Raw genomic sequence first — 57,163 nt, 5'->3', positions numbered from 1 at the left:
ACGAGATTAGATTTCTGCACGCATATGTCTTTGGATTCTCCCCTGCCCGACCCGGAAATGCCAGCACCGTATGAACCGCAGCAGCGGAAGCGGGGATGCTTTGGCTCGATGCTGCGAATGATGTTTCTGCTGGCCCTGCTGATCGGGCTGACGCTGCCGTTTACGCCGTATGCGGGGAAGATTAAAAAGGGGATCCAGGACATCGTGGCTTCGGCGCGGAGCACGAAGGAGCGGGTGGTGACGCGGGATGTGATGAGGGATGTGATCAAGGAGATCCCGGTGGTGAAGGAAGTGACGAAGGAGGTGATCCGGGAGGTGCAGCCGCCGCTGCCGGAGAAGTACATTCCGCGCAAGGAGATCGATGTGGCGAAGCTTTTCAACGAGATCACGGTGAAGACGAAGCTGGTGACGGAGGAGGGCGGCTTTGCGAGTCTGGAGAGGCTGGATCCGGAGGCGTACAAGGCGGAGTTTCAGCTGAGCATCCGGGTGCCGAAGGCGAACCAGACGCTGGAGGACCTGTCCAGGATCAACAAGAACCTGCCGGCGATTTTGCCGGGGCTGGAGGCGATGCTGACGAAGAGCAAGGTGAGCGGCTTCTACCACAAGCTGTATGAGAACAAGACGAGCCGGGTGCAGAATGATCTGACGCGGCTGAACAAGGTCCTGGACCGGCACAATTTTTATGACACGGAGACGATCCTGGAACTGACACACCCGGCGACGCAGCGGAGGGCGCTGCTGATTCAGTCTGAGATGGATGTGGTGGCGGATGGCTCGGACGGGGACCGGATGCCGACGCTGGCTGAGTACATTTATCTTTCGGATTACTACCAGCCGTTCACGAGCTATGCGTGGGCGAAGACGACGAAGACGCCGAACCCGCTGCTGGCGAAGTGGGAGGACCGGCTGGCGAAGGCGCAGGAGGAATTTTCGAAAAAGGGACTGAGCTCGGCGCGGAACCGGGAGCTGAGCGTGATGATCAACCAGCTGAAGGTGGAGATCGGGGAATTTAAAGCGCGGAGCAGCCTGATCGCGGAGAAGGATCCGTTCATTGTGATCTCGCTGCTGTTCCGGGGGTATGGGGACCAGAACAAGTTTACGCCTCAGATCGGGGACTATGCGGCGGTGATTCATGAGGGGAAGATTTATCCGGCGATCTGCGGGGACTACGGACCGAGCTTTAAGATGGGGGAGGCGTCTCTGCTGATGGCGAAGACGGTGAATCCGAAAGCGACGCCGTACGTCCGGCCGGAGAGTGACCTGAAGGTGACGTATCTGATTTTCCCGGGGACGGCGGAGAAGGAACGGAGTGCGCCAGATCTGGCGAAGTGGCAGGAGAAGTGCCAGGCGCTGCTGGGTGAAGTGGGCGGGGTGGGCGCGGGGTATGCGCTGCATGTGTGGGAGGATCCCTTCAAGAAGCCGGAGCCGCCACCGGTGCCGGAGACTGCACCTGCGCCTGTGACGACGATGCCTGCGGCTGCGGCTGCGGCTGCGGCTGCGGCTGGCACGGGCACCGGGACGGGTGCGGCTGCTGGTGCGACGACGGCGGCAGGAAGTGATGCGGCGACGCCGGGGGTACCGGGAACGATTTCGGGGACGCCGGCTGTGCCTGGAGCGGGTGCTGCTGCTGGTACCGGGACGAGTCCCCTGCCCGGCCCGGCGACGGGGCCGATTGTTTTGACGCCGGTGACGCCGCCGGTGGGTGAGGCTGCCAAGGGTGGTGAGGCGAAGGCGGGTGATGGAAAGGGAACCACCAAGGCGGGCGGGACGAAAGCAAAGGCGAAGAAGAGGTGAGGGATGTGAGCCAAGGGGCATGTATTTTGACACACCGAATACTCCAGCCTGCCTCAGCCTGTGGCTCGTATTTGCGGGCATTGTTTAAACCATGGCGCGTTATGCGCCGTGGTGGTGTCTTCCGCTTGGGCATCTGGCAGTCGCGATGATCTTGAATGAGGTACACGGCCTGTGGATAGACCAAGAAATGCGACGGCCGGGTTGGGATGGATTGCCGGACCTGGACATTGTATTTGCGATCGGCGTGATGACGGAAATAGGGTTTGTGAGCGGAATCTTGCTGCCGGTGACAGCGCTGGGGCTTTATCTCAAGTGGCGGGAGGTGCGGAGGGCGCGGCAAGGCGTTCATCACGGAGCGCTGGGAGTGTCGTTTTTGTGAGAAGCTGAGGTGATGGGAAGGCTCGATCCGAGACCGCTGGACGAAAGCGGGCGAGGGCGATGGATGGATGGCTCGCTGACGGTGGGCAGAAGGGGGGCTTTAAGGACAGGCATGGGAAGGTGCGGAGCGTCGTGGGAGTGCGGAGCGCTGCGGCATCGGAGTGCCGCGCTCCCAGGGATGTCTGCTGGAGTGCGGCAGGCTTCACGGCGTACGGACGTCCTCGCAGTCGGGCGGTTTGGCGGAGGATGTGATGAGGCATGGGAAGACCTTCGGCGCCAAACACAACCGACCTACGACCGAAGCGTGGCGCGCAGTGCGGGAACAAGGACGCTGGCTTTTTGCCGAGGTATTTCAAACACGGCGTGGACCACAACTGGAGCGATGGCGTTTGTGTGGGGAAAGTGGCTGCGCGTTGCACGTTTTTTGCGCAGTGCCACAAGATCGGGTGAGGCTATACCAAAGGGGGGGGAGCAGGGTGGAGGGATCTGCGCTTCTGTGGACGCAGCGAGAGCCAGTGCTCCGCGATCCCTCATGGAAGTTTTTGCCGTCACCATCTTCGTCAGCCTGATGTTCGCCGTTTTGTTTGCGGCCCTTTATCTGGCGGAGCGGGTGCAGCGGCGGCGGGGCAGCATCGAACAGGATGCGCTGCTGCCTCTCGATGAGCCTGAGGGGGCACGGATGACCGTGCCAGCATCCCGACCCCGCACCCCGTTTCCCCATGACTAGTACCGCAGCCACCAAAGTACCCATTGAGTTCAACGACAAAGTCGTGCGCCAGTTTATGCTGGCATCGATCATCTTCGGCGTCGTTGCCATGCTCGCAGGCGTGTTCATCGCCAGCCAGCTTAACTTCCACCAGCTGAACCTGGCCGAATGGCTGACGTTTGGCCGCCTGCGCCCGCTGCATACAAATGCGGCGATTTTTGCGTTCGTGGGCAACATGATGTTTGCGGGGATCTACTACTCCACGCAGCGGCTGTGCAAATGCCGGATGGGCAATGACACGCTGAGCGCGATCCACTTCTGGGGCTGGCAGGCGATCATCGTGGCGGCGGCGATCACGCTGCCTCTGGGCCTTTCCCGCGGGAAGGAATACGCGGAGCTGATCTGGCCGATCAACGTGGCGGTGGCGGTGATCTGGGTGGTGTTTGCAGTGAACTTCTTTCTGACGCTGCACAAACGCAACGAGCCGAGCCTGTATGTGGCGCTGTGGTTTTACATCGCGACGATTGTGACGGTGGCGATGCTTTACATCGTGAACCATCTTTCGATCCCGACGAGCTGGACGCACAGCTATGGTGTGTTTGCCGGGGTGCAGGATGCGCTGGTGCAGTGGTGGTACGGGCACAATGCGGTGGCGTTCTTCCTGACAACTCCGATCCTGGGGATCATGTATTACTTCCTGCCGAAGGCGGCGGAGAGGCCGGTGTATTCCTACCGGCTGTCGATCGTGCACTTTTGGTCGCTGGTGTTTCTTTATATCTGGGCGGGTCCGCACCATCTGCTGAACACGGCGCTGCCGAAGTGGCTGCAGATGCTGGGGATGTTTTTCAGCCTGATGCTGTGGGCGCCGAGCTGGGGCGGGATGCTCAACGGCCTGCTGACGCTGCGCGGCGCGTGGGACAAGCTGAGGACGGATCCGGTGATCAAGTTCTTCATCGCGGGTGTGACATTTTATGGTATGTCGACTTTTGAAGGGCCGCTGCTTTCGATCCGCGCGGTGAACTCGCTCTCGCATTACTCGGACTGGACGATCGGCCACGTGCACAGCGGCGCCCTCGGCTGGAACGGATTCATGGCGGCGGGTCTCTTCTACTGGCTGGCACCACGCTTGTGGAATACGCGGCTGTATTCGGTGAGCATGGCGAACTTCCACTTCTGGATCGGCACGGTGGGCATCCTGCTGTATGTGGTGGCGATGTGGATCAGCGGCATCATGCAAGGGCTGATGCTGAACCAGGTGACCGCGGACGGGCTGGCGGTGAAGAACACTTTCCTGGACACGCTGCAAGCGATCCGTCCGCTGATGGGGCTGCGCGTGATTGGCGGCGGGATGTTCCTGCTGGGCTGGATCGTGATGTGTGTGAACCTGTGGAAGACGATCCGCAGCGGCAAGGCGGTGAATGAAGTGCGCGAAGTGGCGGTGCTGCAACGTGGCACGAGCGACACGATGGGCATGAAGGAGACATTCTTCAACGACCCGACGGCCTGCACGTTTGGCGCGATGCTGCTGGTGTTTGGCTGGATCTTTCTGCCACCGGGTGCGGATATCGCCTCGCTGGTCTGCGCATGCATTTTTGCCTTCCTGGCGGTGAGGCGCTTTCAGAAGACGAGCCACACGTGGGCGCTGTGGTATGAGAGCCTGCTGCACAACTACCTGCCCTTCACGGTGCTGACGTTTGTGGCGGTGGTCATCGGCGGGCTGATCCAGCTGATCCCGACTGTGACAGTGAACACGGCAAAGAACATGGAAGACCGCCTGCAGAAGCTGTATGAGCCGCTGGAGCTGGCGGGCCGTGACATCTATGTGAGCGAAGGCTGCTACAACTGCCACTCGCAGATGATCCGCACGCTGGTGCCGGATGTGATGCGCTACGGCGACTACTCGCGCCTGGGTGAGAGCATTTATGATCATCCGTTTCAATGGGGATCCAAGCGCACGGGGCCGGATCTGGCACGTGAAGGCGGACAGCGCCCTGACTCGTGGCACTACGAGCATCTGATGGATCCACGTGCGATGTCTCCGCAGTCGAACATGCCGCCGTATGCACACCTGAGCACGAAGCCGTTTGATCAAAAGTCGCTGCCTTCGAAGATCGCCGTGCTGCGCCAGCTGGGAGTGCCGTATCCGCCGATGGACGCGACGGAGATCAAGATGAAGGCGCTGGAGCAGGGCGTGAAGATCGCCACGGAGCTGAAGAAGTCGAACATCGTGGTGAGGCCGGACAGCGAAATGGTGGCGGTGATCGCCTACCTGCAGAAGCTGGGACAGTTTGAGCAGCCGAAGGTGGAAGAGGCGCTGGCAAAGAAAGGACAGGGCGTGCCCTTCCCGCTGGCACCGGTCAATCCTGACAAAGCCCGCCGTGCGAACGGCGCCGAGTAAACCCCAAGCCCACTCCTGACCACCATGTACAAGCGCATCATTTATGAAAACTGGCACCTCGTGGTGCCGGTCGTCTCCTTCGCCACCACCGTGCTCGTCTTTGGCATCATGACCCTGCGGGGAATGCTGCTGCGCAAGGACAAGGCCGAGAACATGTCACGTCTTCCCCTCGAATAAAAAAATTACCATGGACTCCAAAAAGCCATCCTCCAACAACGAGCCCGTACTTCGCGATCACATGTATGATGGGATCCAGGAATACGACCAGAAGCTGCCGAACTGGTGGCTTTTCACCCTCTACATCGCCATCGCATATTTTGTGATTCACTGGCTGTGCTACTACCAGCTGGGGCTGGGCAGCAGCGACACGGCCGTGATGGACAAGGTGATGGCGGAAATGCAGGTCGCACGCGACAAGCAGATGGAGGGCATCTCTGACGAACAGCTGTGGGCGCTGTCCCGCGACACCGCAGCGGTGGAGGCTGGCAAGGCCACCTTTATGACGCAAGGAATGTGCGTCAGCTGCCATGGACCGAACCTGGACGGAACGCTGGCCGGAGCAAAGCTGCCGGGCCTGCCGCTGAGCGACCAGGAATGGAAGCACGGGGGCAAGCCGACGGAGATCTTCAAAATTGTCCGCAAAGGCTCGCCCGACATCACCAAAGGCATGATGGCCTGGGAGCAGGTGCTTGGCATGAAGCGCGTGAGCGAGGTGGTAGCCTTTGTGCTGAGCAAGCACAAGGAAGGCGAGCCGATCACACGTGCAGCAGACTCCCCTGCCCTCACCGGATCCGCTGCGGGAGCGGCTGCAGCTCCAGCGGCTCCTGCCCCTTCCCCTGCCTCCGCAGTTCCCGCAGCTGCACCCACCGTCGTGAAATAGCCGCAAGGATTTCTAATGCCACTCTCCCCTCTCAACCTGATTTCCCTTGGATCCATCAACGAAGATGGAAGCAAAAGAACGCTGCATCCGGCTGATGTGGCGGGGAAGTTTACGAGGGGTCGGCGAGTGGTGGCGCTGCTGCTGATCATCATCTATGTGGCGCTGCCGTGGATTCCGGTAAACGGGTTTCCGGCGGTGTTTCTGGACGTGCTGAACCGGCGCTTTCACTTCATGGGACTGACGCTGGCGGTGCAGGATCTGTGGGTGGGATTCTTTCTTGTCACGGGCCTGGGGTTTTCGCTGTTCTACATCACGGCGTTGTTTGGCCGGGTGTGGTGCGGGTGGACCTGCCCCTACACGGTCTTTCTGGAACACGTTTACCGTCGTATTGAGAGACTGATCGACGGTGATGCCACGGCAAGGCGCAAGCTGGATGCGGCACCGTGGACGGCGGGCAAGATCGCGAAACGGGTGACCAAGCATGCGCTGTACATTCTGACCTCGCTGCTCATCGCGCACATTTTTCTGAGCTACTTTGTGTCGCTGGAAAAGCTGTATGAGATGATGCACCACTCGCCGCAGGGGCACATGATCGCCTTCGGGGTGATGCTGTTTCTGACGGCGGGGCTGTATGGAGCGTTCAGCTGGTTTCGTGAGCAGTTTTGCGTGATCATGTGCCCGTATGGCCGCATGCAGTCGGCGCTGGTGGATGACCATACGGTCAACGTGGGCTACGACAAGAAGCGTGGCGAGCCACGCGGCAAGGCGGGCACAACGGGCGTGGGAGACTGCGTGAACTGCATGCGCTGCGTGCAGGTGTGCCCCACGGGCATCGACATTCGCAACGGGCTGCAGCTGGAGTGCATCGGCTGCGCGGCGTGTGTGGATGCGTGCGATAACATCATGACGAAGCTTGGGCGCAAGCCCGGACTGGTGCGCTATGATTCACTGAAGGGATTCGATGATGGCAAAACGCGCCTGGTGCGGGCGCGCACGGTGTTTTACACGGGTCTTCTGCTGCTGGGCGTGGGAGCGTTTGGATTTTCAGCGAGCCGGATTGAGCCCATGCGGGCCAACGTGCTGCGCATGCAGGGCTCCCCTTACTATGTGACGAACCAGATCGTGCGGAACCAGTTTTTGGTGCGTCTGATCAACAAGCGCAATGAGCCACGAACCTTCACGCTGGCACTGTCCGGAGAAGTGCCCGCCGGGCTGAGTGCCGCAGGCGCCGATGCACCAGTGACGATCGCCGCGCAGGGCGAAGAGCTGAAGCCGCTCATGATCACGCTGCCGCAGAATGCGTTTAAGGCGCCGTTCAAGCTCAGCATCACCATCACCGACACGAAGGACGGGAAGACGTATAGCACGAAGCCCTTCGAGTTCACCGGCCCGGACGCGGCCCTTAACACCAATGAATACCTCGATGCCCGCCAATATCTGCAAAAGTGAAACTGCCGGCACAGGCTTTATCGCAAGCCGGCCCTGGCTGTGGGTGGTGCTGGCTTTTGTGGTGCTGCTCAGTGCGTGGGGCACTCTGTTTTACATCGCCCTGAACAACCAACCGGAGGTCGTGCCGCTGAAGCATCTGATCGGAGCATGATGCAGGTGGACACCAGTGCAGCGGCCTTTGTGGCAGGGATGGTGACGAGCGTGCATTGCGTGGGCATGTGCGGACCGCTTTCGTGCTCGTGGGCGATCTCGGGTAAAGGCGGCGGGTTTATGCGGAGCACGGCGATGTATCATGGAGGGCGTTTGATCTCCTATGGTGTGGCGGGTGCGATCGCGGGCATGGTGGGCGCGGTGCCGCTGGCGTTTTTTCAGCATGGAGCGGGGATAGTGCTGCCATGGATGCTGGTGCTGGCCTTTGCCTGTGTGGGGTTGGGGCTGGACAAGTGGCTGCCGAAGCCAAAGTTTCTGGCAGCGGGCCTAAGGCGGGTGCAGACGGCGGCGTTTCGGATGAAGAGCACGCTGCGCGCGGGACTGCTGGGACTGGCGACGCCGCTGCTGCCCTGCGGGCCGCTTTACATGATGCTGGCGCTGGCAACAGCGAACGGGAGCGCCGCGAAGGGCGCGGGATTTGCAGTGGCGTTTGGACTGGGGACGCTGCCGCTGCTGTTTCTGGCGCAGACGCAGCTGCATCTGCTGGGAGGCAAACTGCAACCGGACACGATGCGCAAGGTGCAGCGAGGCCTGGCGCTGGTGACGGCGGTGGTGCTGGCGTGGCGGCTGCGTGACACGCTGGACTTTGGCAGCAGTGAGGCGGCGAGCTGCTGCCATGCGATGAACTAAATTTTTCCGATGAACGACCTATACTTAGAGTGGGAAAGGATCATCGCGCGGACTTCTGAGGCCGCAGCGAGCGGTGAAAGCATGGCGGTTGCTTTTTTGAATCTGCATGCGGCCAGCGCGCTCGACGTTTTCCCGATGATGTGGATGAGCGGAGTCTTTGCTGATGATGGAATACCGCAGACCCGGATGTCCGCGCTTCCGGGGCGCTGGGTGCGCCAGGCCTTGAACTAATTTAAAAAGATATGAACGCGAATTGCCAGCACTGCGGGACACCGGTTCCAGAAACGCGAAGCGATGAGTTTTGCTGCACGGGGTGCAAGGCGGTCTATGATCTGCTGCAGCAGCAGGGGCTGGAGCATTTTTATGATTTGAAATCGGGGCTCAACCTGCCGCCGGTGCCGGCGCAGGCGATGAGGCCGCAGGACTATGCGTGGCTGGAGACTGCGGCTCTGGCCGCTGAGGCGAAACGGGCGAGCACGGATGTGGCGGCGGAGATGGGAGTGTCCGTGCAGGGGCTCTCGTGCATGGCGTGCATCTGGCTGATCGAGCGGGTGTTTGCGAAGCTGGGCGGGACACAGATCCAGGTGGACATTTCCAGCGGTGAGCTGCGCATGGCGTGGGAGCCGGGGAAATTTCAACCGGTGGAGTTTGCGCAGGAACTGCAGCGCTTTGGCTATCTGCTGGGGATGCAGCGGGCGGATGGCGGACAGACGCACGACAACGGGCTGGAGCGGCGGACGGGGGTGTGCGGGGCGTTTGCGATGAATGCGATGGCATTTTCCCTGCCGGCGTATTTTGGCATGCCGGCGGATTTTCCTTTTGCGCACTGGTTTGACCTGGTGGCGGCGGCTTCGGCCACGCTTTCGATGCTGGTGGGCGGGAGCTACTTTGCGCAGAGGGCGTGGAATGCGCTGCGCGCGGGGGTGCTGCATATCGACACGCCGATCACGCTTGGGATTGTGGCGGCGTATGCGGGATCATTGATCGGATGGATGAGCGGTGAGGCGGGGCTGAAGTATTTTGATTTTGTGGCGATGTTCATCTTTCTGATGCTTGCCGGACGGCTGGTGCAGCAGATGGCAGTGACGCGGAACCGGCGAAAGCTGCTGCGTGATCCTTCCATCCCTGAGAAGGAGATGCTGGAGGCGCTGGAGGCTGGCGTGAGCTTCAGCGTGAAGCCGGGGCAGGCGGTGCCGGTGGCGGCCAAGCTGGAGGATGCGCATGCGTGCATCAGCCTGGAATGGATCAGCGGAGAGAGTGACTCGTGCACGCGGAGTGGAGGACAGATGATTCCCTCCGGAGCGTTGAACGCGGGAACGCGGGCGCTGAACGCGGTGGCGCTGGAAGGATGGAAGGAGTCCACGCTGCACAAGCTGCTGGAAGCGCGGCGCGGTGGTGAGCAGCGGGACCTGCGGCTGGAGAAGCTGCTGCGCGGCTATCTGGTGGTGGTGGTGCTGGCGGGCGTGGTGGGCGGCGTGTGGTGGTGGGCGCACAGCGGAGAATGGACACGGGCGCTGCAGGTCATGATTTCGGTGTTTGTGGTGTCCTGCCCCTGCGCGCTGGGAGTGGCGGCGCCGCTGGCGGATGACATCGCGGCCTCGCGCGCGGCGGACCAAGGAGTGTTCGTGCGGACGCTGGGACTGTGGAAGAAGCTGACACGGCTGCGGCAGGTGGTGTTTGATAAAACGGGGACGCTGACGCTGGAGAATCCGCTGCTGCTGAATGCGGGGGTGCTGGATGAGCTGGATGCGACTGCGCGCAGTGTGCTGAGGCACATGACGAGCGGGAACCTGCACCCGGTGAGCCGGAGTTTGTTTGATGCGCTGGGCGGCATGGCGGAGGGAGCCATGGTGGTGGATGCTGAGGTGAGCGAGGAGGCGGGACAGGGACTGCGCTGTGAGCATGCGGGGTGCGTGTGGAGGCTCTCGAAACCGCAGGATGCGAACGCGGATGCGGTCTTCACGCGCGACGGGGCGATGCTCTGCGCCTTCCGCTTTCAGGATGCGCTGCGCGCGGAGTCGCTGGCCCAGGTGGAAGCGCTGAGGGCGCGCGGGCTGCGGGTGAACATTTTGAGCGGAGACCGCGAGGCAAAGGTGGCGGCGATCGCGAAGCAGCTGGGTCTGCAGCGTGAACAATGGGAGCACAGCCTGACGCCGGATGAGAAGGCGGCGTGGATCTCCACGCATGAGCCGCAGGGGACGCTGTACATTGGAGACGGGGCGAATGACAGCCTGGCGTTTGACGCGGCCTCCTGTGCCGGAAGTCCGGTGACGGGACGAAGCTTTCTGGAGCACAAGGCGGACTTTTATTTTCTGGGGCACAGCATGCGCTTCATGACGAGCCTGCTGGAGATTGCGGCGACGCATCGGCGCGCGGTGCATGCGGTGTTTGGGTTTTCAGTGACGTATAACATTGTGACGGTGATCGTGGGACTGATGGGACATCTGAGCCCGCTGCTGGCGGCAATTTTGATGCCGCTGAGTTCGCTGGTGACGCTGTCGCTGGTGGCGGTGGTGTTTCGGCGCGGAGGCGGGAGGCGCGAACAGGAGGGCACGAGGGCACCCGCGTCCGCAGTGGTTTCGGAGTGCGTGACGGCGTGCTGAAGGGTGGGCGGTGACAGCCTGTGCCTGCATGCCGCTTTACGTCGGATGGGTGTGGGGCAGCATGTTTGCCCTTGAGCGTGCAGCCAGCAACAAGACGTATGGATGCGCGGTTCTTCGCAGATTGCAATTGGCTGCATGAAGTTCCAGATTCCAGGCATGAAGTGGTTCCGACCGATCCTTGCCAGCCTGCTTTGCGTCTTTTGCGGAATGAATGGAGCCGGCACGCGCCTGAATGCGGCGGAGGCTGATCCCCTGCCCTGCCTGGTGCTATTTCAACTGAACGTGGGCGCGGACGCGAAGCTGCTGGGGATGGAGACGGTGAAGGTCATCGATCTGCTGGCGGCGTCTCATGTCGAGCTTCCCCTTCAGCCACCGCAATCGTTTCTGGAGGCTGCGCGCAAGCAGGCGGAGAAACTGGATCTCAAGTCCGTGGCGAAGGATGGGAGGCCTGGCAGCACGCTGACCACTTTTGCCCATGTGCCGGCCGCGGCGGGCAGCACCATGCCACGGATCTCCTTTGAGGCTCTGGATGGAGCGATGAACTCGACTTCGGACCTGCTTCTGCTGGAGCGGCGCGGGCAGATGTCGAGCTTTGGCAAGGACCTGGGGAACGCGGCTTTTTTCCTGATGTATTACGCGCTGCCCGAACTGCCAATGCAGACGCAGGCGCAGCGTGAGGCGATCATTGAGGCGGAGATCCAGCGCAACCTGGCCAACGTCCGGAATGGAGAAATTTTGTCGAGGAAGGATCTCTCGGAGAAAGATCAGACGATTGTGGAGATCATGGCGAGCTCACCGCGGAACAAGTCTCTCATCATCCGCAGCCGCTATTTGTGCAACGAAGTGAAGATGCTGTCCCTGGTGAGCATCACGCCAGGAACCCTGACCGCCGAGGACAGCGAGGCTTTTGAGCGCATGTTCAAGGTGTTTCGCTTTCGGTGAGGGGTGATACTGCCAATCATTGGCAAGAGGCCTTCAAATCTTTTTTGCACTCGTGGCTTGCACCGATTCGGGGCGCTGGATGATCGCGGAGCGTTGAGGGATCAGGATGATCCCTCTCCTCCAAGGGGATGCACGTGGCGGAGATGGTGCGTGAGGCCTAAAGAAAAGAGAAGTTAGTGATAGTTTACGACAAAGCGTGGGGGGTGATGACGTTTGCGTGGGTCCATCCACTTTCTGCTCACGACACCGACCATGCGCCCGACTTTTTTACTCGTTTGTTTCTTCGCCCTCGCTGCTTCGGCCTTTGGTCAGACGAAGGTGAATGATGAGGACGCGCCGGAAGACATGATCCTCGGTTTTCGGGGGAAGTCGAAGTATCAGATCGTGGTGCCGGATGTGGAGGCGAATGCTGTGGCTGAGTCTTCGGTGACGAGGGCGGCGGAGCTGCTGCAACAGGCGTTTGCGGCGAACAAGATCACGCTCAGCGTGGTGAAGGAATCGCAGGTGGAGGTGGCGCGGCCGGGATTCTATCTGGGAGCGACGAAGTTCGCGGGGACGAAGGGAGTGGAGATGAAGAAGCTGAGCGGCTGGGGGTATGTGCACAAGGTGGTGGGCAAGGATGTGATCATCGCGGGAAACGACGAACCGGATCCGCTGGCGGGAAAGCGCAGCACTGGGAGGGATGAGGCGATGCCGTTTGAGGGAACGCTGTTTGGCGTGGCGGAGTTTGTGCATCGCTACGTGGGGGCGCGGTTCCTTTCGCCGGATGAGGCGGGCACGACGTTTGTGCCGCAGTCGATCATTCATGTGCCGCCGGGGCTGGATGTGCAGAGCGCGCCCTTTTTCAAAGAGCATGACATGCGCGATGGGAAGGAGCTGTTTTACACCGCGAACCATGCACGGCGCTTCACGCGCATCTGGTCACGGTTCGGGCACCAGCATCCATCAGCGGTTCCCATGAAAGAGTATGGCAAGGCGCACCCGGAGTACTTCATGCTGACGGCGGGCGTGCGGCAGCCGGCGCTCTCGGCGGGAGATGGACAGCTCTGCCTCTCGAACGCGGAGGTGCGTGAACTGATTTACAAACACATCGTGGCGCGCTGTGATGACGGCTTTGACATGGTGGAACTGGGCCAGGCGGATGGCTACCGGCCATGCCAGTGCAAGGAATGCGCGGCGCTGTATGGCATCGCGCCGACGACAAAGCCGACGGATGGCATCGCCTTTAACAATGATCCCGCGTGGGGTGAGAAGCTGTGGATCATGCACCGTGACATGGCGCTGAGATTGATGAAGGACCGGCCGGGGAAGAAGATCTTGATGACGTCCTACGGTCCGACCATTCAGCCGCCGAAGAGCTTTCGCGAATTTCCGGAGAACGTGGTGATCGAAATGATGCACTCGGACGCGGAGGCCTTTGCTGCATGGAACCAGCTCAAGGTTCCGGGAGGATTTTCGGCGTATCTTTATAACTGGGGCAACTTTCACCTGGTGGGGCTGACGCCGCTGACGACGGTGGGCATGATCGCGGAGCAAAGCCGGCTGCTGGTAAGCAATCGCGTGCATTCCGTGCAGGTGAATGGCAGCCCCGGCGGCGGGCAGTGGGGGCTGGAGGGGCCGAACATCTATGTGTATCTGCGGCTGGGCATTGATCCGACCAGCCAGAGCGCGAGCGAGCTTTTTGACGAGTATTTGCAGGCGGCATTCCGCGAGAGTGAGAACCCGATGCGGCGCTTTTTCACGAACGTGCAGAAGCGTGTGGAGCTGTGGCAGATGATCCGGAATTATGCTTATCAGTCGGGGCGTGATCCGATCTTTGCGCTGGGGACGCTGTGGACACCGGATGTGATCAACGCGCTGGAGGAAGATCTGGCGACGGCCGAGAGCGGGGCGCAGCTGCCCGAGGTGAAACGCAGGCTGGACATCGTGCGCTACGAGTTTGATTTCCTGAAGCACCTGTCACTGGTGGTGAACGCGTGGCGCAATCATCAGGCGATGAACAATGCGGCATCGCTGGCCCAGGTGCTCGATGCCGTTGACGCGCGGAATGCCTTCATCGCGAGCATTGCGAATGGCGATGCGAAGTATCCGAAAAAGAAGAACCCGGCGTATCGGTTCGCGAAAGAGGGCGATCTGAAATATGCGGGGCGTTACCTTGACCGGGCGCCGTTCAACTGGGACACGGCGAAGATGCGGGCGAATCCAACGGCCTTACTGCAACAGAGCCTGTCGCTCAGCATCGAGCGAGTGAGCGGGCCGGTGACACTTGAGTCCCCCCTTTGGGCGAAGTCCGCGGAGCATGTGCTGCAGCCTTCGGGAACGGCTGAAGCACTGAAGGCTCCGACGAGCTTCCGAGTGCTGTGTGACGAGGCGAATCTCTATGTGCGCGTGAGCGGCACGCAGCCGGCGGACAGGATGAACTTTGCGGCAAGGGGGCATGATGCCGAGCTGTGGCTGCAGGAGAGCATTGTGATCAATGTTTCTCCCAGCGGGGATCGTGCCCGGTACTTTTACTTTGCTTATGAGCCGGAGCAGAGCTCGTTCAACGAGGCGGAGCATGGGTTCATCACGGATTATCTGCATCCGCGCTACGGGTGGAATGACGAGGGCTGGAATGGCGAATGGTCGTTTGAGACCAAGCTGGTGCCTGCGAAGAACCGATGGGAATCGATGGCGGTGATCCCGTTTGAAACGCTGCGCACCAAGGCTCCGAAGACCGGGGATACGTGGTATCTGAATGTCGGGCGTGTGCATTTCCTGGACGACGCCGGCAAGAAGACCAGCCGTGAACTCTCCGTCTGGTCCGGCAAACTGAATGCCTCGCACATCCCGGGGGACGCTTCCTTCGGCAAAGCCATCTTCAAGTGATCATCTCTTTATGAATCGAATCATCAGCATAGCTGCCTTTGTGTTTTTTGGGGTTTCGGCCCACGCGATTGATTACACGCAGTTCAGCGCGGCGAAGCGGTTGCGTGCGGACAAGCGCTACGACGAAGCCATTCAGAAACTCGAAGGGATGGCCGCGAAGACCGAGGATGCGGGGGAGAATTTTACGTATCTGGATTTAGCGATCGACATGGCGGTTGAATCACTGAAGAACGCCGAGAAGGCGCTGGCATTGGTGGGCGAGGTGAAAGACCCGGCGCATCGTGACTTCGCCAGGCTGCGGGTGCTGGCAGACTTTGAGCGCTATGATGAGGCGCTTGCCTCTGTGAAGGGCAAGGACGTCGATGCGTGGCCTGTGCGCTGCCGCAGTCAGGCGCACGGCATTCTGGCGGGCATTCATCATGCGAAGAAGGATGTGGCTGCGGAGCTGCAGGAATGGAAGAAGACGGCGGAGTCGCCCGGTGCCGAGCCGGGGGTGCGCGGACGTGCGCTGCGCGAGCTCGGGGTGCTTTATCTCAAGGAAGGAAAGAGCAAGGAGGCTGAGGAGCAGTTTCGTCAGGCGATCCAAGTCACACCTGCGAACTACGCGTGGCGGGTGGAGAGCCTGGTGGCGCTCTCGAGACTGCTGATCGAGGAGCAGCGTGGCAAGGAGGCGGTGAAGGTGTTTGAGGGCACGGATTTCACGAAGGTCTCCAGCATGACTTCCAAAGGCAATCTGCTGGAGGCCTATGCGCGGGCGCTGCTGGCTGCGGGAAGAAGGATCAAAGCGATTGAGACGTTTGATGAGCTGCTGAAGCTGGATATTTCAGCGGAGTGGAAGGGGCGGATTAATCGGGAACTGGATGAGATGGCGGAGAGTTTTTGAGGGGGGGGAGTGCTGGCAGCTGCGCAGTCAACGTGCGAATACAAGGCGAAGAATCGGACGGGCAAAAGCCCGAACTACGCACATGGAACCGGACCGGCTGAAGCCGGTACTACAATACGGCTTTGGGGTGGAGCGAAGGCCGGTGGAGATGGGGCTTGGAGGGGTGGTGGCGACGTGCAGAGTGAATAACTCACGGAATGCGCTGGCGGAGTGCTGCGGGTTCGGAGACCCGCGCTCCAGCGGGACTTGGATGGGTGCAGCTGCGGTGGAGCGGTTGCGGCGCGGAGATGCGGAATTTGGGGGGGGGAGGCGGTGTGCTGTGGAATGTATTCCGCGCGCCTGCCGGACTTGGATGGACGCGGCTACGGTGAGCAGTTGCGTCGTTGAGTTGCCGGGGTTTTGGGTGGACGGAGGCGGCACGCACATCGAATCACACACAGCATGCGTGAATGACCAAAGCGGCATCGGAGTGCCGCGCTCCCGGCTTTAGCGCCAGGAGGCGGACCACTGTTTAGCGAAGTAAGTGAGGATCATGTCGGCGCCGGCGCGGCGGATGCCAATGAGGGATTCGTTCATGATTTTGGTTTCGTCGATCCAGCCTCCTGCGGCACCGGCTTTGATCATGAGGTATTCGCCGCTGACCTGGTAGGCGGCGATGGGGAGGGTGGTGGAGGCGCGGAGTTTTGAGATGATGTCAAGGTAGGGGCCGGCGGGCTTGACCATGAGGATGTCGGCGCCTTCGGCTTCGTCGAGGGCGGCTTCGCGGAGGGCTTCGCGGGAGTTGGCGGGGTCCATCTGGTAGGTTTTTTTGTCGCCGGCTTTGGGGGCGGAGTCGAGGGCGCCGCGGAAGGGGCCGTAGTAGGCGCTGGCGTACTTGGCGGTGTAGCTCATGATGGAGACGGCCTGGAAGCCGACGGCATCGAGCGCGGCGCGGAGGGCGGCGACGCGACCGTCCATCATGTCGCTGGGAGAGACGATGTCGGCTCCGGCGCGGGCGTGGCAGAGGGCCTGCTGGCAAAGGACTGCGACGGTTTCGTCGTTCAAAATGCGGCCGTCATCGGCAACGAGGCCGTCGTGGCCGTCGCTGTTGTAGGGATCGAGGGCGACATCGGTGATGACGGTGAGAGTGGGGTGGGCGCTTTTGAGGGCGCGGATGGCGCGGGGGACGAGGCCGTCGTCCGCGTGGCAGGCTTCTGCACCGCGGGTTTTGAGTTCATCGGGAATTCGTGGGAAGAGGACGACAGCGGGAACGCCGAGGGCGTGGGCTTCGCCTGCTTCTTTGACGAGGCCCGGGATGCTCCAGCGGGTGCAGCCGGGCATGGAGGCGATGGGGGTGTTTTCAGAACCCTCCTGGAGAAAGAGGGGGTAGATGAGATGGCCTGGGGTGAGCTCGGTCTCGCGAACGAGATCGCGGATGGCGGGTGACTGGCGGTTGCGGCGCGGGCGGATGGGGAGGTGCATCGGGCGGAGAATATAGATGAGGGACAGGCGAGGGCAAAGGGGGAGTGGGGGCAGGGATTTATGATTTATGATTTGGCGAGAGGGGGCGATGGGTAGGCCGGGGAGGCGGGGTGGCTGCGTCGGGGGCGGTGGAGAAACGGTGACTCGCAGGATGGGGTGGCTGAGAGGATGGAAGGCCACGGTTTGCTAATGGCTTACGCTGCCAAAGGGGTATCGAATGACGGTTATGTCATGAGGGTTCATTCTCGGGGGAATGAATTGATGGTGGGATGGCGGGGACACCGAATTCGGATTTTCGGCGGCGTAGAGCGACAAGCAGAATGATGCCGTAAAGCGTGGCGAAGGGAGGCACGAGCAGGAAGTAAATGGCGGCAACGGTGGTGCAGGAGTAGAACCAGCGCTGACGAACCCGGAGAACGGCGAGCGCGACGTAAAGCAACGTGGCTGGTATGATGGCCAGGAATCCGTGGCTGGTGACGGCAATGATTGTTTCCCCAACGATGGCGCTCAGATGGGATGGATCAGGAGCGGGCGATCGCATGAAGGCCTGAGCTGCGGAGGTGCCAGCGTGAGTGGTTTTGAGAACGGCATAGCCGTTCGCCATGGAGAGGAGCACTCCGAGGATGGCGACGGTGAGGGCGATGGCTGATTTCATGGAGAGCGATGACTGCACGAGTCAGACGGCGGCGGGTGATTGAGGCCGAGGGGAGCGCAGTTCAAGGGTATCGAGATGGAACTCGTAGGTGGCTGAGCATGAGGGACAGTGAACGGGCCAGATAGGAGAGAAGCTGAACCTGCAGTTTGGGTGGCTGCGCCTTGTCTCATTGCATTGAGCGAGGAACCTGTCTCGTGAGGCGATGGCGGTCGTCTGGCCGAAAGGATGACCGCAGTTGGGACAGGTGATGGAGGCGAGAGTGGAAAGCTGGCGGGAGTGGAGGCGCTTGCTGTGGGAATCGAGCCACCAGATGCCTGCGAGGAAAAGTGCGGCTAGTGAGATCAAGAGCGGGATCATGGCCGAAGGTTTTTCATGGATTCAGACCCGCGCAGCAAACATGCGAATAAAATATATCCGTTTTGCCTGTGCATGGCAAGGAAGGGGAGGATGACAATGACGCGGCAGAAGATCCGAAGGACAAAAAGGGCGGCAGGGACCGAAAGGACGCTGCATGCCATGGCAGCCAGATGTTTGTTTTGTCCTGCCTGCGTGTGAGCCCTGGGGAAGACGCGGTTCTTCGTGGAATGCCTCATGACCGCAGTGCGTATGCTTGAGGGACATTCAGTGCGGTCAAGAGTGCCCACATCACTTCCGAGCAGCAAGGGCTGTGGTCGCGCGAACTTGAGGCGGCAGATTCGAGGGCGCGTTCGATATGCGAAGCGAATGAGACGACGCATCATTGTGCGATTCCGGAACGAGCTGAAGCTCTGGACGACTTTGAGCCAACCACGATGTGAAGGGGTTAAATCGTGGTGGCAGAGGGGAGATTTGAACTCCCGACCAAAGGCTTATGAGTCCTCTGCTCTACCCCTGAGCTACTCTGCCATTGCAAATGGCTCCTGAGGTAGGGTTCGAACCTACGACCTAGTGGTTAACAGCCACCCGCTCTACCGCTGAGCTACTCAGGAATCACTTTTCCCCTCCCGAAGAAGGGGGCGAGATGGATAAGCGTTCTGGCGATTCGCGCAAGCATTTTATCCATTCTATTTGAGTTCTTTTTTCGCGCCGGGAGGTTCGCCCAAGGATTGCCCAAGAAGAACGCGTGGAGCACGTGGTACCCGGCTGATGAGACGAGGGAAAATCATGCAATGGCTGACGCTGCTGCTGCTGGTATTGCTGCTGTTTGAGGTGGTGGCGCTGCACCTGAACCGACGGCAGCTGCGACTTGTCGTGCGGGAAATCCGAAAAAATCAGGATGGCTCAAGCCGGATGGTGTGCGAACTGATCAATGACCGGATCACGCCAATACGCTACCTGGCGGTGAGCGATCACACTCCGGCGTATGAGGTGGAACTCGATGGGCGGAGGGATGTGGAGACGCTGTGCACTTCGACGATGGATCACTGGGTGGCACCTTTTGGAAGTGTTAAGATGGAGATTCCTATGCCGAAAGGCGGATTCCATGACTGCAGGATCTCGGTGATGTGCGAAGGGACGTCTTTGCTGAGCTGGCTGCTGTGGCCTTCGGATGATTTTGAGAGGGCGTCTGTGTGGGGAATGGATGGAGTGATGACCGTGGAGGGAGACAAGCGGTGAGCGTGGAAACAGAGGCTCACAAGAAATGTGCTGCCCCCATGGCGGCGGGACAGCTATACCTGAAGTGTTTCCCGTCCCCTTCCCTTTCCCTGCGGTGCCGTTTCATCCAACGCGCAGTTTAGATTTGCCCGCGCTTTGTGTGACCACCGTGGGACGCGGAACTTTGTGCCGCCTCTGTATTGTGGAGGAGAAACCATCCGGGTCCTCGGGTTTGAGAATGATGGACCAGGTGAGAGTGTGTGGGATCAGGATGATCCCACCCCTGCCTGCCGCTGCACGGAGAACTATGCCCTGACGGAACCACAGCCCCAATTCCGGGGCCCCGTCAAACGGGATAGAGCGGTGATTATCCGACGGCGTTGGCGGCGAGGAGCTGATCGAGGAGGCCGCGGAGGCGGTAGAACTCCACTTCGGCTTCGCCTGTGGCTTGCAGATCGGCGCGGATAGAGGCCGCATCGCGCTCGGAGGCGACGTGCTGGCGGATGAGGGCGGTCTTGCGGGCCTGAAGATCGAGGAAGGCGGGATCGACCTCGGGGGTGTGGGGCCATTTGCCTTCGATTTGTCCGGCTTTGAGGACTTGCTTGAAGGGAGTGCCGACTTTCTGCGCGTGGGCCTTGGCCTCGTTGATGCCGGCGTACCAGTCGGGGTGCACGAGGCGGTAGTAGTCGCGCATGGCCTGCTTGTTGTAATGGATCACGAGCTTGCGGCCTGCGACATCGAGGAAGGTGGTGCCGCGGAAGGAGTCGGCGTCGATGGTATCGACGAAGAGGAGTTCTTCATCAGCGACGGCGAACTCCCACTTGAGGTCCCAGAGGAGGAGGCCGGCGGATTCGAGAAGCTCGCGGACGGCCCAGCCGCCGAGGATGGCGAGTTTGACGGTGTGGAGGAAATCCTGGCTGCTGAGGCCGGACATGATGAGGGCCTCCTGCTTGCTGACGGCGCGGTCTTCGGGCTCGTATTTGCTGGTGAGATCGTAGATGGGGCGCTCGAGCATCTCCCAGACGCCCATGGGCTTGCTGAGGCCAAGCTCCTGCTCGTAGCTGCGCTTGGCGGCTTCGCTGAGGCTTTGGTATTTCTTTAAAATAGAGGAGCCGCTGGTGACCCCGAAACGGACGATGTACTCAAGCGGGACGACATAGGAGGCGCTCTGGTGGAACTGGGCGTAGTCAAAAACGTGGGTGCCGAGGAGATTGCGCTGCGGCGGGTGCATGACGGGAAAGCGCCGTACGACATTGTAGCAGCTCGGATTGGCGGGGAGGCCCTCGCGGACGATCTCGCCGGTGACGGCATCGACCATGCCGAGGTGATGGGTGGAGGCGCCGCGCTCGAGCATGGTCTCCATGGGGCCGGAAAGGAGCTCGGTGCGCCAGGCGGGGTCCATGGGGGTGGCCTCGATGGCGGCCTTCACGCGCTGCCAGGTGGCAGGCTGCGCGAGGCGGGAGTACATGGCGTGGCGGAAAATGGCGCGGTTGAGGTCATTCCCTTCGATGTTGAAGATGGAGCCGACGTCGAAGACGGAGCCCGCCGGGGTGGTCTCGCAGACGACGTAGCCGGGGTGGTCTGGGACGGCGTAGAGATTCTGAACGGAGCCGCGATAAACGGGCTCGCCGAGCTTTGAGAGATCAAGGTGCGTGGGCGCTGGGGCGGAATGGGTCATGGATGGGGGGAAAAACAACGGATTCGGGGCGTGTGCAACTGGGAACAGAGAACGGCGAACTTTGAACTTTAAACTTTGAACTTTAAACTTCCGTCTCCTACGTTCGCCCTCACTCATTTTCCATGTCTGACGCTGCCGCCACCCCTACCGCCTCTCTTGATTTCATCCGAGAAATGATCGCCGCCGACCTGGCGGCGGGTCGCAATGGGGGGCAGGTGGTGACGCGGTTTCCGCCGGAGCCGAACGGGTATCTGCACATCGGGCATGCGAAGAGCATCTGCCTGAACTTTGGGCTGGCGCAGGAGCATGCGCCGAATGCACGCTGCCACCTGCGGTTTGATGACACGAATCCCACCAAGGAAGAAGTGGAGTATGTGGACAGCATCATGGCGGATGTGAAGTGGCTGGGCTTTGACTGGGGCGAGAACCTTTACTATGCGAGCGACTACTTCGAGAAGCTGTACACATTTGCGGAGCAGCTCATCGGCAAGGGGCTGGCGTATGTGGATGATCAGACGCATGAGGAGATGCGGGCGAACCGTGGGACGCTGACCTCTCCGGGGACGCGGAGCGCGGGTGCGGACCGCAGCGTGGAGGAGAATCTGGATCTCTTCCGCCGGATGCGGAAGGGCGAATTTAAGGAGGGTGAGAGGGTGCTGCGGGCGAAGATCGACATGGCATCTCCTAATATGAACATGCGGGATCCGGCGCTGTATCGCATCCTGCATGCGCACCATCACCGCACGGGAGATGCGTGGTGCATTTACCCGATGTATGATTACGCTCATCCGCTGAGCGATGCGCTGGAGAGCATCACGCACAGTTTGTGCACGCTGGAGTTTGAGCATCATCGGCCGCTGTATGAGTGGCTGATCAACAACGTGGATGGGCTGCCGGGGGCGCCGTATCAGCGGGAGTTTGCGAGGCTGAACCTGACGTACACGGTGATGAGCAAGCGGAAGCTGCTTCGTCTGGTGAAGGATGATCTGGTGAACGGCTGGGATGATCCGCGGATGCCGACGATTTCGGGGATGCGGCGACGTGGGATCACGGCGGCGGCAATCCGGAGCTTTTGCAAGACGATTGGCCTGACGAAGTTCAACTCGCTGACGGAGATCGCGCTGCTGGAGCACTCGATCCGCGAGGACCTGAACAAGGTGGCGCGGCGTGCGTATGGCGTGGTGCGGCCGATCAAGGTGGTGATCACGAACTATCCGGAGGATCAGGTGGAGTATTTTGATGCGCAGAATCATCCGGAAGATCCGACGGCGGGAACGCGGCAGGTGCCGCTGTGCCGGGAGCTGTACATTGAAGCGGATGACTTCATGGAGTTCCCGTCTGAGGGCTTTCACCGCCTGAAGCCGGGTGGTGAGGTGCGGCTGAAGTTTGCGTTCTGCATCATCTGCCAGGAGGTGATCAAGGATGACGCAGGGAACATCGTGGAACTGCGCTGCACGTATGATGATGCGACGCGCCACGGGAAGAAGCCGGAAGGGCGCACGAAGCCGAAGGGCATCATCCACTGGGTGAGCGCGTGGCATGCGGTGGATGCGACGGTGCGGCTGTATGACCGCCTCTTCACGGTGGAGACGCCGGATGCTGACGCGGGCGAAGACGGCGATTTCGCAAAGTTCCTGAATTCGGCCTCATGTGAGGTGGTGACGGCGAAGCTGGAGCCTTCACTGAAGGATGCGGCACCGGGGAGTCACTGGCAGTTTGAGCGGGTGGCTTATTTTTATGCGGACCCGATTGATTCGAAGCCCGGTGCGCCGGTGTTTAACCGGACGGTGACGCTGAAGGATGGGTGGGTGAAGAAGTAGAGGGGAAAGGGTCAAGGAGTCAACGGTCAAGACGGTGGCTCTCATTTCCAATCTACTGTTTTCGCGCGATTGCCACTGAGTGTGATCGTGGCGGTGTGATGGGGCGCATCGATCAGCAGAGGGAGGCTCCAGCTTTTGCTGTCGTCTCCGTCCAAGGTGTGGGAAGCGGTGCTGCCGTCTGGCGTGGTGATGCGCAGTTCAGTGGAATAGAAATCCATGCCATTCCAATACTGCACGACTTGAAACTGGTGTCCGGTGGGTAGGTGCTGCTCGGCCAGGGTGTGTTCAGAGGGGTTTAAAATATCGGGGAGCCAGAAGCCGAGTTGTAGAGACAGAAGGAGGGCGATGGTGAGTGCGAGGCTGGTGATGAGGAGGACGCGTGGAAGCTTTTTCATGGGATGCAGTCAGGCTGGGGAAGGCGTTAGCAATTCGACCACATGACCATCGAGGTCTTTGACGACGGCACGGCGTCCCCACTCGGAGTCAGTGGGCTGGGTGAGGATCTCGGCCCCGACTTGAACGAGGAGAGGGAGGATTTGATCCACTGAATCGACGCGGAAGCCGATGCGGGTGCCGGTGGTGGAGTGGGATTTGGGGGTGAGCGGGTAGATCTCGAAGACCATGCCAGCAGTTTCGGAGGTGTAGTGCTCGGGACCGGAGCCGTGGGAGTGGCGGGTGAAGAGGAGGCCCATCTGCCTGTAAAACTGGGCGGCACGTTCGATGTCCGGCGAGCGGAGGACAAGGAGGTTTAAGGAGGACGTTGAGTGCATGGAAGGCTTCGAACTATGAAGTAAAGCGCAAGCTGTTCAGTCGAAACACGAGCAAGGATTCATCTGCGCGGGAGTATACCAGACAATGGCGTGATCGAGCAAAAGGCGCTTCTGAGCGGTGTGCCAAATCAGATAACAAAGGCCACGCGGCCGTTCATGAGCATGTTCGGCCTCGATCTCAGAGCCGGTTTGTTCAAGCACTTGCCGGACGGTCCCCCCCGCCACCGGATCGTCTTCGATCGGATCGTGCAGTCTCACCCACGTTTGAGTCATAAGCTGCACACGATGGCCCTCCAAAATACGCCGGACGAGTTCAGGGGATTCTTCGATGATGAATGCCTTGGCTTCCATCACAGGCAAGCCAGTGGCTCGATGCATAGCCATCGTCGTGCTGGCATCTGGCACTATTTTAGCCATCGGCTTGATTTCATTTTTAGATGGATCCAATTTTCACTCTAGAGCGGCAAAGAGCAATCTTCATGTTCTTCCTCCTCGTCATCGCCTGCTATTACATCCTGCATGTCCATGTAGTCGAAGAAGAGAGACTTGGAACATTGAGGACATACGAAGCTAAACGCCCCTCCAAGGTCTATGGAGAATGCGCCCTTGGCCTCCCGGATAAACTCTGAACAGAAACGTGTGTGGGCCGCAAACGCAGCGGCGGCATGCTCCCGGCCGAAGACGTGATGGCAGAGCGGGCATTTCGACCGGGCCAGTTTCCTCAAGCCCAACTCCAGACATAGATGGGCGATGAGGCACAGGAAAAAGTAACAGCTGGCAACACTCGCAAGCCACAGAAACACGTAGCGAACACCGCCGGACGATAACATGGCACTCACAAATCCGCCTGCTGCCAGAGCCAGCCAAAAATAAGCGGACCTGCTCCAACGTCTCCCCGTGCGCAGCAAAGGCAGTGAAAACAGTCGCAGGAACAACATGAGAGATAGAGAGGATGGGAAAGCGTTGTTGGCGAGAGGGGAAGAGAGTGGTCTGACGAGTTTAAGCTGGGCGAAGGCGGGGTGACTGTCATCGCGTTTTTTTGCTGCCAACTGCCCAGGCAGGTTCATGCTTGTCGAGGCTGTGGGGACGCGCGACCGGAGCCGGCAGGATGCCGGCGCTCCCAGTACAGAATGGCTCTGCTGGGGTGATTGTTTTGAAATTTGGCAACCGCTTATGCCTGTTCGCTTTTCCTTGGGCTGAGGAATCGCCAAAAGAATGCGGATGCGGTTATAAGAAGGGCTGAGAATGAGGCGATGAGGGTGAGGGAGGGAGAGGGATTGGTGGGTGGATGGTAGGTGAATGCGATGGTGCTGATGCTTTGGTTTAAGCTGCGAGCTTGCTGGGTGACCTGGATCTCGGGGGTGCGGGGTTTGGAGGCGTTGACGAGATAGACGCTGGTGGCGGGGAGGTGGCGATTTTGCAGGACGAGGGTGTGAGGGCCTGCGGCGAGGGAGCCGGGTGAGGCGGTGAATTCCAACTGAATGAGGCCTGCTCCGGTGCGCAGCTCTTCTGGGCTGGGAATGGTGGAGGCTGTGAGAGTGAGATCGAGCCTGAGTGCGTCCAACTGGGCGTGGAGGTCGCGCTTTAGCAGAGTGGCGTAGGTGGAGGATTCGGCGGGCGAGATGATGCCGTCGGCGTTGGGGTCGAGGTAGGTGATGACGTGGTCGGCGATGGAGACGCCGGGGGTGAGGATGAGTTGCAGGCGGATGGTTGCGGGATCGATGACGACGAGGGTTGATTGCAGGTATTCGTCGAGTTGGTGAGAGAAAGAGGAGGATGGGAGTGCGAGTAGAGCCGACACGCACAGTGTGTGAAGGCGGAGTAGTCTCATGGCTTCCACCATTGAGCGCCGTATTCGTTGGTGGGGTCGCGATAGATGGTGTGGATGTGCTTGGTGGGATCGCCGCCGAGGGTTTGGGGGGCGTATTCGATGAGGACGGTGGGGCCTTGGATGCGGAAGTAGGCGGCTCCGCCTTTTTCAACGGGTCCGCTCCAGGCGAACCAGGTGTCTTCAATGTGCTTTTTCATCTCTTCCATTTTGGCTTTGGCGAAAGCGTCGCTCTGAATGGCGGTCCACTCGCTGGCGAGGTCGAGGAGGAGTTCGCGCTGTTTGTCGGTGAGGGCTGAGCCTTGGATGCCTTCGGGCTGGATGGTCTGCCCGTCGCGGCCGGGGCCGAGGACGAGGTCGTGCATTTCGAAGCCGAGGACGGCCTGTTTGCGCTGGGCTTCATTGAGGGAACTGAGGAGGGCGAAGGCTTTGTCGGTTTCATCGCCGAGGGGGCGGACGGTTTTGCCTTCGAGCTCGTAGATGGCGGGCTGGGCGGCGGTGTGGCTGGGGGCGAGGGTGCCGTGAGTACCGACGAGGGTGATATTGATGGCGAGGTGGTGGCCGCCAAACTGGATCATCCAAGGTGCGGTGGCGGAGGGCTGGCCGAGGAAGGAGATGTAGTATTCATCATGGCCGAACATTGGGGCGCCGCCTTGTCTCCCGGGGCCTTTGGGTGAGGCGGGTGGGCCGCCGCCTGCAGTCCCCTGCCCTGACGGCTGTTGTGCTTGTCCGCTTGGAGGGCCTGCGGGTGGTGGGCGACGGCCGCCGTTGTTGTTGTGGGTTTTGAGGTATTCATCGCCCTCGACGATCTCCTGGATTTTGGCGTAGCCCTGGGGACTCAAGGCGGACTCGACGACAGACATGGCGGCATCGCGCTGGGCCTGGGTGAGATCGCCCAGGCGCAGGCCGCCGCGTTTGACGAAAGAGGTGGGAAGGTTTGACCAGTTTTTGCGCTGGGCGGCGTCTTTGAAATCGTAGGTGGCCTTGGCGCGCTGGGCGGCGTCAAGGGTGGCGAGGAAGGTTTGGGCGGCGGTGGCGGTGTCGTTGGCGGGTTGGGAATCTTGGGCCAATGAGCTGAGGCCGAGGAACGCAACGGCAAAGGCGAGGGCTGAGATGGGTTTTTTCATCATGGGTTGAAGGGGGGGGGAGCGGTGTAAACAGGCGGGCGCGATGAGGGTTGCGCCTCCTGAAGCGAATGTGGGCAGCGGTCGGGAATGCTAGGGCGTGTGGAATTTAACTTCAGTCGATGTCGATGGTAATGATGCTGAAGTCATCGGAGAGTGTTGAGCCGGCTCGGCTTAGTACAGCTTGGCGGAGATGGTCGGGGACGGAGGGTGCTGGGAGGGCGAAGGATTGTTTAAGGGCCTCGTAGCCGGAGTATTTCCAGACGCCATCAGAGAGGAGCATGAGGCGTGAGCCGCTGATGGCGGGGTGGATGAACGGGACGAAGTCTGCGGATTCACTGCCGACGGGGGGATTTTTGCGCTGGTGACTGGTCCATTCCGCGAGGTCGGTTTGTGATGGATGTTTGAAGAAGGCTTTGCTGTCGCCGGAGGATGCGCCTGCGATGAGATCTGGTGTGATGCTGAGGGCGATGAGGGTGGTGAAGCCGCCGGTGAGGGAGGTTTTATGATCGGCGCGCTGGAGGATGTTAGACCAAGTGCCTTTTTCTGAGAGGGTGTGAGGCGGCTGATTGATGGCGTGGGTCCAAGCGCTCTCGCAGGCGGTACGGGCGGCGAGAGCGCCGTGAGACTGGCCGCCCTGGCCATCGGCGAGGAGGCAGAGGTAGGTGCCGTGGGCGGAGGGGTGGCGGCGAGCGATGAGGTAGTCTTCGTTGAGGGGCTTGCCACCGGGCTCGGTGTGGGTGTGGACGAGCATGGGAAGTGAGAGGGAGAGTGCCTTTTCTGCAGGCGGGCACGCATGCCGGAACGAGCTAAAGCTCTGGACTACTTTTCGAGATCGTACGTCGTGATTTCGAGGAGGAAGGCGTCGGGGTCGGAGAAGTAGATGGAGTGGGAGATGTCGTGGTCGCGGAACTGGAAGGGGATGCCTTTGGTGGTGAGTTCTGCCTGGGCGGACTGGAAGTCGGCGTAGGTGGGCGCGCGGAGGGCGAGGTGCCAGGCTTGGCCGTTTTTGGCGGGTGGGTCGTCTTCCTTGTGCGGGAAGAGGGTGAGGAAGGTGGAGCCGAGGCGGAGGATGACGGGGACGCCACCGCCATGGCCGGGATAGACGTGCTCGAAACCGAGTGTGGTGATATACCAGTCGCTGGTAGCAGCGACGGAGGCGCAGCGGAGGGCGAGGTGGTCGATTTGGGAGAGGGTCATCGCTGAGGTGGGGGCAGAAAATGGGGGGAATGATTTTTACAACGCGAGAGATTAGAAGACCGCAGAGAAGACTTCCAAAAGTGAATGACCTGAATGAGGGCGGAAGGGTGTGCGCGCTCCGCGTCACCTAGGCAACAACGCGCCAAGGCGGCTTAGGGGGCTGGCGCGAGGCCTGAGCTGAGTGCGCGGGCGTGGGCCTGCTGGCACACGGGGCAGACGAAGGAGAGGGCGCGGCTTTCCTGGCCGGGGAGGACGATGTTGGTGGCGGGAATGCAGTCGCCGGGATGGGGGTAATGGTCCATTCGGTGCTTCCACCAGCCTTTTTCTCCTTCCACTTTGCTCATGGGGATCATGCCGTGGCGAAAGCTCAGGGGGCGCTTGGTCATGCGGACGTGATGGACCTCACAGATGTCTGATTTGCCGGTGGTGTCGTCTTCGAGATGGGTGCAGGCGGCCAGGGCCAGTGCGACGATGAGGAACGTGGCGAGGTGAAGTGATGAAGAGATTGCTTTCATGGGGATTCGTAGAGGACTTCTGTCGAGTCTGATTCATCGTTGAGGCCCATGGAGAAGAGAGGGCAGAGGTCGGGGCGTGGCTCGAAGTACCACTTGTTATTTTTGTCTTTTAGGACGTGGTAGCGAAGGCGTGCGGATTTGCCGGGTGCGGGCTCGATGATGATGTCGACGAACATGTTGCCGGTGAACAATGCCACAGCATAGGCGGCGGAACCGGGGCCGTTGAGGGAGAACTGGCGTGCTTTGTGCACTTTGATGATGCGTGGAGGATGGAAGGATGGGTCGGTCCTGGCTTTATCAGCGGCCTCGGCCATCTGCTTTTTGAAGGAGTCGAACTCCTTGTTGCCCTTTTCTCCGTAGATAGGACGCACAAGGGTGGCGAGCCAGGCTTTGGAGTCGCGATTGATGTAGGCCATGACGGCATCGCAGGCGACGGCTTCGGGGGTGGCCTGGCCGGTGGGGAGGTCGGCGGCGGAGAGGGACGCGGTGAAGAGGAAGACGAGAAGGAGAAGGTGTGTTCGCATGGTGGAGGCTCGGTGATGCGAGGCGCGTGGAGTGATCCTGACGGATTGAGGAGAGTGGGACAAGCCTGAAATGAACCGGGGGTGTGGCTAGGATTTTGGGGCGTTCGAAATTTCAGGCCAGAGTGCCCGCATCACTTATGGCGCTGGAACAATGCGGTGGTTTTTGGACGTTCGGAGTGCGGGCAGAAACGATTTTCGGCAAGACGACGGAGGACGAAACTAACTGCATCACGGGCGGGTGATTCCAAAATTGGGGTCAGGATGTTTTGGCGTCGAGAGCGGAAGAGGGGCATATTCAGTGAGATTCTTCATCCCCTGCCCTTTTCCTTTTCTATGAAATTCATTCGTGATCTTCTGGTGCTCGCTTCGGGCATTGTGTCGGCCCTTTACCTGCTGAATATCACAGCAGGTTTTGTGGAGTTCATCCCGGACAATGTTCCGGTGTTTGGGAACCTGGACGAGGCGGCGGCGACGGCGCTCTTGATCAACTGCCTGGCGTACTTTGGCGTGGACATCGGGCATTTCCTCAAGCGGAAGAAGCCAGAAGATAAGCCGGGAGCGCCGAAGACGCATGACATTGAAGTGACTAAGGAATGACGATGTCTGCCTGGGGAGCTTGAGCATCGTCTTTGACGAGGGTCCACTGAAGCCCGGGGCAGTAGCGGGAGGCCCACACATCGCGGCGGATGAGGGTGTCCGCAGCGCCGTGGCGGAGGTAGGGAAAGTGGCGCTTGTGGTGGAGGGCGAGCTTTAACGGAGAGAGATCGGCGCTGAAGCTGGTGAGATGGAGGGGCCGGACGGGGCCTTTGGCGGCTTCGGATTCGTAGAGGAGGATGATGGCGATGGCGGTGGCGGCGGCATCGAGGTGGGTGTCCCAGACGATGAGGGGCGGTGAGTCGGCAGGTAGGCGGAGGTGCTGGATCAGCTGGGACTCGATGGCGGGATCGAGATGTGGTGTGGTAGGGATGATGCGGAGGCTGGGCGTGTGCAGAATGACGGGCGGCTGGCCGTGGAGCTCGTAGTCGCCTTCGTGGTGGATTTTGGCGGAGGTGCGCTTCGGGTGGGTGACGGGGTGGTCGATGTCTTCGATGGGGAGGATCTCGCGGCGCTCGCGATAGAGCGGGAGGAAGCGGTCTTCGAGAATGCTCTGGCGGACTTCGCGCATGAGCTGGTGGTAGAAGTGGATGTTGTGCTGGCCGACGAGAGTCCAGCCGAGGGGCTCCTGTGTTTTGGTGAGGTGGTGGAGGTAGGCGCGGGTGTGAGTGGCGCACACGGGGCAGGTGCAGGTGGGGTCGAGGCGGTCTTCGCTGAATTTGTACACGGAACGGCGCAGCTCGACGATGCCACGGGAGGTGAAGGCGGTGCCGCGCTTGGCGACCTGGGTGGGAATGATGCAGTCGAACATGTCCACACCGCGATGGACGGCCTCGAGGACATCGACGGGGGTGCCGACGCCCATGAGGTAGCGGGGGCGATCGGACGGAAGCATGGCGGCGGTGAGTTCGCAGACGTCTTCGCGCTCGCTTTTTTCCTCACCAACGGCAAGGCCGCCGATGGCGAAGCCGTCGAAGTCGATCTGCATGAGGCCCTCGGCGCTCTCGCGGCGGAGGTGTGGGTAGAGGGCACCCTGGACGATGCCGAACATGGACTGCGGGGAGTCTTCACGTGCGGCGAGGCTGCGCAGGGCCCAGCGCTGGGTAATCTGGAGGGCGGCGCGTGTTGTGGCCTCGTCGGCGGTGGAAGGGATGCACTGGTCCAGCACCATCATGATGTCGCTGCCGATGGCGCGCTGGGTCTGGATGCTGAGCTCGGGGCTGAGGAGGATGCGCTGGCCATCGACGTAGCTTTGAAATACGGCGCCAGCTTCGGTCATGGAGCGTGAGTGGGGCAGCGAGAAGATCTGGTAGCCGCCGGAGTCGGTGAGGACAGAGCCGGGCCAGTTCATGAATTTGTGGATGCCACCGAGCCTGGTGAAGACATCGGGACCAGGACGTAGCAGGAGATGGTAGGTATTGGCGAGGAGGATCTGCGAGCCGGAGGTGTTCAGGGTTTCCTGCGTCTGTGCTTTTACCGTGGCCTGAGTGCCGACGGGCATGAAGAGGGGCGACTGGATGGTGCCGTGAAGCGTGTGAAACGTGGTGGCACGGGCGCGGGAGTCGCTGGCCTGGGCATCGAGCTGGAAATTGAGACGGGAGGGCGACATGCGGGGCACTTGGGCGAGGCGGCGGTTTTGTTGCGGGCAAGAGTGCCCGCATCACGAGTCACTGGGAAGCGTAGTTACTTCGGATCTGCGAGCATGGCGCGCAGGCCGGAGAAGAAATTGGTGTTTTCCTCCTGCGTCGTGGTCTCGTTCATGTGCTTGGTGTAGTCGAGCTCTTCAACGTATTTGCGATCGAGCTCCTTGAGAAAGGTGCTGGGCATGCTGCTCTGCACCTTGCCCCACTTCATGCGCGTGCGGGTGTAGCTCATGGTGAGCTTCTGCTTGGCACGGGTGATGCCGACGTAGAAGAGGCGGCGCTCTTCATCGACGCGTCCTTCGTCGAAGCTACGCTTGTGCGGCAGGATCCCCTGCTCCATGCCGGGCAGAAACACGACGGGGAATTCGAGGCCTTTGGAGGCGTGCATGGTGATGAGGCACACGCCCTTTTTCTTTTCGATGTCGTCCTTTTCTTCGCGGTCATCATTGAGGCTGACTTCATCCAGGAACCCGGCGAGGCCGCTTGCGCGATCGCGCTCGGCATGATTGGCCATGCTCTTGAGGAGTTCATTGATGCCGTTCTCCCAGCCGGCGAAGTCTTCGGGTTCTTTGGCTGCTTTTTTGAGATAGTCCATGTACCCGATTTCGAGAATCAGGGCCTGCGTCATGTCCACCAGATTGGTGCCGGGGGTGCCAGCGGGTCCGGAGTATTTGACGATGAGGGTGGTGAAGAGGCGGATGGCATTGCGACCTTTCTCGGGAATCTGACGCAGGAAATCCTCATCGCACAGCGCAACCCAGATGCTGTGGTGCTTCTCCATGCTGCGCTCGCGCGCCAGCTCTGCGGTGGCGCTGCCAATGCCACGCGTGGGTGTGTTTAAGATGCGCAGCATCGCCATGTCATCGTGCGGATTGTGAAGGACACTGAGGTAGCTGAGAATGTCCTTCACTTCTCGGCGGTCGAAGAAGCTGCGGGCACCGACGACACGGTAGGCGATTTTGCGCTGGCGGAAGGCCTGCTCCAGAATACGCGACTGGTCATTGGTGCGGAAGAGTACGGCAAACTCTTCGAGGGGCTGCTTGTTGGCAAAGTGGGCGGTCTCCACCTCCTTGGCGATCATGTCTGCCTCTTCCTTGTCATCCTCGTTGGCAATGAGCCGGACGAGATCGTTGCCTTGATTGCGGCTCCACAGTGATTTCGGGCGACGTCCGGCGTTGTTTTTGATGAGGCTGTTGGCGGTGTGGAGGATGGGCGTGGTGCTGCGATAGTTCTCCTCCAGCTTTACGACGTGGGGGTTGGGGAAGAAGTTTTCGAATTCGGTGATGTTGGTGATCTCCGCACCGCGCCATCCGTAGATGGACTGGTCGTCGTCTCCCACGACGCAGACGTTGTAAGGCGCAGGCACGAGAGCACGGAGAAGGCGCATCTGCAGGGAGTTGGTGTCCTGGAACTCATCGACCATCACATAGTGGTGGCGGCTCTGCACGGTGGCGCGCACCTGGGCATTCTCTTCGAGGAGCTTCACACCGAGGATGATGAGGTCATCGAAGTCCATGACGTTGAGACCGCGCATCTCGTCCATGTACTTTTGCATGACGGCAGCATCCAGATTCGTCTCCGGATCGCCCAGCCCTTCACCGGCGTTCTTCGCCTTGCTGATACGCATAAGGGCCATGCTGGGGTCGAGCGTTTCGTCTTTGACGAGGAGGCTTTGCAGCACACGTTTGATAAGAGTCTCCTGCTCGCCTGCGCTGTAGATGGCAAAGTTGTTTTTGTAGCCAACGTGCTCCGCGAACTCGCGCAGGAGGCGGACGCAGAACGCGTGGAAGGTGCCGACGACAACCTTTTTGCCGAGGCCGTCGCGCACCATGCCTTTGATACGCTCGCGCATTTCATTGGCCGCCTTGTTGGTGAACGTGACGGAGAGGATGTTCTTGGGATTGATGCCCTCGTTCACCATGTAGCTGATGCGAGCGGTGAGCACGCGGGTCTTGCCAGTGCCCGCGCCGGCGAGGATGAGCAGCGGGCCGTGGATGTGCGTAGCGGCCTCCCGCTGCTGCGCATTGAGGGTGCCCGTGAAGCCGCTCATGGCTGTCCCGCACCTCGCACGGGCAAGCCTAGTTCACGCCATTCGTTGAGCACCTTGGGCAGGAGCTTGTGTTCTTCTGTCTTGATGCGGGCGTGAAGTTTTTCTGCGGTGTCGCCGGCATTTACCGGGACCGCGGCCTGCGCGAGAATGCGCCCGGCATCGATCTCCGCGGTGACGAGGTGGACGGTGCAGCCGGTTTCGGAATCGCCAGCATCGATGGCCAACTGAGGTGCGTTGGCACCTTTGTGTTTCGGGAGCAACGAGGGATGCACATTGACGATGCGGCCGGCGTAGGCGCTGATGACGGGGTCTTTGAGGATGCGCATGAAGCCGATGAGCACGACGACATCCACGCGGGCGCGTTCGAGGTGCTCGAAGATTTCTTTTTGGGCTGCGTCGCTGAATTTGCGCGGGTTGGCACCGCCATCGACGAAGAGAGCGGAGAGGCCGGCCTCGCGGGCGATTTGAAGGAAGGATGATTCGGACTGATCGCTGAGAGCGATGGCGATTTCCGCATTCAGGGTACCGGCCTGGATGGCGGAGATGATGGCACGGAGATTGGAGCCTGCGCCGGAGCCGAGGACGGCGAGGCGCAGCCTGGCGTTGGCGTTGCTCGCGAGGGTGCAGTCCGTGGCGAGCATCTTGTTGATGGTGCTGGTGGTGGAACGACCGGGGACCAGCGGGAGGATGGAGATCTGGGAGCCTGCGGCCTCAAGGGCGGAGCGCTCTTCGCGGTTCAAAGACTCGACGGTGTAGTCACCGCCTTTGGCATAGACATGCGGGCGAATGGCTTCGATGAGGGCGGTGGCGCGTGCATCATCAAAGATGACGACGGCATCGACGGCACGCAGAGCGGCCATAACTTCGGCGCGATCGTTTTGAGAGTTGAGGGGACGATCCGGACCTTTGAGGGCGCGAACGGAGGCGTCTGAGTTTAAAGCGACCACCATGGCATCTCCAAGGGCGCGGGCCTGCTCAAGGTAGCGGACGTGACCGGCGTGGAGGAGATCGAAGCAGCCATTGGTGAACACCAGTTTTTTTCCTTGTTGATCCAAGGTGTCACGCAAGCGCCGGACATCGGCGATGGTGGCGGGGGTGTAGTCGGCGGGCATGCCTTGTTAATGGCATGGAGAGGGCGGGATGCAAGGAACGAGCGGGAGGAAAGGAAAAATGGGAGACTGTTGGAGCAGAAGAATTTTGGTAGAAAGATTAGGGGTAGGAAGATTTTGTTGAGAGGGGGCGCGGGGTGATCGAGCAGAGGCGCAGGGCAGAAAAATTTCAGAAGGGATGATGTGGTTGCGAATGAAGGATTTATTGGCGTGCTTTGAAAAGTGATGAAGTGGTATTTATACTTTCTATATGCTATTATGTAATAGGATGAGTGCATAAAAAAAGCGGAGGGGTGACCTCCGCTCTTTGGAATGGGATGGAAGCTTGCTCAACCCTGCTTGGAGACGACTTTCTCGGCCCCCTCGAGGACCGCGGCACCGGGGTCGCGGGTGAGAGGCCAGTAGGCGTCCATGTTGAGCTTTGCCGGAGGCGACATGGGGAACTGCTTGCCGTTCTTGGTGACGAAGCCCTGATACGACAGAGGCATGAGAGTGACGCAGACGCGCTCCTGATCAAACTTCTGCACGTGAAGAGCTGCTGCGAAGGTGCTCTTCTGATCCAGGACGAGAGTGTCGCCGGCCTGATAAGGATCTGCCTTATCCTTGTTGCCAGGAAGCACGATCTCGATGTCCACATCTTCGATGTCCGCAGAGCGAGCGCGAACGACCCAGCCTTCGGTGATGACGTCCTTGGCGGTGAGAGGGCGCGCATTGATGACCTGGAAGCTGCCTTTGACGTAGAGGGGCTGCTCCTGCTTGTAGTTGCGGATGTAGGAACGCTTGAGGAGATCGTTCTTCACGGCGAGCTGCTCGCTGTTGAAGGAGTAGAACTCAGCAAGGAGGTCACGCGCAGGAAGGAACTTGCCCTGGGGCACGGTGTAGTTGGTGAACTTGCGAAGGGGATCGAGCTTGTCGAAGCGTGCGAGGACGCGGTAGTTGAACGGCTTCTCAGGATGAGCAAAGACCATGATACTGAAGAACCAGCAGAAAGTGGCGAAGCCCATCAGGAGGGTGATGAGAATGGTCCACCAGAAGATGCCGCCGGAGTCTTTTTTCTTGGAAAAGCTCCCGCCACCGTATGAACGGTACTCGTTGCCGTCGCTCAAAAATCGGATTTGCATGACAGATTTGCGAAAATTTTAGTATTTATAACTTAAGAATGTTCAAATTCTACAATATTGACGGAATTTGAAAAGGAAATTTTGTGAATAAGTTGGCAGCAAGTTTGCTTCTTTATAGGGCCGGTTATCAACGAGTCTGAAGTTTAAATGGAATTTAGGAAAGGTTTATATTTAAGCCGCCTGAGGTTCGAATGAGGTGCCGCAACCGCAGCTGCGGGCGGCATTGGGATTGGTAAGCTTGAAGCCTGCGTCCGAGAGGGAGTCCACATAGTCAATCTGGCTGCCACGGAGGAAGGAGAGGCTTTCGGCGTCGATGATAATGGAGACGCCATCCTGAGACTGCACAGTGTCTTCTGGAGTGGAGTGGTCCAGACCCATGACATACTGCATGCCGGCGCAGCCGCCTTTTTCGACACGGAGACGCAGACCGGTGGAGGCGTCCGCCTGCTTTTCGGCAATGAGGGATTTGAGGTGTTCGACAGCGCTGGAAGTGAGAGAAATCATGCAGGACAGGACAAGAGAAAAAAACGGGCGGATGACGGCGAAGTGCGGAGATTGCAAATCCCCAGCAGGCATCCAAGGTGACGATCTTGTGTGGCAGAAGAGGCTACGCTTGTCACTCAACACTTTATCCAAATTCATGGCCAAAATTCGCATTCTTCCCGACGCACTCGCCAGCCAGGTAGCGGCCGGGGAGGTCGTGGAGCGGCCGGCGGCGCTGGTGAGGGAGTTGGTGGAGAACAGCCTGGATGCGGGAGCAAGGCACATCGAGGTGCACGCCCAGCGCGGGGGCATCGCGATGATACGCATTGTGGATGATGGAAGCGGGATGGACCGGGAGGATGCCATGCTGTGTCTGGAGCGGCACGCGACGAGCAAAATTCGGACCAAGGAGGACCTGGGAGCGATTCACACCTTCGGATTTCGCGGTGAGGCGCTGCCGAGCATCGCGAGTGTTTCGCGCTTCCGGCTGGCAACGCGGGAGAAGGAGGCGCTGGTGGGGACGGAGATCGAGGTGAACGGCGGCAAGCTCGTAGGCGTCAAGGACCACGGGGGCGCGCCGGGGACGGTGATCGAAGCGCGGTCGCTGTTTTTCAATGTGCCTGCACGGCGCAAGTTTCTGCGGACGGAGAACACGGAATTTGCGCATGTGGAGCAGCAGCTGCGGCTGCATGCGATCGCGAACCCGCAGGTGGCGTTTACGCTGACGCACAATGGCGAGCTGGTGCTGCACCTGCCAGCGACGCGAGACATGCTGGAGCGAATCCGTGGACTGGTGGGAGATGAACTGGCTTCGCGACTGCTGAAGGTGGAAGAAACCACGGTGCGTGGCGTGACTGTTTCTGGCTACATTGGCGGGCCGGGAATGAGCCGGTCGAACCGGCAGATGCAGACGACGTACCTGAACGGACGACCGATCGAGAGCGCGAGCATTTCCTATGGGCTGCGCGAGGGCTACCACACGGCTTTGATGAAGGGGCAGTACCCGGTGACGTTTCTCTTCATCCAGATGGATGCGCAGGCGTTTGATGTGAATGTGCATCCGGCGAAGAAGGAGGTGAGGTTTCATGACGGGAACAGCGTGCGTGATGCGATCTCCCGCAGTGTGAGCCACACTCTGGAGAATGCGGCGAAGCTGCCGACCGGGCATGCGCCGGCACGGAGTCCCCTGCCCTCTCCTGCCGCGGCCCGGACGCCGGTGGTGCCAGAGAGCCGCCAGGAGCAGTTTGCGATGCCAGTGGATGCTTCGACGGCACCGCTGCGCAATGTGGAACCGACGCAGCCTCAGCCATTGGCAAGGCCGGCCGCAAAAGATTCATGGAGTGCGGCGCACGACGTGCCGGAGAGGAAGCCGGTGGAAACGATCGCTATGCCGCAGAGAGTTGTGGTGCCTGCGGCGAAGGCAGAGACGGAGAGTGAGAAAGCAGGTGGGAGGGAAGATGCAACAAAGGCCGACGCTGAGGCTGCGCCAGCAGACGCCTCTTCATCTTCGGCTTCCTCACCATCGGCGCCGCCGGAATTCCGGATCATCGGGGTGCTGCACAAGCTGTATGTTTTGATGGAGAGCAAAGAAGGGCTGGTGATGATGGATCAGCACGCGGCACATGAGCGGGTGAACTTTGAGAAGTTCCGCCGTGCGCTGGAAACGGGTGGCGTGCCATGCCAGCGGCTGCTGATGCCGATCACACTGCAAACGACACCAAGAGATGCGGACCTGCTGAAGCAGAACCTGCCGGCGCTGAACCGGCTGGGAATAGAGATCGAGCCCTTCGGACCGAACATTTTCAAGGTGGAGACGTTGCCGTCGTTTTTGAAGACGGATGATCCGGCGGCGTGGCTGGACCAGGTGATCGAAGAGCTGAGCAGCCTGAGCTCGAAGTCGTCAACGCTGAGGCTGAGCGAGGATGCGATTGCGACGACGGCGTGCCGGGCTTCGGTGAAGAGCAATGATGTACTTTCAATTCCGGAGCTTCAGGCTCTGCTGAAGGATCTGTTTGCGTGCGAGATGCCGTACTGCTGCCCGCATGGAAGGCCGACGCTGGTGCAGATTTCCACGGCGGAGCTGGAGAGGAAGTTTGGGCGAAGAGCGCCGGGGTAGCAGGGAAGGAATTATGAATTATGAAGTGAGGGAAATGGGGGGGGATTTTGTGATTTTGGTGAATGCTTGGGCGGCGGAGGTGCGTTGTTCAGGCCCTTCCAACCCTCATGATCTCATTTCGTCCCCTGCTCTGCCTTGGCTTCGCGGCTCTTGCTCTTCCGGTAATCGCTCAAAACAAGGAGAAGAAGCCGGAGCGGCCGCAGCCGCCGACGAGGGCAATGGATGCCGAGGGCGCGCCGAAGTTTACTAGGCTCGATGGCAAGGTGGGCGCGGTGCCGCCGGTGGATGCGGAGGGGGATTTTGTGATCGGACCTGAATACGCTCCGGCACCGGAGACGAAGGTGGTGGAAGGCGTGCCGCAGGGGAAGGTGCAACAGTTTCAGATCGACTCGAAGGAGACGAAGCTGTTTAACCCGGGGATCGCGCGGGAGGTGTTTGGCACGGTGGACCCGAAGAATCCAAAGACGCTGATCGTGGAGACGCATACGATTGATTACAAGCGCACGGTCACGGTTTACGTGCCGGCGCAGTATGTGCCGGGAACGGCGGCGCCGTTTATCGTGACGCATGATGGTCCAGGGATGGGGAAGCCGGACATGAATCTGGCGCACATCCTGGACAACCTAATCGCACAGAAGCGGGTGCCGGTGATGATCGCGATCATGGTCTCAAGCGGCGGGGGCGATGCGCAGGGGCATGAGCGCGGGCGCGAGTACGACACGATGTCCGGACTGTATGCGGAGTACATCGAGGCGGAAGTGCTGCCGCGGGTGGAGAGGAATTACGGGGTGAAATTGACGAAGGATCCGGAAGGACGTGCAACGATGGGGAACAGCTCAGGCGGCTCGGCGGCGCTGGCGATGGCCTGGTATCACCCCGATTTGTACCACCGGGTGCTGACGTTTTCCGGGACGTTCGTGAACCAGCAGTGGCCGTTCAACCCTGAAACTCCGGATGGCGCGTGGGGATTTCACAGCAAGATCATTCCCGAGAGTCCGGTGAAGCCGCTGCGAATCTGGATGGCCGTGGGCGACCGCGATCTGCTGAACCCCAATGTGATGCGGGACAACATGCATGACTGGGTGGACGCGAACAACCGCATGGCCAAAGTGCTGAAGGCAAAGGGCTACCACTACCAGTATGTGTATTGCCTGAACACAGGCCACGGCATCGGGCCGGCGAAGCCGCAGATCCTGCCCCATGCTCTGGAGTGGCTGTGGCAGGGGTATCGGGGCTAGGAGCTAGATGCTGGATACTCGATTCCAGAAGCTGGATACTTGACGCAGGATGCAGGGCGCGAGATTTTGCATTTGCTGTCGAGGGGCTGCTCCGTGATAGGTTGGGGTGACCCGCAGGTGACCTCTGATGCCCAACGCCCAACCAGCCACTGCAAAGCAGGAGAAATCCACCGACTGCGCGCCGAAACTGAGCAGCATTCAGGAGCACTACAAGCTGCTGAGCTGCCTGCTGGAATACATTCCCGACCGTATCTACTTCAAGGACAAGCAGGGGGCGTTTGTGAGGGTGAGCCGCTCGGAGGCTGAATACCTGGGCGAGACGAATCCGGAGGAGGTGGTGGGAAAATCTGACTTTGACTACTTTGAACCTTCGCTGGCGCAGGCGGCGTTTGATGATGAGCAGGAGCTGATGCGGATGGGCAAATCCATCGCGGGCAAGGAGGAAAAGAAGCTGCTGCTGGACGGACGCACGGGCTGGGCGCTGGTGACGAAGATCCCGCTGCGCGATGCGGACGGGAGCATCATCGGAACCTGCGGGATCTCGAAGGACATCACCGCACTGAAGGAGACGGAGGAGGCGCTGTACCGGGCGAACGCGGCTCTGGCGGCGCAGAAGGCGCTGCTGGAGAAGTCCATGGCGGAGCTGCAGCAGACGAAGCTGGAGCTGCAGCAGCAACTGGCGCTGCGGGAGCGGGTGGAGGACGAACTGGTGCGGGCGAAGCGCGAGGCCGAAGAAGCGAGCAGCGGTCTGGGCCCCTTCTTCCAGGTGGCGCTGGACATGCTGTGCATCGCGGGAATGGACGGCTATTTCAAGAGGATCAATCCGGCGTTTTACACCACGCTGGGCTACACGGAGAGGGAGATGCTGAGCAAGCCTTTCCTGGAGTTTGTGCATCCAGAAGACCGGTTCAAGACGGTGGAGGCGGTCGAAGAACTGGCCGCAGGTCAGAACTTGGTAAACTTCATCAACCGGTACCGGCACCAGGACGGGAGCTACCGGTGGATCGAGTGGACGGCGGCTCCGAATGCTGCGAAAACGGCGATCTATGCGGCGGCGCGCAACATCACGCAACGCATCCACAGCGAGGACGAACTGCGCATGGCACGCGAGGCCGCCGAGACTGCGAACCGGGCGAAGAGCACCTTCCTGGCGAACATGAGCCATGAAATCCGCACGCCGATGAACGGGGTGATCGGCATGACTGAACTGCTGCTGAACACACGGATGACGGCGGACCAGCGTGGCTACCTGAATCTGGTACGGCAGTCGGCGGACTCACTGATGACGGTGCTGAACGACATCCTGGATTTTTCCAAGATCGAGGCGGGCAAGATGGACCTGGACAGGCACGAGTTTGATCTGCGGGACGCGATCGGAGATACGCTGCAGACGCTGGCGCTGCGCTCGGCGGAAAAGGAAATCGAGCTGGCCTACCTGGTGAAGCCGGACGTGCCGGACTGCCTGATCGGCGACATCACCCGGCTGCGGCAGATCATTTTCAACCTGGTAGGAAATGCCATCAAGTTCACGCCGCGGGGAGAGATCGTGGTGGAGCTGCGGGTGGAGAGCCTGACGCAGGACCAGGTGTCCCTGCATGTGCAGGTGTCTGACACGGGCATCGGGATCGCCAAAGAAAAGCAGGCGCAGGTGTTTGAGTCCTTCACGCAGGCGGAGAGCTCGACGACAAGGCGCTATGGCGGCACAGGGCTGGGGCTGGCGATCTCGAAGCAGCTGGTGGAGCTGATGAAGGGGCGCATGTGGCTGGAGAGCGAGCCCGGAAAAGGGAGCACCTTTCATTTCACGGCGCTTTTTGACCTGGGGACGCAGAAGCCAGACGCTGCGAGACTGCTGCCAGAACGGCTGCGGGACTTCAAGGTGCTGGTGGTGGACGACAATGCGACCAACCGCACGATTTTGGAGGAAATGCTCAAGACATGGGAGCTGCGGCCGATCCTGGCGGCAAGCGGTGCCGAGGCGCTGGGCATTCTGGAAGAGGCGCAGAGGGAAGCCCGGCCGATCCCTCTGATGCTGCTGGACTACATGATGCCCGAGATGGACGGGGCGGAAGTGTGCCGGCAAGCCAGAGAGCGCCTCGGCAGCGAAGCGCCGAAGATTCTGATTCTTTCCTCGGGCGGAAATTTGACAGCGCAAATCGGCGAGGAAGACCTGGGGTACGAGCGCTGCCTGACCAAGCCGGTGAAGCATTCGGATCTGTTTGACGCGATCAGCCGCACGATGGGAGGGGTGATCGCGGATGAAAAAACGGCGGGCACCCACGAACCTGCCAGACACCTGGGCGTGACGCCGATGAAGCTGCTGCTGGCGGAAGACGGGCGGGTGAATCAGCTGGTGGCGATCAAAATGCTGGAGGACCGGGGCCACGAAGTGACGCTGGCGAACAATGGCCGCGAGGCCCTGGCGATCCTGGCGACGCACACGTTTGACGCGATCCTGATGGACATTCAGATGCCGGAGATGAACGGAATGGAAGCCACGGCGGCGATCCGACAGGGCGAGATCGGAACGGAGAAGCATGTGCCCATCATTGCGATGACGGCGAATGCGATGAAGGGCGACCGGGAGCAATGCCTAGCCGCGGGAATGGATGACTACATTGCCAAGCCGATTCATGCGACGGAGCTGTATCCGCTGCTGGAAAAATATGCGGATCTCAGTCATGAACCCACGGAGATCCTGCCATATGACATCGCGTGCAATGCACCGGTGTTTGATGCGAGGACGTTCAGCGAGAACATCGGAGACGGCCCGCTGATGGTGGAACTGATCCGTTTGTTTTGCGAAGAGTCACAGCCGATGCTGGGGAACGCCTGTCTGGCGCTGCACAATCTGGATGGCGAAGCGCTGCACCATGCTGCGCATTCCCTCAAAGGACTGGTGGGGAACTACGCCGCAACGCCGGCCTTCAACGCGGTGTCCGCCCTGACGGAATGCACGCGAGCGGGCAATCTGCTGCAAGCGGGGAAAGTTCTCGCGGTGGTGACGGATGAAGTGGCAAAGCTGCGGGAGGCGCTGCTGGCGTTTGAGAAGGAGCTGGAGTGAAGAATCAAGCAGCTCCCACCTCGTAGCGTTGTGCGAGGCGGTAGCTTCGCGCTTTTTTGGACGGGTTCTCGACGACCAAAAAACCATCCCTCGCCCATGTGGCACAGAATTCTGCGCCCTGGCGCTGGCTAATGCCCAAATATTTGGCCAGTTCTCCGGCGGTCACGACTCTGCTTTGAGCAAACAGGCCCAAAGCCTGGCGTTGCAATGGGCGAAGCTCTCGCATGAGCGATTCCACTCCCCCGCGAGCATCTCCGCCAAACGTTTCGGCCCGTGCGCGAACCTTGAGAAACGCATCCGCCATGCCTTCGCAGAAGTAGTGCACAAAGCCGCTGACGTCGGCTTCCGCCCTGCCCAAGTGATAGTTGTGGCTGGAGCCAACGGAGAGAGCATCGTAGTAGCGGCGAAGGTGCCGGGCGTAGTATTCTTCGAGCGAGTAGATGCCTTTGAGTCCATAACCACAGCGGTGCAAAATCGTGGTGGCGAGGAGGCGTGATGTCCTGCCATTGCCATCATAATAGGGGTGGATTGTCGCGAACTGGTAGTGTGCCAGGGCGGCGATCACTGGCACCGGAAGCCTCTGCTCTTCAATCTCCTCGTTGATCCAATCCAGCAGCTCCCGCATGAGCGTTGGAACCTCCCTGGCTTCCGGCGGCATGTAAACGATGCGGTTGTCAGCGCTGTTGCGGATGACGTTTTGCCCGTCCCGATACGGGGTGGGTTTCAAAGTGCCCTCAAAAGCCAGCCCGTGCAGCATTTGGATGTCCTTCTCAGTGAGACGGCGCTGAAGCATCGCCACCGCCTCCGCCTTGTCTGCGGCCAGATAATAATTGCGGACCTCCTTTTCATCCCGCTCGCGTCCAGGAAAGCCGCCGTGACCGGCGATCACCTGCCTGACCTCGGGAAGGGTCAGGCGATTGCCTTCGATCTGGGTCGAGTAGTGCGTTGAAAGCAATCGCGCGGACTCTCGCAGAGAGGCGATCAGCAGCGGACTGATGGGAAGCCCGTCAACGGCTGTCCGCGAGGCTTCGATCGCCATCAAAGCCTTGGCGGTCGCGGGACTGATGCTGAAATTTGGGCTGAAGGGCATGCCATTTTCCTTATGGCAAGGTATCAGCACGTGATTAAAAGGTCAATAAAGCGTGATTAAAACGTCATTAAACCGAGATTAATCAGGCAATCGTTCAGGCGATGGATTGCAGGGCTTCCTGGAGCCAAGAGGAATCGGGCAAGGCGAAGGGGCGGAAGGTTTCGAGGCGGGATTCGTGTTCGCTGTAGAAGAGGGCGCGGTGGAGGCCGAGGGTGCTGGCTTTGGGGGAGTCGATGAGGCTGGCGGAGTCGTTGGCGCTCATCTGGAAGAGGACGCGCATACCGAGCTCGCTGACGGCTTTGCGGCTGATGGAGCGGTTGACGTTGTTGAGGGTGTCCAGGCTGGTGATGAGATGGACGCCGACGGGCGGGCCTTCGGAGATGATGTCGTTGAGCTGGTTGCCGGGCTTTGGCGCATCGTCGCCGCCGAAGGAGAAATCGTCTTCGTAGCGGAGCTTGCGGAACTTCTGCAGGCCGAGAACGAAGAGGAAGATGGGAGGATCTCCTGAGCCGCCTTCGTCATTGCGGCGGCGCATTTCGGCGTGGATTTCGGCGATGAACTCCGGAGCCTCGTGGCCCTGAGAAATCTGGGCGCGGCCTTTCGCGATGCTTTCGAGGAACTCGCAGTCAGGCGTGCCGGAGAGGGCGCTGTGAACGAGGTAAAATTTCGGGGCGCGATCGCGCGGATGCTGGGCGGCGAGGGCCAGGATGCCCAGGCCCATGATGGCGGCAACCGCTTCGTCGTTCTGGCCGACGAGAAGGAGGTGGCGGCCGCTCTGGCGCGGGAACATGGCCTCGGTGGGGCCTTTGATGGCGTTCGGCATGCCGAGCCAGCACTTGGGATCGACCGGGACTTTGATCGGCGGCGTGGCGAGGGCGGCGGCGAGGAGAGTGTTGTCCCGAATGTCCGCGGGCATGTTGCCTTCGAAGACGATGGGGCGCTTTTTGTCGAAGCCGCGTTCTTTGGCGAACTGGGAGACTTTGACGAGGTTGCCGTCCCGCTCTTCGTCGGTGAGCCAGACGACCTGGAAGGGGCTGTTCCCTTCCACGGCACCGGCGGCGTCATTGTAGATGCCTTCGCCGGGTCGAGAGAGCAGACGCGGCGCGGTGTTGGTGTCGTCCATGATGAGGGCGGCGTCGGCCTCATTGCACTGGAGGGCAATGCGGATGACCATCTGGCCGAGGGTGGTGCGCGCGAGGGTGTAGGCACCGCCGAGGGTCTGAGAGCCGAGGAAGACGTGAATGCCGAAGGCGCGACCCTGGCGCACGATGCGGTCCAGCAGCAGGGCGGCCCCCTGAGCGACGGCGTCGTCTTCGGTGAAGTATTCCTGAAACTCGTCGATGATGAGCATGGAGCGCGGCATGGGCTCGGTGCCGGGGACGCGCTTGTAGCCGGCCAGATCCTGAGCGCCAGCTTTGCGGAAGAGCTCGCCACGACGACGGAGTTCGTCATCGATGCGCTGAAGTACGCTGAGGGCAAATTCGCGATCGCTCTCAATGGCGATGACCTTGGCGTGTGGAAGCCGGGCGTCCGCGTAGCATTTGAACTCAACGCCTTTTTTAAAGTCGATGAGATAGAACTCGATCTCGTCCGGGCTGCAGGTGAGTGCGAGATTGGTGATGATGATGTGCAGCAGGGTCGATTTACCGGAACCTGTTTTACCCGCGAGGAGGGCATGCTGGCGGGTGCCTTTGCCAATGGCGAGGTACTGGAGCTTGGTGGCACCGGTGCGGCCGATGGCGATCTTAAGCTCGCTGGTGGTGCTTTCGGACCACATCTCTTTCGGGGTGACGACACTGAAGGGCACCTGGACTCGATTCGAGTCGATGCTGGCCTGGCCGATCTGATGGGCTAGATCCGCGGCGATGGCGTCCGGCGGCGGTGGATCGAGTTCCAGCGTCTTGATGCCGCTGAAGGTAACCACGCCTTTCTCACGCACGAGACGAAGGCAGTTTTTGCGCAGGTCGTCCGCGCTGAGACCTTCCGGCAGTGGCAGTCGGCGGTCCCAGTGAATGAGGACGAAAACGCCGCAACGTGCCCCGCTCATGACGATGCTTTTTAGGCGGGCCATGGAGGATTCATTGAATCCGGTGGGGAGTCCGGCAATGACGAGGAAGTGGTATTTCTCCGCCACGCTGCCGGCCTGCTCGTTGTATTCAGTGATGGTGGCGTATTCGTTGCGCAGGTACATCTGGATGACCTTCTCGACATGCTCATTGAGCTCGGCGAGGCGCTCCTCGATGTGCTCGCGCTGGGTCCAGATGCGGCGGTTGATGAGGGCAGGCTCGTAGTCGGCCAGGTGCATGAGGCCGGCGAAGTTCTGACCGAGGCCGACGGCATCGATGATGGTGAAGTGGACCTTGCCCGGAGGAGCCTTGGAGAAGAGGCTGAAGATGACCTCGTTCATCACATCGGCCACCCACTTGCCGCCGTCGTCGTCGGTTTCGATGAGGAGCGAGCCCTCCTGCGGGAAGGCGAGAGCGAGCGGGAGGCTGATGCGCTCAAAGCCGCTGAGGTGGAAGGGGGTCTCCTTTTCAAAAAGGGCCGAAGGGGCGCTGAGGTCCAGATTGAGCGCACCAAAACGCACGGCGTACGGGAACTGCTCGTGCGGCGTGTAAGTGGTGGTCCAGACCTCAGGCTGCGCGGCGGGATCATGGGTGATCTCCTCCACGGCGGCGAGCAGGGGCGGGACGGTCTGCTCCCACTCCTTTTTCAAGCTGGTCCAGCGCTGCTGGGCGGTGGTGTGCATGGCCGCCATGGAGGCGGCATGCTGATCCTCAAGCTGCTGGCGCTGCTGGGTGAGCGGCCCGCCGACCTGGGCCAGAGCGGCGGCTTTCTGGACTTCGAAGCGGTGAAGATTGCGCGCGAGCAGCCGCTCATTGCGGGCAATGCAGGCGGGGATCTGCGTGGCCAGGCGCTTGAGCATGGCGTTGCGAAATTTGTCCGCCACTTCATCGGCGCGATTCCACTCGGCGGTGACCAGGGCATCGGTGGTTTCGTAGTCCGCCTGGAGCTGTGCAGCGGCGGCGTCCTTGGCAGCGTTCAGCTCCAGCAGGCAGGTTTCGTAGTCGAGAACGGCCAGGCTGAGCTCCTGCAGGTCCACGCGGGGCTTGGAAAACATCTTGAACATGCCGCCTCCTTTGGCGGCACCGATCTGATCTTCGAGATTTTGGGCATGCGCCTCGATGGTCTCAATACGGGCGGGAATGTCCGCCAGCGTAAGACCGGCCCGAGGCTCGGGAGCGGCCTTGCGGCCGAGCCGCTCTCCGGAGGCCTTCAGAACGGCCAGGAGACGTTCTTTGGCGGTATTCAGACGAGCGATCAGGGCATCGGAGTCTAGATCCAGCTGCTGCAGGCCGCGTTTGCGAAGACCATCCGCACTGACGCGACGCATCTGCTGGCGGCCCAGCCAGCGCTCGCGCTCCTTCTGGGTCATGGCCTGGAGATCGCGGCGGATGCGGTCCTCGTAGCGCTTGAAGGAGGTGGTGCGCCGGGCATGGCGTGCGTGGATGGACTTGGCATATTCGTCCCACTCGGCGGCGGCATCGCTGACCGTGCTGCCATGATGGGCGTCAAAGGCCTCCAACTGCTGGATGTGATTCTGCTCCGCAGTGTAGCGCTTTGAGCGGATCTCGCGGGCGATCTGCTCGCTGCGCGTGGCAAAGCCACCGATGGCTTCCCGCAGGGTGTTGTAGAGAGAAACAATGCGCGAGGAGCGGAGGTCAAGGGTGCTGTTCACAGTCTTTGCGGATCTTTCGGAGCAAATTTTCGAGTTCGTTGATCATGGCACCGGTCTTGGTGATGAGACCCGGCAGAGGTTCCAGGTAGCTTTTTTCAAACTCCAGGGCCTTGGCATCGCGCCAATGGGCTTTGGTGGCATGCCAGTGCTCAGAGAGCTCGCGGGCGTTTTGGATGAGATTCATGAGAAGCCGATGGGAGTGGCTGAAGTGCGGAGAGCAGTGGACAAAGGTCAGGTGGGGGAACTCGGGGGAGCAGAGGGAGTTTCGTTGTAGGATTGGAGAATTTTCTGAATTTCTACAAGATAGGCCACGGCTTTGGCCAGATCGTTGTCGAGGTAATCGCGGAGGGAATCGACTTTCCGAGCGAGGGGATCGATGGTGCGGTCAAAATCACGCCCCCAAGCTTTGGTGCGCTTGGCCCCTTCCTGGGCCTCTTCGAGAGCGGCGCGGGCTTTGCGAACAGCCATCTGCTGGAAGGTGGGATTGTCCACAAACTCGGACAGGCGTGCGGTCATGAGCTCCTGCTGGGCCTGGTCGAGCTTGTTCTGGCGCTGGCGAACCTGGGTGGCCCAGAAAGCGGGCTGCTCGGACTGCAGCCACCCGCGGGTCTTTTTCACCGAATCCTGAACGGAGTCGAGGGTGACGCGGGCCTTGTTGATGAAAACGATGAGGGCGGCGCGAAAGGCCTCGATGGAGTCGAGATTGGAAATGCGTGCCTGGTCTGCCATACGAAGTGCTTGTTCTCGGTTCTCGGTTCGCTTTTGTCAGATTGCGTTGAGCAGTCGGGGGGCTGTGCTCAGCCTTTAGCGCTGGGAGAGGTATTCCTCAATGCGCTGGGCTTTGCGGAGGAGGAAGGGGGTGTGCTGCTCGGACATTTCCATAAAGCGCTTGATGGCTTTCATGGTGGTGTTGAACTCGGCGGCGAATTTTTCATGCTCGGCATCCTGCCAGGTCTCGCCGAGGGCAGCAAAGCGGCTCTGCAGGGAGGCGGAGCGTTGCTGCATGTCCGTATTGAAACGTTTCAACTCCTGCGCAAAGCGCCGGACCTCCTCGGGGTTCATGATTGCCTGGGCCATGGTCTAAAGATGAAGGGCGAACGTGGAATGACGAATGGTTTTGCGAGCCATTTTGATGAAGGCTGGCGGCATGGGCCTGGCGCCTATTCTGATCCCAGCGAAGTTGTTGCGAAAAACCGAAAAAGCTCGACACAGCCGAGGGTGATTGGATAAAAATAGAAGCGCATGGTTTCAAGCATTCCCTGCTTTCAGACGTGCATCTTCTAGATGAAGGTTTCCCAACCCTACAAGGCCGGTGCCTTTGAGCAGCCAACGATGCGCGGGTGGCTGGTGGTCTTTGTGTGCGGCTTTCTGACGGTCTGCATACTCGGCGTGGGAGTGTGTCTTTTGGCGTGGCTGTTCGGGAAAGGAATGTACGCCATCAAGATGCCGCTGTCCGAGTCGTTCTATGAGATTTCAGCGCTGAACGCAGGGCGTGTCATTCTGCAGGGCGCCGCGCTCTTTGGGATGATGCTGGCGACCCTGTCTTTGTTTGAGTCCGCCAACCGCAAACGGCAGGAGGTGCGGGTAAAGGGCAGGCATCCCGCATTCGGAGACTATGAGATTCTACCCCATTTCAAGACGTGGTATGCCCAGCCTGCGCTGCCCTCAGGCCAGGTGGTGAATCTGAACGGCTGCGGTGACGGACCGTCTGAGACCCAGGCCGCATTGTGGCGGCAGTTCCTCTCCCGCTGGGACGAATTGGGCGCCGCTACGAAGGAGCGGATTCTCACGCCACCGCATCCCCTGCAAGAGTGCCAGACCGTGACGCTGACACCCAAGGGAATCACCCTGAGCGGGGACGGCCGATTGAACATCGCGTTTCAATTTGCGACGGTGCCGGACCATTTCTGGTCCTCGGACAACGAGGAGCCCTTTCCGATTGCTGTATTCTCCCCCACACTGGAACTGGAGAAAACGGAATGGGTGACGCCAGCCGGCTAGTCCACGTAAAGCAGTGAGTTGGAGCTCAGCAAGGCGTGGCAGAGGGCCGTGAGGCCAAGGAAGGCGGGGTCTCCAGGGGTCTTGGATGGAACGCCGAGCTGGACTTCGAGAGGGGTGGGATTGGCCTTGTAGAATTCGGTCTGGGCCTGCACGAACTCAACGCTCTGCTGCACGTCGGACTCGGAAGGTGCTTTGCCGTTGATGAGTCTGAAGGCGTAGCGGATTTGATCGGCGATGTCTTTGCCGCCCTCTGCCTGGAGGCGCTGGGCAAACTGCTGGGCGTGGACGCGCATGGTGGTACTGTTCATGAGCAGCAGGCTCTGCGGGCTGACGGTGGTGACGGTGCGGGCATCGCAGTTGGGCTCCATGATGGGAGCGTCAAAGGTGGCGAACATTTCGAGCTGACGCGAGCGGCGGGCCTGCACGTAGATGCTGCGGCGGAACTCCTCGCCATTGAGCGGGACGACTTTTCCCGACGGACGGCCGGCGGTGTCCGTGGTGTCGATGCCAATGACCACCTGCCCTTCCTCATTGAACATGACGGGAACAGGTGCGCCGCCGACCTGCGGATTGAGCTTGCCGCTGACGGCGAGGAGGCTGTCGCGGAGGATCTCGGCCTCGAGGCGGCGCACGTTCATGCGGCTGAGGTAGGCATTGTCGGGGTCGATGCGGTCACGCGTGGCGTCCCGCGTGGAGGCCTGGCGGTAGGTGCGCGAGGTCATGATCTGGCGGTGCAGCTGCTTGAGGCTCCAGCCGCGCGCCACGAAATCGGTGGCCAGCCAGTCGAGGAGTTCGGGGTGGGTGGGCTTGCTGCCGAGCTGCCCGAAGTCCCCTGCACTGGCGACGATGCCCTTGCCAAAGTGGTGCATCCAGATGCGATTGACCATCACACGGGCGACGAGGGGGTGCTTGCCATCGGTGAGTTCCGTGGCCAATGCGAGTCGGCGGCCGGTGGTGGGCAGCGCGGCGTTTTTCTCGGGGATCTCGATCTTCCGGAAAGCGGCGAGCACGGTGAGATCGCTGGGCTTTACCTGCTCCTTTGGCTGGTCAAACTGGCCGCGATTGAAGATGAAGGTGGCGGGCACGGCCTCGGGCTTCTTCGGCAGTTCGGTAAAGGCATGGAGGAACTCTTGCTTCGGCTTGGTGGCGCGCACGGCGGCGGCTTCCTCCGCCATCTTCTTCAAGGTGTCCGCGTGCTTGGTCTTATTGGTGGTGTCGTAGAGATAGAGGGAGCCGGAGCTGAGCTGGTTCACGCGGGGCCAGGCCTTAAGGAGCTTGGTTTGATCTGCGGTGCGCTTCTTGATCTCGGTGCGGTAGGCGGTGCGCAGGGCATCGCGGTCTGCCTCGGGGGCTTTGGCCAGCTCCTTTTCCAGAACTTCGGTGATGAACTCCTCCGCTTTGGCGAGGCGTGCGGTGTCGATCTTTTTGGCTTCGACTTCGATGTTCGCAGCTTCTGCGGCTTCCTTTTCTGTCTGCAGGGAGACGAGGCGACCTGCAGGGCTGCGCCAGGCCTTGGTGTCAAAGCCGGGCTCAAACACGGCGCGCAGGCGGTAGTAATCGGCCTGGGAAATGGGGTCGTAACGATGATCGTGGCATTGGGCACAGCCAATGGTGAGACCGTAGAGGGAGGTGCCCACCATCTTGAGGGTGTCGGCGATGTTCGCGTTCTGCGTGGCAGCATCGCTTTTTTCTCCGGTGCCGTTTGGCGACATGCGCAGGAAGCCGGTGGCGGCGAGTTTTTCGATGGCGTCTGGCGAGAGGTCTTTGTATGGCTGCTTCACCATTTCATCTCCGGCAAGCTGCTCGCGGATGAACTGGTCAAAGGGCTTGTCCTTGTTGAGAGCGTTGATGACGTAGTCGCGGTATTTCCAAGCCCACTGGCGCTCGAGGTCCTTCTCCCCAAAACCCTCGCTGTCGGCATAACCAGCGGCATCCAGCCAGTGACGGCCCCAGCGTTCGCCGTAGTGTGGAGAAGCGAGGAGGCGGTCAATGAGATGTTCGACGCTAAGCTGTGGATTCTGGATGTAGGCGGCGACGAAGTCGTCCACCTCCTGAGGTGAAGGAGGCAGGCCAATGAGATCAAAGCTGGCGCGGCGGATGAAGGTGACGGGGTCAGCTTCGGGGGAGAAGGAGAGGCCCTTTTCGGAGAGTTTGGCGGCAACGAAGGCGTCGATACTCGTGGCGCCCCTTTTCTCAACCGGGGGCTTCACCGCATGGATGGGCTGCAGCGACCACCACGCGCGTTCTTCATCGGTAAAGGCATGCTCGGGGCCGAGCTTTTCCGGCTCGGGGCGAGAGGTTTTTGCGCCTTGGGCGACCCAGGCTTCGAGGGTGGCGATGTCCTGATCCTTGAGCTTGGTTTTTCCTTTGGGCATCTCGCCCTTTTTGACGAGGTCGATGAGGTGGCTCTCCGCGGCTTTCCCGGGAACGATAACGGGGCCATCCTTGCCGCCTTTGAGGATGAAACGCGCGAGGCGCACATCGAGGCCTCCCTTCATCTCACCATCTTCGCCGTGGCACTGAAAGCAGTGCGTTTTGAGGATGGGGCGCACGTCTTTCTCAAACATCACAGGTGCCGGCGCCGCCCAGGCGGGCGCGGTGCTCAGCAGCAGGAGGGCGATGTGTGAATGGGAGCGGCGGATCATGTGGTAAAAATACGAGGTGGCTGGGGTGGCTCTTGCATCTCAGTCTCAATGCAGACGTCATGGGGCAAGGCAGCGTTTTGCATGCCAGAGTGGTGGAGCGTTATTAATTGAGAGCCTCACGAATGGCGGGCGATGCCAAAGGCAAGCCTTGGAGGGCATTCCAATCGCATTTCTCCAGCAGGTGCTCGTTCTCGGCATCGGCGCAGTAGAGGAGATGGGTTTCGGTGTCGTGCGTTGTGTTGAGCATCGCCAGCAAAAAGCTGCGCCCGGCATAACCCGGTAGCGCAGCTCGCAGCTTTGAATTCCCTTTTTGATTTCTACTTCCCGGCCACCGCGTCATCCACGGCGCTGTCGAGGACGTCGCAGGCTTCGATGAGGGCTTCTTCGGTGACGGTGAGAGGGGGGCAGATTTTGACGGTCTGGCCCCAGGCGCCGACGGGGGCGAAGAGGAGAAGGCCGCGCTGATAGCAGAGCTCAATGATGCGATGGGCGAGATCGTGGTTTGGCTCCTTTTTGCCCGGAACGATGATCTGCAGGCCGGCGACGAGGCCAGCGCAGGTGACATTGCCGACGACCTGCGGGTGGCGCTTCTGGATGGCTTTGCAGCGCTCCAAGAGGATGGGCCCGAGGCGGGCGGCGTTGCCGGTGAGGTCTTCAGCGAGAAGCTTCTTGATGTTGGCCACGGCGGCGGCGCAGCAGACGGGATTACCGGTGTGGGTGCTGGTCATGCTGCCGGGCGGGAACTGGTCCATGATCTCCACGCGGCCGATCACGGCGCTGAGCGGCATGCCGCTGCTGATGCCTTTGCCGCAGCAGATGATGTCCGGGGTGACACCATAGTGCTCGAAGGCCCAGAACTTGCCGGTGCGGCCAAAGCCGGCCTGCACTTCGTCAAAGGTGAGGACGACCTTGTGCTCATCGCACCAGGCGCGGAGTTTCTGGATGTATTCGACGGGGGCGAAGTCGGGACCGACGCCCTGATAGCTTTCGATGATAACACCCGCGATGTTGTCGCCAGTGAGGCCTTTGTCGGCGATGGTTTTGAGGAAGGTGTCGAAGCTGGTGTCTTCTGTCCAGTAGCCGTCTGGGAAAGGCGCATTGAGGATGGCGGGATCTTCATTGACGATCCATGCCTTCTGCCCGGCCATGCCCCCGGCCTGCTGGCTGGCGAGCGTGCGGCCATGGAAGCCACGGGTGAAACCGACGATGCCGATTTTTTCCTTCCCGCCGACCTTGATGCCGTGGCTGCGGCTGAGCTTGATGGCGCATTCGGTGGCCTCGCTGCCGGTGCTGAGGAGGAAGACTTTCTTCAAGCCCTCGGGCGAGACGGAGGCGATAAGTTCCGCGGCTTCGGCGCGCTCTTCGCTGGGGAAGACGTAGTTGTGAATGAGGCCGCTCTGGATCTGGTCGATCATGGCCTTGCAGATTTCGGGGGCGGCATGGCCGGCGTTGGTGACGAGCACGCCGCTGCTCCAGTCGAGCCACTGGTTGCCGTATTTGTCGAAGATGGCGTTGTCCAGGGCCTTGTCCCACACGATGGGGGGCATGCCGCGCATGGACTGGGGCTCGAAGTGACGCAGCTTCTCCAGAGTCGGAATGGAGTCAGGGTGCGGCAGCGGGGTGCAGATGCGGCGGTGCTTGGTTTCGACGTGTGGAACAGTCTGTGGTGTGATGCTGAATTCTTTGCCCATGGAACGATGATGCACGGGACTGGGTTTTGCTGCTACTCGCTTTGCACCCTGTCGCGATATTTTTGTGCGCATACGAAATAACTGGCGGGCGGTATGATTGTGATGGTGGCGGGGGCTGGAGGGAGGAGGCGGGCCCGAGCCTTGAGGAAGAAATGGTGGTGCCAGTTTATCCTTGTCAGGGCCCCCACCCGGTGTGGTAGTCTGCAAAAAAGCTTATGACAAAAGACGTGACCACCCTGTCGTTGCTCCTTGTCCTGAGCGCCTCGTTTCCATGCTTCAGCGCCGAGCCTGCTGAACTGACCAGCGCACGGGCGAACTATCAGAAGCAGATCAAGAGTCTGACCGAACCCGTCAGCACACGGTATGCAGTTTACCTGGAGAGTTTGAAAAAATCGCTCGGCGCCAAGGGGGATCTGGATGGTGCCATTGCTGTGCAAAAGGAGATCGACTCCCTCGCGCTGCCTGCAACGAGTGCGGCGCCTGCACCAGCGGCAACGACAGCAAGTGCGGGCAGCGATAAAATCGTGATCTGGAATCAGAACAACGGAGGAAAAGCAGACCGGGGGACCAAGAAAATCAGCGTGAGCCTGTGGGTGGGAAACAGAGAAGTCTGGAACAAAAAGTTTGTCGGCATCGACTGGGACCCCATCAAGCAGACCAAGGTGGAGATTCCAGTGCCGACGATGACGGCCGAGAGGCTCCGGGTGCAGATAACTGACACCGTCAATGGCAAAGGCGGGCTGGCTGAAATCGAGTTCATCCGGGGCGGACGCAACATTGCTCTGAAAGGGGCCGTCTCCGTGAGCGCCGTATGGGAAAACAACGCCAAGCGCGGTGGCTCCATGCTGACAGATGGAGATAACAGCACTTTGTGGCTGCTTCCCGACAACCAGGAGGGCTGGGCGGAGGTCACACTCTCCCCTTGATGCCCCCTGCTGAAATCAAGCAGCGGGCGAAAGCAGCATGCCGGTCCGATCAAGGATTCTCAGCGCTTTTTTGCGCATGCAGCGTACCGGCTGCGCCCTCGGGCCAAAAGGCGCCGTCTTCGATCCATTCGCGCAGCATGCCGATCTGATCGTCCGTGAGGCTGACCTCGGTGCGTGGCATCATTTTGGGGTGCGTGCCGCCGCGCTGAACGGCGCTGATGAGCAGGCTGCAGTCGGGGTCTTCCGGCAGGATGTAGTCGCGCCCGGTGGCGCTTCGCTTGAAGGCGGTGACTTTCGTCATGAGATTGAGCGCGGGCGGTGGCAGGCTGCCATTATGGCATTTCACGCAGTGCTCCTGCAGCACGGGCTTCACCTGCGTGAGGAAGTAGTGCTCGCGCGCGCTCTTGGTGGTGGGCGGCTGCGTACAGGCGGTGACGATGAACAAGATGGGAAGGAAGCGAATTAGCATGCAGCGAGGTTAACGAAATCGCAGAGAAGCCACTACGCCATGCTTGCGCAAAGTTGCGCTGAAGCTTGACGCCGTGCTGCTGCCACGACCACATTACCGGCATGCCGCGCAAATCCAAAGATCCTGACCGAGGCCCCTATCGCATTGTATTGACGGGAGGCCCCGGCGGAGGAAAGACGACAGCGGGAGATCTCTTTCGACGGGAGATGGGAGACCGCGTGGTGCTGGTGGCAGAGGCGGCGACGATGATGTTCAGCGGCGGCTTCCCACGGGTAAAACAGCCGGAGGCGGTGCATGCGGTGCAGCGTGCGATCTACCATGTGCAGATTCACATGGAGGAGGTGGTGGTGTCCCAGCACCCGGACCAGATCCTGCTGTGCGATCGCGGGACTGTGGACGGCGCGGCGTACTGGCCGGGAGGAAGTGCGGAGTTTTTTGCGGACCTGGGCACCACGCTGGAGAAAGAGCTCGCACGATATGATGCGGTGATCTTTTTTGAGAGCGCGGCCATGGGGCACATGAACATTGAAGGGAACAACCCCGTAAGAAACGAGAGCCAGGAACAGGCGGTGAAGCTGGACCACAAACTGAGGGCGCTGTGGTCGCAGCATCCACGGTTTGTTCTGGTGCCCAACAACACGTCCTTCTTCAAGAAGATCTCGTTTGGACTGGCGGTGCTGGATGACATGGTGACGAAACTGAGCGGGAAGCCGGAGGAGGGGAAGAAAGGAAAGAAGAAGCGGTAGAGGGGGGCGAGGAACTCTGTGCTGGGAGCGCTGGCATCTTGCCGGCTCCGGGCGAGGCGTTTCGCCACATGACAGGCTCCGCGCTTCGGAAGCTCCTTCCCCGGAACCGAAGCCAGCAAAATGCTGGCGCTCCCGGTACGGAATAGCCCCGCCTGCTGTGCCGGAGTGCCCGGCAAGGAGTGCCTCAGCGAAAGAGGGTTGCCCGTACGGCACCACCGCGCGTAAAGACTCATCCATGAACGTCGAACTCGTCAACACCGGCACTGAACTCCTTCTGGGGGATACCATCAACACGAACGCGGCCTGGATCGGTCAGCGGCTGGCGGCGCTGGGGGTGCAGGTGGCGCGGCAGACGATCGTGCCGGATGGCGCAGTGATTCGCACGGCGATTGCAGAAGCGGCAGAGAGGGCGGACGTGGTGCTGGTCTCGGGCGGGCTGGGGCCGACGAATGATGATCTCACGCGGGAGTCAACGGCGGAGCTGCTGGGACTGGAGCTGGTGCTGAATGCGGAGATCATGCAACACCTGAATGAATACTTTGCCAAGCGTGGCAAGCCGGTGAGCCTGGCCACGCAACGGCAGGCGATGGTGCCGCGCGGTGCGGTGGTGATGCCGAATCTTTTTGGCACGGCGCCGGGGTTGTACTTTCCGAAGGAGCTGAGCGCGGCGCTGGGCTGGAATGCGCATATCTTTCTACTGCCGGGACCTCCGCGTGAGCTAAAGCCGATGGTAGAGAGTCAGGTGGAAACGCGTCTGCGCACCTGGCTGCCGGACGGTCTCTCGCGCCGCGTGCTGTATCTCAAAGTGACGGGCGTGGGCGAGTCGGATATCGTGGAGGCGGTGGAGAAGCGGCTGGAGGCGATCGCGGGTCTGGATCTGGGCTACTGCATTCGCAATGGCGATGTGGATGTGCGCCTTGCGGGTCCGCAGGCGGCGGTGGACGAGGCGGCGGGCGTGGTGTGTGCGGCGCTGGGGGACTGCATCGTTTCGGAAGACCGGCGCATCATTGAGGAGGTGATCGTGCAACTGCTGCAGGAGCGCGGTGAGTGGGTTTCCACGGCGGAGTCCTGCACGGGCGGGACGATTGCGAACCGCATCACGGATGTCAGCGGTGCCTCGCGTGTGTTTGGCCACGGCTGGGTGACGTATGCGAATGAAGCGAAACATCAGCACCTGGGTGTGCCGCTGGAGTTGATCGAAACCCACGGCGCGGTGAGCGAGGAAGTGGCGCGTGCGATGGCGGAGGGAGCGCTGCGCAACAGCGGGGCGGATCACGCACTGGCGGTGACGGGTGTGGCGGGGCCGACGGGTGGCACGCCGGAGAAACCGGTGGGCACCGTGTGGATCGCGCTGGCGACGAAGGGCGCGGAGACATGGGCTCAGAAGAAGTTTTCGCCAGGGTCGCGGGATCGGTTCAAGCTGCTGACATCACAGGCGGCGCTGGATATGTTGAGGCGGAGGATGCTGGGGATTGCGCTGCGCTGAGGTGCATGGAAGTGATGCGGGCACTCCTGCCTGCAGGGACGTTCTCATTGCGGGCAGGAGTGCC

General features: G+C 60.6%; 49 protein-coding genes and 2 tRNA genes. 23 read left to right on the top strand and 28 right to left on the bottom strand.

Annotated features, from left to right (window positions below):
- Positions 1-57 precede the first annotated feature (57 nt).
- From ACILSR_RS21105 to ACILSR_RS21045, 13 genes are all read left to right on the top strand, one after another.
- A complete protein-coding gene (locus tag ACILSR_RS21105) occupies positions 58-1,794 on the top strand; it encodes a glycoside hydrolase family 75 protein (protein ID WP_395751775.1) in 1,737 nt (578 codons plus the stop codon).
- A 91-nt stretch (positions 1,795-1,885) separates the two neighbouring features.
- Positions 1,886-2,173 carry a hypothetical protein gene (locus tag ACILSR_RS21100; RefSeq protein WP_395751774.1) on the top strand — a complete coding sequence of 96 codons (288 nt, stop codon included), beginning with the start codon at positions 1,886-1,888 and terminating at the stop codon, positions 2,171-2,173.
- Between the two features lie 531 nt (positions 2,174-2,704).
- Positions 2,705-2,899 (top strand): hypothetical protein, encoded by a 195-nt coding sequence (locus ACILSR_RS21095; protein WP_395751773.1) that lies wholly within the window; start codon positions 2,705-2,707, stop codon positions 2,897-2,899.
- A complete protein-coding gene (ccoN, locus tag ACILSR_RS21090) occupies positions 2,892-5,276 on the top strand; it encodes a cytochrome-c oxidase, cbb3-type subunit I (protein WP_395751772.1) in 2,385 nt (794 codons plus the stop codon). Before ACILSR_RS21095 ends, ccoN begins: the two co-directional genes overlap by 8 nt.
- 24 nt (positions 5,277-5,300) lie before the next feature.
- On the top strand, positions 5,301-5,453 hold the full coding sequence (locus tag ACILSR_RS21085; protein ID WP_395751771.1) for a hypothetical protein: 153 nt from the start codon (positions 5,301-5,303) through the stop codon (positions 5,451-5,453).
- Between the two features lie 10 nt (positions 5,454-5,463).
- Positions 5,464-6,156 carry a cbb3-type cytochrome c oxidase N-terminal domain-containing protein gene (locus ACILSR_RS21080; protein WP_395751770.1) on the top strand — a complete coding sequence of 231 codons (693 nt, stop codon included), beginning with the start codon at positions 5,464-5,466 and terminating at the stop codon, positions 6,154-6,156.
- A 15-nt stretch (positions 6,157-6,171) separates the two neighbouring features.
- A complete protein-coding gene (ccoG, locus tag ACILSR_RS21075; RefSeq protein WP_395751769.1) occupies positions 6,172-7,605 on the top strand; it encodes a cytochrome c oxidase accessory protein CcoG in 1,434 nt (477 codons plus the stop codon).
- Positions 7,580-7,756 carry a hypothetical protein gene (locus ACILSR_RS21070; protein ID WP_395751768.1) on the top strand — a complete coding sequence of 59 codons (177 nt, stop codon included), beginning with the start codon at positions 7,580-7,582 and terminating at the stop codon, positions 7,754-7,756. Before ccoG ends, ACILSR_RS21070 begins: the two co-directional genes overlap by 26 nt.
- Entirely contained in the window at positions 7,753-8,445 is a 693-nt protein-coding gene (locus tag ACILSR_RS21065) for a sulfite exporter TauE/SafE family protein (protein ID WP_395751767.1), read from the top strand. The genes ACILSR_RS21070 and ACILSR_RS21065 overlap by 4 nt, the downstream gene beginning before the upstream one ends.
- Positions 8,446-8,687: 242 nt before the next feature.
- Positions 8,688-11,048 (top strand): heavy metal translocating P-type ATPase metal-binding domain-containing protein, encoded by a 2,361-nt coding sequence (locus ACILSR_RS21060; RefSeq protein WP_395751766.1) that lies wholly within the window; start codon positions 8,688-8,690, stop codon positions 11,046-11,048.
- Between the two features lie 156 nt (positions 11,049-11,204).
- Positions 11,205-11,990 (top strand): hypothetical protein, encoded by a 786-nt coding sequence (locus ACILSR_RS21055; protein ID WP_395751765.1) that lies wholly within the window; start codon positions 11,205-11,207, stop codon positions 11,988-11,990.
- A 252-nt stretch (positions 11,991-12,242) separates the two neighbouring features.
- Positions 12,243-14,858 carry a DUF4838 domain-containing protein gene (locus tag ACILSR_RS21050; protein ID WP_395751764.1) on the top strand — a complete coding sequence of 872 codons (2,616 nt, stop codon included), beginning with the start codon at positions 12,243-12,245 and terminating at the stop codon, positions 14,856-14,858.
- A 10-nt stretch (positions 14,859-14,868) separates the two neighbouring features.
- A complete protein-coding gene (locus tag ACILSR_RS21045; RefSeq protein ID WP_395751763.1) occupies positions 14,869-15,741 on the top strand; it encodes a tetratricopeptide repeat protein in 873 nt (290 codons plus the stop codon).
- A gap of 486 nt (positions 15,742-16,227) precedes the next feature.
- Here the strand turns inward: ACILSR_RS21045 and hemB are convergent, their stop codons facing one another.
- The 4 genes from hemB to ACILSR_RS21025 form a co-directional block, all read right to left on the bottom strand.
- Positions 16,228-17,202, bottom strand: a complete 975-nt coding sequence (gene hemB, locus ACILSR_RS21040) for a porphobilinogen synthase (protein WP_395751762.1) — start codon at positions 17,200-17,202, stop codon at positions 16,228-16,230.
- 229 nt (positions 17,203-17,431) lie between these two features.
- Positions 17,432-17,857, bottom strand: coding sequence for a hypothetical protein (locus ACILSR_RS21035; protein ID WP_395751761.1), 426 nt, complete (start codon positions 17,855-17,857; stop codon positions 17,432-17,434).
- A gap of 810 nt (positions 17,858-18,667) precedes the next feature.
- Positions 18,668-18,742 (bottom strand) — tRNA-Met (locus ACILSR_RS21030).
- Between the two features lie 8 nt (positions 18,743-18,750).
- Positions 18,751-18,825: transfer RNA gene (locus ACILSR_RS21025), tRNA-Asn, on the bottom strand.
- A 175-nt stretch (positions 18,826-19,000) separates the two neighbouring features.
- On the opposite strand from ACILSR_RS21025, the gene ACILSR_RS21020 reads away from it, so the two are divergent.
- On the top strand, positions 19,001-19,453 hold the full coding sequence (locus tag ACILSR_RS21020; RefSeq protein WP_395751760.1) for a hypothetical protein: 453 nt from the start codon (positions 19,001-19,003) through the stop codon (positions 19,451-19,453).
- A gap of 346 nt (positions 19,454-19,799) precedes the next feature.
- Here the strand turns inward: ACILSR_RS21020 and ACILSR_RS21015 are convergent, their stop codons facing one another.
- Complete coding sequence (locus tag ACILSR_RS21015) at positions 19,800-21,110, bottom strand: phosphoribosylaminoimidazolesuccinocarboxamide synthase (RefSeq protein ID WP_395751759.1); 1,311 nt, start codon at positions 21,108-21,110, stop codon at positions 19,800-19,802.
- Positions 21,111-21,232: 122 nt separating this feature from the next.
- Here ACILSR_RS21015 and ACILSR_RS21010 point away from each other — a divergent pair, with 122 nt between their 5' ends.
- Positions 21,233-22,930 carry a glutamine--tRNA ligase/YqeY domain fusion protein gene (locus ACILSR_RS21010; protein WP_395751758.1) on the top strand — a complete coding sequence of 566 codons (1,698 nt, stop codon included), beginning with the start codon at positions 21,233-21,235 and terminating at the stop codon, positions 22,928-22,930.
- 41 nt (positions 22,931-22,971) lie between these two features.
- Here ACILSR_RS21010 and ACILSR_RS21005 read toward each other — a convergent pair whose 3' ends face one another.
- The 10 genes from ACILSR_RS21005 to ACILSR_RS20960 form a co-directional block, all read right to left on the bottom strand.
- Complete coding sequence (locus ACILSR_RS21005) at positions 22,972-23,325, bottom strand: hypothetical protein (RefSeq protein ID WP_395751757.1); 354 nt, start codon at positions 23,323-23,325, stop codon at positions 22,972-22,974.
- Positions 23,326-23,334: 9 nt separating this feature from the next.
- Complete coding sequence (locus tag ACILSR_RS21000) at positions 23,335-23,700, bottom strand: VOC family protein (protein WP_395751756.1); 366 nt, start codon at positions 23,698-23,700, stop codon at positions 23,335-23,337.
- A gap of 36 nt (positions 23,701-23,736) precedes the next feature.
- On the bottom strand, positions 23,737-24,147 hold the full coding sequence (locus ACILSR_RS20995; protein WP_395751755.1) for a hypothetical protein: 411 nt from the start codon (positions 24,145-24,147) through the stop codon (positions 23,737-23,739).
- A gap of 8 nt (positions 24,148-24,155) precedes the next feature.
- Complete coding sequence (locus ACILSR_RS20990; protein ID WP_395751754.1) at positions 24,156-24,767, bottom strand: hypothetical protein; 612 nt, start codon at positions 24,765-24,767, stop codon at positions 24,156-24,158.
- Between the two features lie 104 nt (positions 24,768-24,871).
- Positions 24,872-25,531: a hypothetical protein gene (locus ACILSR_RS20985; protein ID WP_395751753.1), complete on the bottom strand. Its 660-nt coding sequence runs from the start codon at positions 25,529-25,531 to the stop codon at positions 24,872-24,874.
- Positions 25,528-26,658 carry a DUF3500 domain-containing protein gene (locus ACILSR_RS20980; RefSeq protein ID WP_395751752.1) on the bottom strand — a complete coding sequence of 377 codons (1,131 nt, stop codon included), beginning with the start codon at positions 26,656-26,658 and terminating at the stop codon, positions 25,528-25,530. The genes ACILSR_RS20985 and ACILSR_RS20980 overlap by 4 nt, the downstream gene beginning before the upstream one ends.
- Positions 26,659-26,767: 109 nt before the next feature.
- Entirely contained in the window at positions 26,768-27,406 is a 639-nt protein-coding gene (locus ACILSR_RS20975) for a SpoIIE family protein phosphatase (RefSeq protein ID WP_395751751.1), read from the bottom strand.
- A gap of 68 nt (positions 27,407-27,474) precedes the next feature.
- Positions 27,475-27,852 (bottom strand): VOC family protein, encoded by a 378-nt coding sequence (locus ACILSR_RS20970; RefSeq protein WP_395751750.1) that lies wholly within the window; start codon positions 27,850-27,852, stop codon positions 27,475-27,477.
- A gap of 152 nt (positions 27,853-28,004) precedes the next feature.
- Positions 28,005-28,367, bottom strand: a complete 363-nt coding sequence (locus ACILSR_RS20965) for a hypothetical protein (RefSeq protein ID WP_395751749.1) — start codon at positions 28,365-28,367, stop codon at positions 28,005-28,007.
- Complete coding sequence (locus ACILSR_RS20960; protein WP_395751748.1) at positions 28,364-28,891, bottom strand: hypothetical protein; 528 nt, start codon at positions 28,889-28,891, stop codon at positions 28,364-28,366. Before ACILSR_RS20960 ends, ACILSR_RS20965 begins: the two co-directional genes overlap by 4 nt.
- 333 nt (positions 28,892-29,224) lie before the next feature.
- Between ACILSR_RS20960 and ACILSR_RS20955 the strand changes: the two genes are divergently transcribed.
- Positions 29,225-29,488 (top strand): DUF1232 domain-containing protein, encoded by a 264-nt coding sequence (locus ACILSR_RS20955; RefSeq protein ID WP_395751747.1) that lies wholly within the window; start codon positions 29,225-29,227, stop codon positions 29,486-29,488.
- On the opposite strand, the gene tgt is transcribed toward ACILSR_RS20955, so the two are convergent.
- From tgt to ACILSR_RS20930, 5 genes are all read right to left on the bottom strand, one after another.
- Positions 29,478-31,094 (bottom strand): tRNA guanosine(34) transglycosylase Tgt, encoded by a 1,617-nt coding sequence (tgt, locus tag ACILSR_RS20950; RefSeq protein WP_395751746.1) that lies wholly within the window; start codon positions 31,092-31,094, stop codon positions 29,478-29,480. The two genes, ACILSR_RS20955 and tgt, sit on opposite strands and share 11 nt — an antisense overlap.
- Positions 31,095-31,168: 74 nt before the next feature.
- Positions 31,169-33,178, bottom strand: a complete 2,010-nt coding sequence (locus ACILSR_RS20945) for an ATP-dependent helicase (RefSeq protein WP_395751745.1) — start codon at positions 33,176-33,178, stop codon at positions 31,169-31,171.
- Positions 33,175-34,290 (bottom strand): phosphoribosylglycinamide formyltransferase, encoded by a 1,116-nt coding sequence (purN, locus tag ACILSR_RS20940; RefSeq protein ID WP_395751744.1) that lies wholly within the window; start codon positions 34,288-34,290, stop codon positions 33,175-33,177. The genes ACILSR_RS20945 and purN overlap by 4 nt, the downstream gene beginning before the upstream one ends.
- A 326-nt stretch (positions 34,291-34,616) precedes the next feature.
- On the bottom strand, positions 34,617-35,408 hold the full coding sequence (locus ACILSR_RS20935) for a hypothetical protein (protein ID WP_395751743.1): 792 nt from the start codon (positions 35,406-35,408) through the stop codon (positions 34,617-34,619).
- A gap of 171 nt (positions 35,409-35,579) precedes the next feature.
- Positions 35,580-35,912 carry a HesB/IscA family protein gene (locus tag ACILSR_RS20930; RefSeq protein WP_395751742.1) on the bottom strand — a complete coding sequence of 111 codons (333 nt, stop codon included), beginning with the start codon at positions 35,910-35,912 and terminating at the stop codon, positions 35,580-35,582.
- 136 nt (positions 35,913-36,048) lie between these two features.
- On the opposite strand from ACILSR_RS20930, the gene mutL reads away from it, so the two are divergent.
- The 3 genes from mutL to ACILSR_RS20915 all read left to right on the top strand — a co-directional run bounded on the left by mutL (position 36,049) and on the right by ACILSR_RS20915 (position 42,306).
- Positions 36,049-38,007, top strand: a complete 1,959-nt coding sequence (mutL, locus tag ACILSR_RS20925; RefSeq protein WP_395751741.1) for a DNA mismatch repair endonuclease MutL — start codon at positions 36,049-36,051, stop codon at positions 38,005-38,007.
- A gap of 107 nt (positions 38,008-38,114) precedes the next feature.
- On the top strand, positions 38,115-39,245 hold the full coding sequence (locus ACILSR_RS20920; protein WP_395751740.1) for an alpha/beta hydrolase: 1,131 nt from the start codon (positions 38,115-38,117) through the stop codon (positions 39,243-39,245).
- A 127-nt stretch (positions 39,246-39,372) separates the two neighbouring features.
- Complete coding sequence (locus ACILSR_RS20915) at positions 39,373-42,306, top strand: response regulator (RefSeq protein ID WP_395751739.1); 2,934 nt, start codon at positions 39,373-39,375, stop codon at positions 42,304-42,306.
- Between the two features lie 4 nt (positions 42,307-42,310).
- On the opposite strand, the gene ACILSR_RS20910 is transcribed toward ACILSR_RS20915, so the two are convergent.
- The 5 genes from ACILSR_RS20910 to ACILSR_RS20890 form a co-directional block, all read right to left on the bottom strand.
- Positions 42,311-43,396 carry a Fic family protein gene (locus ACILSR_RS20910; protein ID WP_395751738.1) on the bottom strand — a complete coding sequence of 362 codons (1,086 nt, stop codon included), beginning with the start codon at positions 43,394-43,396 and terminating at the stop codon, positions 42,311-42,313.
- 94 nt (positions 43,397-43,490) lie between these two features.
- A complete protein-coding gene (locus ACILSR_RS20905) occupies positions 43,491-47,135 on the bottom strand; it encodes an FtsK/SpoIIIE domain-containing protein (RefSeq protein ID WP_395751737.1) in 3,645 nt (1,214 codons plus the stop codon).
- Positions 47,119-47,319, bottom strand: a complete 201-nt coding sequence (locus tag ACILSR_RS20900; protein ID WP_395751736.1) for a hypothetical protein — start codon at positions 47,317-47,319, stop codon at positions 47,119-47,121. Before ACILSR_RS20900 ends, ACILSR_RS20905 begins: the two co-directional genes overlap by 17 nt.
- Before the next feature lie 47 nt (positions 47,320-47,366).
- Complete coding sequence (locus ACILSR_RS20895; protein ID WP_395751735.1) at positions 47,367-47,864, bottom strand: hypothetical protein; 498 nt, start codon at positions 47,862-47,864, stop codon at positions 47,367-47,369.
- 75 nt (positions 47,865-47,939) lie between these two features.
- Positions 47,940-48,212 carry a WXG100 family type VII secretion target gene (locus tag ACILSR_RS20890; protein WP_395736764.1) on the bottom strand — a complete coding sequence of 91 codons (273 nt, stop codon included), beginning with the start codon at positions 48,210-48,212 and terminating at the stop codon, positions 47,940-47,942.
- Between the two features lie 207 nt (positions 48,213-48,419).
- Here ACILSR_RS20890 and ACILSR_RS20885 point away from each other — a divergent pair, with 207 nt between their 5' ends.
- Positions 48,420-49,136, top strand: a complete 717-nt coding sequence (locus tag ACILSR_RS20885; protein WP_395751734.1) for a hypothetical protein — start codon at positions 48,420-48,422, stop codon at positions 49,134-49,136.
- Here ACILSR_RS20885 and ACILSR_RS20880 read toward each other — a convergent pair.
- Positions 49,133-51,781: a DUF1553 domain-containing protein gene (locus ACILSR_RS20880; RefSeq protein ID WP_395751733.1), complete on the bottom strand. Its 2,649-nt coding sequence runs from the start codon at positions 51,779-51,781 to the stop codon at positions 49,133-49,135. The genes ACILSR_RS20885 and ACILSR_RS20880 overlap by 4 nt on opposite strands.
- 317 nt (positions 51,782-52,098) lie before the next feature.
- On the bottom strand, positions 52,099-53,472 hold the full coding sequence (locus tag ACILSR_RS20875) for an aspartate aminotransferase family protein (RefSeq protein ID WP_395751732.1): 1,374 nt from the start codon (positions 53,470-53,472) through the stop codon (positions 52,099-52,101).
- A gap of 215 nt (positions 53,473-53,687) precedes the next feature.
- On the opposite strand from ACILSR_RS20875, the gene ACILSR_RS20870 reads away from it, so the two are divergent.
- On the top strand, positions 53,688-54,398 hold the full coding sequence (locus ACILSR_RS20870; RefSeq protein WP_395751731.1) for a hypothetical protein: 711 nt from the start codon (positions 53,688-53,690) through the stop codon (positions 54,396-54,398).
- 49 nt (positions 54,399-54,447) lie between these two features.
- Here the strand turns inward: ACILSR_RS20870 and ACILSR_RS20865 are convergent, their stop codons facing one another.
- Positions 54,448-54,867 (bottom strand): c-type cytochrome, encoded by a 420-nt coding sequence (locus tag ACILSR_RS20865; protein WP_395751730.1) that lies wholly within the window; start codon positions 54,865-54,867, stop codon positions 54,448-54,450.
- Positions 54,868-54,968: 101 nt separating this feature from the next.
- Between ACILSR_RS20865 and ACILSR_RS20860 the strand changes: the two genes are divergently transcribed.
- Both ACILSR_RS20860 and ACILSR_RS20855 read left to right on the top strand, forming a co-directional pair.
- On the top strand, positions 54,969-55,613 hold the full coding sequence (locus tag ACILSR_RS20860) for an AAA family ATPase (RefSeq protein WP_395751729.1): 645 nt from the start codon (positions 54,969-54,971) through the stop codon (positions 55,611-55,613).
- Between the two features lie 235 nt (positions 55,614-55,848).
- The gene (locus tag ACILSR_RS20855; RefSeq protein ID WP_395751728.1) at positions 55,849-57,099 is read left to right on the top strand and encodes a competence/damage-inducible protein A; all 1,251 of its coding nucleotides are present in this window, start codon (positions 55,849-55,851) and stop codon (positions 57,097-57,099) included.
- Positions 57,100-57,163: the final 64 nt, after the last annotated feature.

The sequence above is a fragment of the Prosthecobacter sp. genome, assembly GCF_044222565.1.
Taxonomy (GTDB): Bacteria; Verrucomicrobiota; Verrucomicrobiia; order Verrucomicrobiales; family Verrucomicrobiaceae; genus Prosthecobacter.
Note: the sequence above shows the minus strand (reverse complement) of the source record. Positions and strands in the feature narration are given on the sequence as shown.

Coding starts and splice junctions, on each gene's coding strand:
- ACILSR_RS21105 (WP_395751775.1), top strand. CDS start 58: ATGCCAGCACCGTATGAACCGCAGCAGCGGAAGCGGGGATGCTTTGGC.
- ACILSR_RS21100 (WP_395751774.1), top strand. CDS start 1,886: ATGGCGCGTTATGCGCCGTGGTGGTGTCTTCCGCTTGGGCATCTGGCA.
- ACILSR_RS21095 (WP_395751773.1), top strand. CDS start 2,705: ATGGAAGTTTTTGCCGTCACCATCTTCGTCAGCCTGATGTTCGCCGTT.
- ccoN (WP_395751772.1), top strand. CDS start 2,892: ATGACTAGTACCGCAGCCACCAAAGTACCCATTGAGTTCAACGACAAA.
- ACILSR_RS21085 (WP_395751771.1), top strand. CDS start 5,301: ATGTACAAGCGCATCATTTATGAAAACTGGCACCTCGTGGTGCCGGTC.
- ACILSR_RS21080 (WP_395751770.1), top strand. CDS start 5,464: ATGGACTCCAAAAAGCCATCCTCCAACAACGAGCCCGTACTTCGCGAT.
- ccoG (WP_395751769.1), top strand. CDS start 6,172: ATGCCACTCTCCCCTCTCAACCTGATTTCCCTTGGATCCATCAACGAA.
- ACILSR_RS21070 (WP_395751768.1), top strand. CDS start 7,580: ATGCCCGCCAATATCTGCAAAAGTGAAACTGCCGGCACAGGCTTTATC.
- ACILSR_RS21065 (WP_395751767.1), top strand. CDS start 7,753: ATGATGCAGGTGGACACCAGTGCAGCGGCCTTTGTGGCAGGGATGGTG.
- ACILSR_RS21060 (WP_395751766.1), top strand. CDS start 8,688: ATGAACGCGAATTGCCAGCACTGCGGGACACCGGTTCCAGAAACGCGA.
- ACILSR_RS21055 (WP_395751765.1), top strand. CDS start 11,205: ATGAAGTGGTTCCGACCGATCCTTGCCAGCCTGCTTTGCGTCTTTTGC.
- ACILSR_RS21050 (WP_395751764.1), top strand. CDS start 12,243: ATGCGCCCGACTTTTTTACTCGTTTGTTTCTTCGCCCTCGCTGCTTCG.
- ACILSR_RS21045 (WP_395751763.1), top strand. CDS start 14,869: ATGAATCGAATCATCAGCATAGCTGCCTTTGTGTTTTTTGGGGTTTCG.
- hemB (WP_395751762.1), bottom strand. CDS start 17,202: ATGCACCTCCCCATCCGCCCGCGCCGCAACCGCCAGTCACCCGCCATC.
- ACILSR_RS21035 (WP_395751761.1), bottom strand. CDS start 17,857: ATGAAATCAGCCATCGCCCTCACCGTCGCCATCCTCGGAGTGCTCCTC.
- ACILSR_RS21020 (WP_395751760.1), top strand. CDS start 19,001: ATGCAATGGCTGACGCTGCTGCTGCTGGTATTGCTGCTGTTTGAGGTG.
- ACILSR_RS21015 (WP_395751759.1), bottom strand. CDS start 21,110: ATGACCCATTCCGCCCCAGCGCCCACGCACCTTGATCTCTCAAAGCTC.
- ACILSR_RS21010 (WP_395751758.1), top strand. CDS start 21,233: ATGTCTGACGCTGCCGCCACCCCTACCGCCTCTCTTGATTTCATCCGA.
- ACILSR_RS21005 (WP_395751757.1), bottom strand. CDS start 23,325: ATGAAAAAGCTTCCACGCGTCCTCCTCATCACCAGCCTCGCACTCACC.
- ACILSR_RS21000 (WP_395751756.1), bottom strand. CDS start 23,700: ATGCACTCAACGTCCTCCTTAAACCTCCTTGTCCTCCGCTCGCCGGAC.
- ACILSR_RS20990 (WP_395751754.1), bottom strand. CDS start 24,767: ATGAACCTGCCTGGGCAGTTGGCAGCAAAAAAACGCGATGACAGTCAC.
- ACILSR_RS20985 (WP_395751753.1), bottom strand. CDS start 25,531: ATGAGACTACTCCGCCTTCACACACTGTGCGTGTCGGCTCTACTCGCA.
- ACILSR_RS20980 (WP_395751752.1), bottom strand. CDS start 26,658: ATGATGAAAAAACCCATCTCAGCCCTCGCCTTTGCCGTTGCGTTCCTC.
- ACILSR_RS20975 (WP_395751751.1), bottom strand. CDS start 27,406: ATGCTCGTCCACACCCACACCGAGCCCGGTGGCAAGCCCCTCAACGAA.
- ACILSR_RS20970 (WP_395751750.1), bottom strand. CDS start 27,852: ATGACCCTCTCCCAAATCGACCACCTCGCCCTCCGCTGCGCCTCCGTC.
- ACILSR_RS20965 (WP_395751749.1), bottom strand. CDS start 28,367: ATGAAAGCAATCTCTTCATCACTTCACCTCGCCACGTTCCTCATCGTC.
- ACILSR_RS20960 (WP_395751748.1), bottom strand. CDS start 28,891: ATGCGAACACACCTTCTCCTTCTCGTCTTCCTCTTCACCGCGTCCCTC.
- ACILSR_RS20955 (WP_395751747.1), top strand. CDS start 29,225: ATGAAATTCATTCGTGATCTTCTGGTGCTCGCTTCGGGCATTGTGTCG.
- tgt (WP_395751746.1), bottom strand. CDS start 31,094: ATGTCGCCCTCCCGTCTCAATTTCCAGCTCGATGCCCAGGCCAGCGAC.
- ACILSR_RS20945 (WP_395751745.1), bottom strand. CDS start 33,178: ATGAGCGGCTTCACGGGCACCCTCAATGCGCAGCAGCGGGAGGCCGCT.
- purN (WP_395751744.1), bottom strand. CDS start 34,290: ATGCCCGCCGACTACACCCCCGCCACCATCGCCGATGTCCGGCGCTTG.
- ACILSR_RS20935 (WP_395751743.1), bottom strand. CDS start 35,408: ATGCAAATCCGATTTTTGAGCGACGGCAACGAGTACCGTTCATACGGT.
- ACILSR_RS20930 (WP_395751742.1), bottom strand. CDS start 35,912: ATGATTTCTCTCACTTCCAGCGCTGTCGAACACCTCAAATCCCTCATT.
- mutL (WP_395751741.1), top strand. CDS start 36,049: ATGGCCAAAATTCGCATTCTTCCCGACGCACTCGCCAGCCAGGTAGCG.
- ACILSR_RS20920 (WP_395751740.1), top strand. CDS start 38,115: ATGATCTCATTTCGTCCCCTGCTCTGCCTTGGCTTCGCGGCTCTTGCT.
- ACILSR_RS20915 (WP_395751739.1), top strand. CDS start 39,373: ATGCCCAACGCCCAACCAGCCACTGCAAAGCAGGAGAAATCCACCGAC.
- ACILSR_RS20910 (WP_395751738.1), bottom strand. CDS start 43,396: ATGCCCTTCAGCCCAAATTTCAGCATCAGTCCCGCGACCGCCAAGGCT.
- ACILSR_RS20900 (WP_395751736.1), bottom strand. CDS start 47,319: ATGAATCTCATCCAAAACGCCCGCGAGCTCTCTGAGCACTGGCATGCC.
- ACILSR_RS20895 (WP_395751735.1), bottom strand. CDS start 47,864: ATGGCAGACCAGGCACGCATTTCCAATCTCGACTCCATCGAGGCCTTT.
- ACILSR_RS20890 (WP_395736764.1), bottom strand. CDS start 48,212: ATGGCCCAGGCAATCATGAACCCCGAGGAGGTCCGGCGCTTTGCGCAG.
- ACILSR_RS20885 (WP_395751734.1), top strand. CDS start 48,420: ATGAAGGTTTCCCAACCCTACAAGGCCGGTGCCTTTGAGCAGCCAACG.
- ACILSR_RS20880 (WP_395751733.1), bottom strand. CDS start 51,781: ATGATCCGCCGCTCCCATTCACACATCGCCCTCCTGCTGCTGAGCACC.
- ACILSR_RS20875 (WP_395751732.1), bottom strand. CDS start 53,472: ATGGGCAAAGAATTCAGCATCACACCACAGACTGTTCCACACGTCGAA.
- ACILSR_RS20870 (WP_395751731.1), top strand. CDS start 53,688: ATGACAAAAGACGTGACCACCCTGTCGTTGCTCCTTGTCCTGAGCGCC.
- ACILSR_RS20865 (WP_395751730.1), bottom strand. CDS start 54,867: ATGCTAATTCGCTTCCTTCCCATCTTGTTCATCGTCACCGCCTGTACG.
- ACILSR_RS20860 (WP_395751729.1), top strand. CDS start 54,969: ATGCCGCGCAAATCCAAAGATCCTGACCGAGGCCCCTATCGCATTGTA.
- ACILSR_RS20855 (WP_395751728.1), top strand. CDS start 55,849: ATGAACGTCGAACTCGTCAACACCGGCACTGAACTCCTTCTGGGGGAT.